Source organism: Nocardia sp. NPDC049526 (assembly GCF_044465765.1).
In the GTDB taxonomy this organism is placed as follows: domain Bacteria; phylum Actinomycetota; class Actinomycetes; order Mycobacteriales; family Mycobacteriaceae; genus Nocardia.
On record NZ_JBITMA010000009.1, the window covers coordinates 146,858 to 204,528 of the forward strand.

Annotated in this window: 54 protein-coding genes; 36 read left to right on the forward strand and 18 right to left on the reverse strand. The window is 66.9% G+C overall.

The window, feature by feature from the left end:
• Positions 1–222: 222 nt before the first annotated feature.
• Positions 223–2,184: a Stk1 family PASTA domain-containing Ser/Thr kinase gene (gene pknB, locus ACIBW7_RS27360; RefSeq protein ID WP_397051072.1), complete on the forward strand. Its 1,962-nt coding sequence runs from the start codon at positions 223–225 to the stop codon at positions 2,182–2,184.
• 47 nt (positions 2,185–2,231) lie between these two features.
• Here the strand turns inward: pknB and ACIBW7_RS27365 are convergent, their stop codons facing one another.
• Positions 2,232–3,617 carry a class II 3-deoxy-7-phosphoheptulonate synthase gene (locus ACIBW7_RS27365; protein WP_397051074.1) on the reverse strand — a complete coding sequence of 462 codons (1,386 nt, stop codon included), beginning with the start codon at positions 3,615–3,617 and terminating at the stop codon, positions 2,232–2,234.
• Positions 3,618–3,724: 107 nt separating this feature from the next.
• On the opposite strand from ACIBW7_RS27365, the gene ACIBW7_RS27370 reads away from it, so the two are divergent.
• Positions 3,725–4,243 (forward strand): polyadenylate-specific 3'-exoribonuclease AS, encoded by a 519-nt coding sequence (locus ACIBW7_RS27370; RefSeq protein ID WP_397051076.1) that lies wholly within the window; start codon positions 3,725–3,727, stop codon positions 4,241–4,243.
• A 47-nt stretch (positions 4,244–4,290) separates the two neighbouring features.
• Here the strand turns inward: ACIBW7_RS27370 and ACIBW7_RS27375 are convergent, their stop codons facing one another.
• The 4 genes from ACIBW7_RS27375 to ACIBW7_RS27390 form a co-directional block, all read right to left on the reverse strand.
• A complete protein-coding gene (locus ACIBW7_RS27375; RefSeq protein WP_397051078.1) occupies positions 4,291–5,916 on the reverse strand; it encodes a cytochrome bc complex cytochrome b subunit in 1,626 nt (541 codons plus the stop codon).
• On the reverse strand, positions 5,913–7,088 hold the full coding sequence (locus tag ACIBW7_RS27380; RefSeq protein WP_397051080.1) for a ubiquinol-cytochrome c reductase iron-sulfur subunit: 1,176 nt from the start codon (positions 7,086–7,088) through the stop codon (positions 5,913–5,915). The genes ACIBW7_RS27375 and ACIBW7_RS27380 overlap by 4 nt, the downstream gene beginning before the upstream one ends.
• 23 nt (positions 7,089–7,111) lie before the next feature.
• Positions 7,112–7,975, reverse strand: coding sequence for a c-type cytochrome (locus tag ACIBW7_RS27385; RefSeq protein WP_397051082.1), 864 nt, complete (start codon positions 7,973–7,975; stop codon positions 7,112–7,114).
• Between the two features lie 61 nt (positions 7,976–8,036).
• On the reverse strand, positions 8,037–8,648 hold the full coding sequence (locus ACIBW7_RS27390) for a heme-copper oxidase subunit III (protein ID WP_040688563.1): 612 nt from the start codon (positions 8,646–8,648) through the stop codon (positions 8,037–8,039).
• A 367-nt stretch (positions 8,649–9,015) separates the two neighbouring features.
• On the opposite strand from ACIBW7_RS27390, the gene ACIBW7_RS27395 reads away from it, so the two are divergent.
• From ACIBW7_RS27395 to ACIBW7_RS27405, 3 genes are all read left to right on the forward strand, one after another.
• Positions 9,016–9,435 carry a hypothetical protein gene (locus ACIBW7_RS27395; RefSeq protein WP_397051084.1) on the forward strand — a complete coding sequence of 140 codons (420 nt, stop codon included), beginning with the start codon at positions 9,016–9,018 and terminating at the stop codon, positions 9,433–9,435.
• A gap of 70 nt (positions 9,436–9,505) precedes the next feature.
• On the forward strand, positions 9,506–10,561 hold the full coding sequence (gene trpD, locus ACIBW7_RS27400) for an anthranilate phosphoribosyltransferase (RefSeq protein WP_397051086.1): 1,056 nt from the start codon (positions 9,506–9,508) through the stop codon (positions 10,559–10,561).
• A gap of 137 nt (positions 10,562–10,698) precedes the next feature.
• Entirely contained in the window at positions 10,699–10,989 is a 291-nt protein-coding gene (locus ACIBW7_RS27405) for a hypothetical protein (RefSeq protein ID WP_397051088.1), read from the forward strand.
• A gap of 7 nt (positions 10,990–10,996) precedes the next feature.
• Here the strand turns inward: ACIBW7_RS27405 and ACIBW7_RS27410 are convergent, their stop codons facing one another.
• Positions 10,997–11,272: an Lrp/AsnC family transcriptional regulator gene (locus tag ACIBW7_RS27410; RefSeq protein WP_040688558.1), complete on the reverse strand. Its 276-nt coding sequence runs from the start codon at positions 11,270–11,272 to the stop codon at positions 10,997–10,999.
• Positions 11,273–11,277: 5 nt separating this feature from the next.
• Positions 11,278–13,047 (reverse strand): DEDD exonuclease domain-containing protein, encoded by a 1,770-nt coding sequence (locus ACIBW7_RS27415; RefSeq protein ID WP_397051091.1) that lies wholly within the window; start codon positions 13,045–13,047, stop codon positions 11,278–11,280.
• 606 nt (positions 13,048–13,653) lie between these two features.
• On the opposite strand from ACIBW7_RS27415, the gene ACIBW7_RS27420 reads away from it, so the two are divergent.
• From ACIBW7_RS27420 to ACIBW7_RS27470, 11 genes are all read left to right on the forward strand, one after another.
• On the forward strand, positions 13,654–14,226 hold the full coding sequence (locus ACIBW7_RS27420; protein WP_397051093.1) for a C40 family peptidase: 573 nt from the start codon (positions 13,654–13,656) through the stop codon (positions 14,224–14,226).
• Positions 14,227–14,465: 239 nt separating this feature from the next.
• Entirely contained in the window at positions 14,466–15,530 is a 1,065-nt protein-coding gene (locus ACIBW7_RS27425) for an NlpC/P60 family protein (RefSeq protein WP_397051095.1), read from the forward strand.
• Between the two features lie 6 nt (positions 15,531–15,536).
• A complete protein-coding gene (locus ACIBW7_RS27430; RefSeq protein ID WP_397051097.1) occupies positions 15,537–16,535 on the forward strand; it encodes a hypothetical protein in 999 nt (332 codons plus the stop codon).
• A gap of 612 nt (positions 16,536–17,147) precedes the next feature.
• Positions 17,148–18,275, forward strand: a complete 1,128-nt coding sequence (locus tag ACIBW7_RS27435; protein WP_397051099.1) for a glycosyltransferase family 4 protein — start codon at positions 17,148–17,150, stop codon at positions 18,273–18,275.
• Between the two features lie 126 nt (positions 18,276–18,401).
• The gene (locus ACIBW7_RS27440) at positions 18,402–18,791 is read left to right on the forward strand and encodes a polyketide cyclase / dehydrase and lipid transport (RefSeq protein WP_397051101.1); all 390 of its coding nucleotides are present in this window, start codon (positions 18,402–18,404) and stop codon (positions 18,789–18,791) included.
• Between the two features lie 45 nt (positions 18,792–18,836).
• Entirely contained in the window at positions 18,837–19,274 is a 438-nt protein-coding gene (locus ACIBW7_RS27445) for an SRPBCC family protein (protein ID WP_397051103.1), read from the forward strand.
• The gene (locus tag ACIBW7_RS27450) at positions 19,274–20,566 is read left to right on the forward strand and encodes an ArsA family ATPase (RefSeq protein ID WP_397051652.1); all 1,293 of its coding nucleotides are present in this window, start codon (positions 19,274–19,276) and stop codon (positions 20,564–20,566) included. The genes ACIBW7_RS27445 and ACIBW7_RS27450 overlap by 1 nt, the downstream gene beginning before the upstream one ends.
• A gap of 64 nt (positions 20,567–20,630) precedes the next feature.
• Positions 20,631–21,095 (forward strand): hypothetical protein, encoded by a 465-nt coding sequence (locus ACIBW7_RS27455; RefSeq protein WP_397051105.1) that lies wholly within the window; start codon positions 20,631–20,633, stop codon positions 21,093–21,095.
• The gene (locus ACIBW7_RS27460) at positions 21,092–22,105 is read left to right on the forward strand and encodes an ROK family protein (RefSeq protein WP_397051107.1); all 1,014 of its coding nucleotides are present in this window, start codon (positions 21,092–21,094) and stop codon (positions 22,103–22,105) included. Before ACIBW7_RS27455 ends, ACIBW7_RS27460 begins: the two co-directional genes overlap by 4 nt.
• 210 nt (positions 22,106–22,315) lie before the next feature.
• Positions 22,316–23,041, forward strand: a complete 726-nt coding sequence (locus tag ACIBW7_RS27465) for a lysophospholipid acyltransferase family protein (RefSeq protein ID WP_397051109.1) — start codon at positions 22,316–22,318, stop codon at positions 23,039–23,041.
• Positions 23,042–23,151: 110 nt separating this feature from the next.
• Positions 23,152–23,841: a phosphoribosylanthranilate isomerase gene (locus ACIBW7_RS27470; protein WP_397051111.1), complete on the forward strand. Its 690-nt coding sequence runs from the start codon at positions 23,152–23,154 to the stop codon at positions 23,839–23,841.
• Here the strand turns inward: ACIBW7_RS27470 and ACIBW7_RS27475 are convergent.
• Positions 23,726–24,658, reverse strand: a complete 933-nt coding sequence (locus ACIBW7_RS27475) for a hypothetical protein (RefSeq protein ID WP_397051113.1) — start codon at positions 24,656–24,658, stop codon at positions 23,726–23,728. The genes ACIBW7_RS27470 and ACIBW7_RS27475 overlap by 116 nt on opposite strands.
• On the reverse strand, positions 24,655–25,971 hold the full coding sequence (locus tag ACIBW7_RS27480) for a hypothetical protein (RefSeq protein WP_397051115.1): 1,317 nt from the start codon (positions 25,969–25,971) through the stop codon (positions 24,655–24,657). Before ACIBW7_RS27480 ends, ACIBW7_RS27475 begins: the two co-directional genes overlap by 4 nt.
• A gap of 235 nt (positions 25,972–26,206) precedes the next feature.
• Between ACIBW7_RS27480 and ACIBW7_RS27485 the strand changes: the two genes are divergently transcribed.
• The 7 genes from ACIBW7_RS27485 to ACIBW7_RS27515 all read left to right on the forward strand — a co-directional run bounded on the left by ACIBW7_RS27485 (position 26,207) and on the right by ACIBW7_RS27515 (position 33,622).
• Positions 26,207–27,082: a hypothetical protein gene (locus ACIBW7_RS27485; protein ID WP_397051117.1), complete on the forward strand. Its 876-nt coding sequence runs from the start codon at positions 26,207–26,209 to the stop codon at positions 27,080–27,082.
• 164 nt (positions 27,083–27,246) lie between these two features.
• Entirely contained in the window at positions 27,247–28,869 is a 1,623-nt protein-coding gene (locus ACIBW7_RS27490) for a cytochrome bc complex cytochrome b subunit (RefSeq protein WP_397051119.1), read from the forward strand.
• Complete coding sequence (locus tag ACIBW7_RS27495; RefSeq protein ID WP_397051121.1) at positions 28,866–29,093, forward strand: hypothetical protein; 228 nt, start codon at positions 28,866–28,868, stop codon at positions 29,091–29,093. The genes ACIBW7_RS27490 and ACIBW7_RS27495 overlap by 4 nt, the downstream gene beginning before the upstream one ends.
• 127 nt (positions 29,094–29,220) lie before the next feature.
• Positions 29,221–29,685, forward strand: a complete 465-nt coding sequence (locus ACIBW7_RS27500; protein ID WP_245720957.1) for a nitroreductase/quinone reductase family protein — start codon at positions 29,221–29,223, stop codon at positions 29,683–29,685.
• A gap of 73 nt (positions 29,686–29,758) precedes the next feature.
• Entirely contained in the window at positions 29,759–31,318 is a 1,560-nt protein-coding gene (locus ACIBW7_RS27505) for an alkaline phosphatase D family protein (RefSeq protein WP_397051124.1), read from the forward strand.
• A gap of 52 nt (positions 31,319–31,370) precedes the next feature.
• Positions 31,371–32,648, forward strand: coding sequence for an FAD-binding oxidoreductase (locus tag ACIBW7_RS27510; protein WP_397051126.1), 1,278 nt, complete (start codon positions 31,371–31,373; stop codon positions 32,646–32,648).
• A gap of 149 nt (positions 32,649–32,797) precedes the next feature.
• On the forward strand, positions 32,798–33,622 hold the full coding sequence (locus ACIBW7_RS27515) for an SDR family NAD(P)-dependent oxidoreductase (RefSeq protein WP_397051128.1): 825 nt from the start codon (positions 32,798–32,800) through the stop codon (positions 33,620–33,622).
• A 149-nt stretch (positions 33,623–33,771) separates the two neighbouring features.
• Here the strand turns inward: ACIBW7_RS27515 and ACIBW7_RS27520 are convergent, their stop codons facing one another.
• Both ACIBW7_RS27520 and ACIBW7_RS27525 read right to left on the reverse strand, forming a co-directional pair.
• Positions 33,772–34,188, reverse strand: coding sequence for a cytochrome c oxidase subunit 4 (locus ACIBW7_RS27520; RefSeq protein WP_354961057.1), 417 nt, complete (start codon positions 34,186–34,188; stop codon positions 33,772–33,774).
• Between the two features lie 13 nt (positions 34,189–34,201).
• The gene (locus ACIBW7_RS27525) at positions 34,202–35,254 is read right to left on the reverse strand and encodes a cytochrome c oxidase subunit II (protein WP_397051654.1); all 1,053 of its coding nucleotides are present in this window, start codon (positions 35,252–35,254) and stop codon (positions 34,202–34,204) included.
• A gap of 494 nt (positions 35,255–35,748) precedes the next feature.
• On the opposite strand from ACIBW7_RS27525, the gene asnB reads away from it, so the two are divergent.
• Positions 35,749–37,734, forward strand: a complete 1,986-nt coding sequence (asnB, locus tag ACIBW7_RS27530; protein WP_397051131.1) for an asparagine synthase (glutamine-hydrolyzing) — start codon at positions 35,749–35,751, stop codon at positions 37,732–37,734.
• 176 nt (positions 37,735–37,910) lie between these two features.
• Here the strand turns inward: asnB and ACIBW7_RS27535 are convergent, their stop codons facing one another.
• Together ACIBW7_RS27535 and ACIBW7_RS27540 are read right to left on the reverse strand one after the other, a co-directional pair.
• The gene (locus ACIBW7_RS27535) at positions 37,911–38,879 is read right to left on the reverse strand and encodes a carbohydrate kinase family protein (protein WP_397051133.1); all 969 of its coding nucleotides are present in this window, start codon (positions 38,877–38,879) and stop codon (positions 37,911–37,913) included.
• Between the two features lie 256 nt (positions 38,880–39,135).
• Positions 39,136–39,486: an iron-sulfur cluster assembly accessory protein gene (locus ACIBW7_RS27540; RefSeq protein ID WP_330253730.1), complete on the reverse strand. Its 351-nt coding sequence runs from the start codon at positions 39,484–39,486 to the stop codon at positions 39,136–39,138.
• A gap of 173 nt (positions 39,487–39,659) precedes the next feature.
• On the opposite strand from ACIBW7_RS27540, the gene ACIBW7_RS27545 reads away from it, so the two are divergent.
• Positions 39,660–40,331, forward strand: coding sequence for a DUF3043 domain-containing protein (locus ACIBW7_RS27545; protein WP_397051135.1), 672 nt, complete (start codon positions 39,660–39,662; stop codon positions 40,329–40,331).
• Between the two features lie 352 nt (positions 40,332–40,683).
• On the opposite strand, the gene ACIBW7_RS27550 is transcribed toward ACIBW7_RS27545, so the two are convergent.
• On the reverse strand, positions 40,684–40,842 hold the full coding sequence (locus tag ACIBW7_RS27550; protein ID WP_327096812.1) for a hypothetical protein: 159 nt from the start codon (positions 40,840–40,842) through the stop codon (positions 40,684–40,686).
• A gap of 86 nt (positions 40,843–40,928) precedes the next feature.
• Here ACIBW7_RS27550 and ACIBW7_RS27555 point away from each other — a divergent pair, with 86 nt between their 5' ends.
• The 5 genes from ACIBW7_RS27555 to ACIBW7_RS27575 all read left to right on the forward strand — a co-directional run bounded on the left by ACIBW7_RS27555 (position 40,929) and on the right by ACIBW7_RS27575 (position 45,781).
• Positions 40,929–41,912 (forward strand): helix-turn-helix domain-containing protein, encoded by a 984-nt coding sequence (locus tag ACIBW7_RS27555; RefSeq protein ID WP_397051137.1) that lies wholly within the window; start codon positions 40,929–40,931, stop codon positions 41,910–41,912.
• Positions 41,913–41,938: 26 nt separating this feature from the next.
• On the forward strand, positions 41,939–42,493 hold the full coding sequence (gene cobU / locus ACIBW7_RS27560) for a bifunctional adenosylcobinamide kinase/adenosylcobinamide-phosphate guanylyltransferase (protein WP_397051139.1): 555 nt from the start codon (positions 41,939–41,941) through the stop codon (positions 42,491–42,493).
• A 192-nt stretch (positions 42,494–42,685) separates the two neighbouring features.
• A complete protein-coding gene (cobT, locus tag ACIBW7_RS27565; protein WP_397051141.1) occupies positions 42,686–43,828 on the forward strand; it encodes a nicotinate-nucleotide--dimethylbenzimidazole phosphoribosyltransferase in 1,143 nt (380 codons plus the stop codon).
• 157 nt (positions 43,829–43,985) lie between these two features.
• Complete coding sequence (locus ACIBW7_RS27570; protein WP_397051143.1) at positions 43,986–44,735, forward strand: adenosylcobinamide-GDP ribazoletransferase; 750 nt, start codon at positions 43,986–43,988, stop codon at positions 44,733–44,735.
• Between the two features lie 332 nt (positions 44,736–45,067).
• Positions 45,068–45,781 (forward strand): MBL fold metallo-hydrolase, encoded by a 714-nt coding sequence (locus ACIBW7_RS27575; protein ID WP_397037831.1) that lies wholly within the window; start codon positions 45,068–45,070, stop codon positions 45,779–45,781.
• A 45-nt stretch (positions 45,782–45,826) separates the two neighbouring features.
• On the opposite strand, the gene ACIBW7_RS27580 is transcribed toward ACIBW7_RS27575, so the two are convergent.
• Both ACIBW7_RS27580 and gcvT read right to left on the reverse strand, forming a co-directional pair.
• On the reverse strand, positions 45,827–46,927 hold the full coding sequence (locus ACIBW7_RS27580; protein ID WP_327096806.1) for a branched-chain amino acid aminotransferase: 1,101 nt from the start codon (positions 46,925–46,927) through the stop codon (positions 45,827–45,829).
• A 105-nt stretch (positions 46,928–47,032) separates the two neighbouring features.
• A complete protein-coding gene (gcvT, locus tag ACIBW7_RS27585) occupies positions 47,033–48,133 on the reverse strand; it encodes a glycine cleavage system aminomethyltransferase GcvT (RefSeq protein WP_397051145.1) in 1,101 nt (366 codons plus the stop codon).
• A 67-nt stretch (positions 48,134–48,200) separates the two neighbouring features.
• On the opposite strand from gcvT, the gene ACIBW7_RS27590 reads away from it, so the two are divergent.
• Positions 48,201–49,736 carry a leucyl aminopeptidase gene (locus tag ACIBW7_RS27590; RefSeq protein WP_397051147.1) on the forward strand — a complete coding sequence of 512 codons (1,536 nt, stop codon included), beginning with the start codon at positions 48,201–48,203 and terminating at the stop codon, positions 49,734–49,736.
• A gap of 77 nt (positions 49,737–49,813) precedes the next feature.
• On the opposite strand, the gene ACIBW7_RS27595 is transcribed toward ACIBW7_RS27590, so the two are convergent.
• Positions 49,814–50,176, reverse strand: coding sequence for an oxidoreductase (locus tag ACIBW7_RS27595; protein ID WP_397051149.1), 363 nt, complete (start codon positions 50,174–50,176; stop codon positions 49,814–49,816).
• A 259-nt stretch (positions 50,177–50,435) separates the two neighbouring features.
• Here ACIBW7_RS27595 and sucB point away from each other — a divergent pair, with 259 nt between their 5' ends.
• From sucB to lipA, 5 genes are all read left to right on the forward strand, one after another.
• Entirely contained in the window at positions 50,436–52,211 is a 1,776-nt protein-coding gene (gene sucB, locus ACIBW7_RS27600; protein ID WP_397051151.1) for a 2-oxoglutarate dehydrogenase, E2 component, dihydrolipoamide succinyltransferase, read from the forward strand.
• Between the two features lie 23 nt (positions 52,212–52,234).
• Positions 52,235–53,140 (forward strand): TIGR01777 family oxidoreductase, encoded by a 906-nt coding sequence (locus ACIBW7_RS27605; RefSeq protein ID WP_397051153.1) that lies wholly within the window; start codon positions 52,235–52,237, stop codon positions 53,138–53,140.
• Between the two features lie 107 nt (positions 53,141–53,247).
• On the forward strand, positions 53,248–53,781 hold the full coding sequence (locus tag ACIBW7_RS27610; protein ID WP_397051155.1) for a GNAT family N-acetyltransferase: 534 nt from the start codon (positions 53,248–53,250) through the stop codon (positions 53,779–53,781).
• A 93-nt stretch (positions 53,782–53,874) separates the two neighbouring features.
• Positions 53,875–54,609 carry a lipoyl(octanoyl) transferase LipB gene (gene lipB / locus ACIBW7_RS27615; protein ID WP_397051157.1) on the forward strand — a complete coding sequence of 245 codons (735 nt, stop codon included), beginning with the start codon at positions 53,875–53,877 and terminating at the stop codon, positions 54,607–54,609.
• Between the two features lie 78 nt (positions 54,610–54,687).
• Positions 54,688–55,704, forward strand: coding sequence for a lipoyl synthase (lipA, locus tag ACIBW7_RS27620; RefSeq protein ID WP_397051158.1), 1,017 nt, complete (start codon positions 54,688–54,690; stop codon positions 55,702–55,704).
• Between the two features lie 4 nt (positions 55,705–55,708).
• Here lipA and ACIBW7_RS27625 read toward each other — a convergent pair whose 3' ends face one another.
• Positions 55,709–57,265: a hypothetical protein gene (locus tag ACIBW7_RS27625; RefSeq protein ID WP_397051160.1), complete on the reverse strand. Its 1,557-nt coding sequence runs from the start codon at positions 57,263–57,265 to the stop codon at positions 55,709–55,711.
• Positions 57,266–57,671 lie beyond the last annotated feature (406 nt).

Here is a 57,671-nt window from a genome sequence, read left to right on the forward strand (position 1 = left end):
GCCGGGCGGGGGCGCGGTCGCTCCTCCGCGCGCGCCCGTTCGCGGGTTGGCCCCCCCCCGCCCCCCCCCCACACCAGGGGGCCGCGAACACGCCGCGCCCGCGCGGCCAAAAACACAGCCAATCGACACAGCTACGATCGTGAGCGGGCCGCGCGAGGCGGTCAATCGCTTGTCGCATTCGGAGCGAGGGGTGAGAACTTTGTGAAAGCCGGAGGACATCACTTGATCGGGCAAATCCTGGAGGGGCGCTACCGCATCGATGCGCCGATCGCGCGGGGCGGGATGTCGATGGTCTTCCGAGGGGTGGATACCCGTCTGGACCGTCCGGTCGCCATCAAGGTGATGGATCCCAAGTTCGCCGCCGATCCCCAGTTCCTGTCCCGGTTCGAATTCGAGGCGCGCGCGGTCGCCAAGCTCAAGCATCCGTCTCTGGTCGCGGTCTATGACCAGGGTGTGGATGGCGAGTATCCGTTCCTGATCATGGAGTTGGTCGAGGGCGGCACGCTGCGCGAGCTGCTGCGCGAACGCGGTCCGATGCCACCGCATGCGGTGCGCGCGGTCGCCGAGCCGGTACTGGCCGCGATCGGCGTCGCGCATTCGGCGGGCCTGATCCATCGCGATATCAAACCGGAGAATGTGCTGATCTCCGATTCCGGCGAGGTCAAGATCGCCGATTTCGGTCTGGTGCGTGCCGTCGCGGCCGCGAACACCACCTCGGCGAGCGTTATTCTCGGCACCGCTGCCTACCTGTCACCCGAACAGGTGACCGCCGGCACCGCCGATTCGCGCAGCGATGTCTACTCCTTCGGCATCCTGATCTTCGAACTGCTGACCGGCCAGGTCCCGTTCACCGGCGACACTTCGCTATCGGTGGCATACCAGCGCATCGAGAACGATGTGCCCAGCCCGAGCGATTTCATCGCCGGAGTCCCGCAGGAGTTCGACGAGCTGATCGCGCGGGCCACCAACCGCGAACCCGCGCATCGCTTCGCCGATGCCAACGAGATGGCGGCCGAACTGCATTCGATCGGGGTCGCGCTGAATCTGCCGCCGTACCGGGTGCCCGCCCCCCAGGAGTCGGCCGAACATCTCAGCGCCAGCTTCAAGACCGCCGCGCCGACCCCGCAGCAGGCCAGGGCCGCGGCACCGCCACCGCAGTCCGAGCAGCACACCAAGGTCGTCACCGCGGCGCGGCCGCGGGTGCCCGACTACGGTCCGCCCGACAACTACGGGCCGCCGGACGCCTACCGCGATCACTACGCACCATCGCATTCACCGCAGTCGTCACCCTTCGCGGACGACCGGACCAAATCGCGGCGCACGGTCCTGCTCTGGGTAGCCGTCGTCGCGGTCCTGACCTTGCTCGTCGGGATCGGCGGCTGGTGGTTGGGCATCGGGCGCTACTCGGCCGTCCCGTCGGTCGCCGGAAAGGATCAGGCCAGCGCGATTTCGGCGCTGGCGGATGCCGGTTTCGACACCGAGATCAGACAGAAGACCTCCGACACCATCCCGGTCGGCGGGGTGGTCGGCACCGATCCCTCGGCCGGATCCAAGGTCACCAAGGGTTCGACGGTGGCCGTGCTGATCTCCAGCGGCAAGCCCCGGGTGCCGGATATCAAAGCGGGCGATGACATTTCGAAGGTCAACCAGCTCATCCGCGATGCCGGACTGCAACCGGTGGACGCGGGCGAAACCGGCAGCACCGCACCCAAGGGCACCTTCGCGAAGGCGGATCCGGCTCCCGGCACCGTCCTGCCGCTGGCCGCGCAGGTCAAGGTATACCGCAGCAAGGGATCTCAGCCGGTGAAGATGCCCGATGTGCGCGGCAAGACCACCGAGGAAGCGAACAAGGTGCTCACCGCGGCCGGAATCACGGTGCGCGAGACCAGAACTCAATTCGACCGCACGATAGAGGCGGATACCGTCATCGGCACCGAGCCGGCCGCCGGCACCACGATCCAGTCCGGCGACGGCGTCACCCTGATCGTCTCGAATGCTGTGAAGGTGCCCCTGCTGGTCGGCTCGAGCGTCGCCGACGCCCGCTCCAAGCTGCAGGCGCTCGGCCTGGTGGTGGCGGTGCGTCAGCTCGCCCCGTCCGACAGCTCCGTAGTGATCGGGCAAGTTCCGGGCGTGGGTTCCAATGTCGAGGCGGGCAGTACCGTCTCACTGACGGCGCTGCCCTGACGACAAAGGAGCGCCGCAATCGCAGCGCTCCTGTCGGAAAACCTTGGTCAGCGCAGCATTTCGGCGACCAGGAAGGCCAGTTCCAGCGACTGCTGGGTGTTCAGCCGCGGGTCACATGCGGTCTCGTAGCGACCGGACAGATCCAGATCGGAGATGTCCTGTGCGCCGCCGAGACATTCGGTGACATCCTCACCGGTCAGTTCGATGTGCAGACCGCCGGGATGCGTGCCGAGTGCGTGGTGCACCTCGAAGAAGCCCTGCACCTCGTCGATGATCCGGTCGAAGTGCCGGGTCTTGTAGCCGGTGGAGGCCTCGTGGGTGTTGCCGTGCATGGGGTCGCACTGCCAGATGACCTGGTGTCCGGTCGCCTGCACCTTCTCGATAATGGGCGGCAGCACGTCGCGAACCTTGTTATTGCCCATGCGCGAGACGATGGTCAACCGGCCCGGCTCGTTATTGGGATCGAGCCGCTCGACGTACTCCACGGCCTGATCCGGCGTGGTGGTCGGGCCGATCTTGAGGCCGATCGGGTTGGCCAGCAGTTCCGCGAAGGCGATATGCGCGCCGTCGAGCTGACGGGTGCGCTCGCCGATCCATAGGAAGTGCGCGGACAGGTCGTAGAGCACCGGCTCGCCCGCCGGGTTCTGGCCGAGGCGCAGCATGGCGCGCTCGTAGTCCAGCACCAGCGCCTCGTGGCTGGCGTAGATGCGGGCCGACTGCAAGCTCGGATCGTTCACCCGGCAGGCGGTCATGAAGGCCAGACCGCGGTCGATCTCCCCGGCCATCGCCTCATAGCGTGCACCAGCGGGCGACTGGGCAACGAAATCGCGGTTCCAGTCGTGCACACGGTGCAGATCCGCCATGCCCGCACCGGTCAGGGCGCGTACCAGATTCATGGCCGCGCTGGCGTTGGCGTAGGCGCGCACCAGTCGCGAGGGGTCGTGTTCGCGCACCTTCGAGTCGGCGACCAGCGAGTTCACCATGTCACCGCGGTAGGACTTCAGGCCGAGCGCGTCGGTATCCGAGGAGCGGGGCTTCGCGTACTGGCCCGCGATACGCGCGACCTTGACCACCGGCAGGCTGGCGCCGTAGGTGAGCACGACGGCCATCTGCAGCAGGGTGCGGATATTGCCGCGGATATGCGGTTCGGTGTTGTCGGCGAAGGTCTCCGCGCAGTCACCGCCCTGCATCAGGAAGGCCTCGCCGCGCGCCACCTCCGCGAGCTGCCCGCGTAGCTCTTCCACCTCGGCGGGCACGCAGATCGGCGGCACGCTCTCCAGCACGGTGCGCATCATTGCCGCCTGCTCCGGATCCCACGCCGGCTGCTGTAGCGCCGGACGCGCCAGCGCGTCGTCCAGCCGCCTCCGCAGCTCTGCGGGCAGCGGCGGCAGCTCCGGCAGGCGATCGATGGGTACGTCGACGGTCCAGTTCACCTGTTCAGAATACGGATACCCCCGAGCATCCAGGTACCCGGTATTAGGGGTGGATTCTGCCCACCTAGGGTGGATTGCCGGGCAGTATCGCCGTACCGTACCGATCTTTGGAGGAGAGACCGATCTCGCTTCGATATTTTTATGACTGCGAATTCATCGAGGACGGGTCGACTATCGACCTCGTATCGATCGGTGTGGTCTGCGAGGACGGCCGCGAATACTACGCGGTCTCAACCGAATTCGATCCCGAACGGGCGGGCCCGTGGGTACGCAGGTACGTGCTTCCGCAGCTTCCGCCGCCCGCCTCCCCGCTCTGGCGCAGCCGCGAACAGATCCGCAAAGACCTCTACGAATTCCTGGTCCCGCGCCCCAGCGTCACCCCCGAACTGTGGGCCTGGGTGGCCGCCTACGACCACGTCGCCCTGTGCCAGCTCTGGGGCTCCATGGTCGATCTACCCAACGCCCTCCCCCGCTACACCAACGAACTGCGGCAACACTGGGAGGCCCACGGTCGTCCCGAACTGCCCCCGGTCCCCCCGGACGCCCACGACGCCCTCGCCGACGCCCGCCACAACCTGGCCAAATTCGAGGCCATCGAGGCCGCCCGCCGCCGGGTATCCATTTAAAGCAGAAGGCCCCGAGTCGATTCGACTCGGGGCCTTCTGTTTATCTGTCAGTGCGAGTGACTACCGTTCTGACCGTTCGTCTTCTCCTGGACCTTCTGCAGTACGGCGAGCTGCTTGTGCTCTTCCGCGTGCTCGTCCTCGAAGGCCTGTTCGATCTCGTGCGGCGGGTCGGCGCGCAGGAAGCTACCGGTGCCCGGCTTACCGGCCGAACCCAGCTTGTTCATCTTCTTGGGCACAGGCGCGCCCTGGTACTCCAGCGGGACCGGGTGGCCGTGATCGTCGACCGGGCCCAGCGGCTGGTGCACCTCGATGTACTCACCGTGCGGCAGACGCTTGATCACACCGGTCTCGATGCCGTGCTCGAGCACCGCCCGGTCACTGCGCTGCAGACCGATGCAGAACCGGTAGGCGATGAAGTACGCCACCGGCGGCACGACCAGCAGGCCGATGCGACCCATCCAGGTGGTGGCGTTCAACGAGATGTCGAACTTCAGCGCCAGGATGTCGTTGACGCACGAGAGCGTCAGCACCACGTAGAAACCGATCGACATCGCACCGATCGCCGTGCGCACCGGCACGTCGCGCGGGCGCTGCAGCAGGTTGTGGTGCACATCGTCGCCGGTGAGGCGCTTCTCGATCCACGGGTACAGGATCAGCACCGTGAACACCAGACCCATGATCAGCGCCACCCAGAACACGGCGGGCACCGTGTAACGACCCAGGTAGAGCTCCCACGGCGGCATCAGACGCGCCAGACCGTCGGTCCACATCATGTAGAAGTCGGGCTGCGAACCCGCCGACACCTGCGAGGGGTTGTACGGACCCATGTTCCAGATCGGGTTGATCTGCAGCACACCGGCCATGATCGCCACGATGCCGAGGGTGAAGGCGAAGAACGCGCCCTGATCCGAGGCGAACACCGGCACGATGCGCGCACCGATGACATTGTTCTCGGTGCGGCCAGGGCCGGGGAACTGCGTGTGCTTCTGGTACCAGACCAGCGCGACGTGCGCGGCGATCAGCGCCAGGATGATGCCGGGGAACAGCAGCACGTGCGCGATGTACAGGCGCGGAATGATGATGTCGCCGGGGAAGTCACCGCCGAAGATCAGCCAGTGCATCCAGGTGCCGACGATCGGGATACTCATCGTGATACCGCCGAACGCGGCCCGCAGACCGGTACCCGAGAGCAGATCGTCGGGCAGCGAGTAGCCGAAGAAGCCCTCGAACATGGCCAGGATCAGCAGCAGGCAGCCGATGACCCAGTTCGCCTCACGCGGCTTGCGGAACGCACCGGTGAAGAAGATGCGGAACAGGTGCACGATGATCGAGGCCGCGAAAAGCAGTGCGGCCCAATGGTGCACCTGGCGCACGAACAGACCGCCGCGCACCTCGAAGGAGATGTTCAGCGCCGTCTCGTAGGCCCGCGACATGGTCACACCACGCAGCGGCTGGTAGGCGCCGTTGTAGACGACCTCGCTCATCGACGGATCGAAGAACAGCGTCAGATAAACACCCGACAGCAGCAGGATGATGAAGCTGTAGAGCGCGATCTCGCCGAGCAGGAACGACCAGTGGGTCGGGAAGACCTTGTTGATCGACCGCTTCACGAACGCCGCGGCGCGATAGCGCTCGTCGGCCTCGTGGGCTTGGGCTGCGGCTGAAGGACTCATGAACGACGCTCCCAGTAGGCCGGTCCGAGCGGCTCGATGAAGTCGCCCGCAGCGACCAGGTAGCCCTCGGAGTTGACGGTGATCGGCAGCTGCGGCAGTGCGCGAGCGGCGGGACCGAAGACCGGCTTACCCCATTCGGTCGCCAGGAACTGCGACTGGTGGCAGGGGCACAGAATCTTGTTGGTCTGCTGCTCGAACAGCGACGTCGGGCAACCGAGGTGGGTGCAGATCTTCGAGTAGGCGAAGTAGTCGCCGTAGTTGAAGCTCTCCTGACCCTTGCGCTTGATGGCCTTCTGCGCGTCTTCGGTGCGCAGCCGGATCAGCATCACGGCGTTGCGGATACCGCGCAGGGACTGCAGCGTCGCGTGCTCGTCACCGCGCCACTTCTCCTTCCACGGGAACACCGTCTCCATCGCGCCCGCGTCCAGATCCTCGGGACGCACCAGCATGACGTCCTCGGGGCGACCGGTATCGCGACGGATGTAGATCGTCTCGCCGGGGAAGTCCGGGGTCCAGCCCGAGACCCACAACGGCGACTTGTCGCCCTTGGCCCACGGGTTCTTGATCATGCCGCCGACGAAGACCAGCAGCGCACCGATACCGAGCACGCCTACACCGGCGCCCGCGGTCCGGGTGATCATCTTGCGGCGACCGAGCGTGGAGGTGTCCAGCGCGTCCTGCAGCTCGGCGACCAGGGTGCGGCGCTCGACCTCGGGCGAGGGCCCGTCGTGCCGCACCTGAATGGACAGCTCGGCCGGGATGAACTTCTTGCGGATCAGCACGACCGCGACGCCGATGACCAGCACGGCGATACCGAGGCTGAGGCCGACCAGCGGGGTGAACAGCGAGTAGGCGGTGTGGCCGTCCTCGTTCGAGCCCTTGAACTCCCATGGCCAGAACAGGAAGACCCCGACCAGGACCGCGGCGGCGATACCGGAGACCGCGAACCAGAACGAGACCTGCCGCTCGGCGCGCTTCTCGGCGCGGGTGCCCGGCACCGGGAACCGCTGGCGCCGGTAGGCGACGTCGACGCCGTCGCGCTCGGTACCGAGCTTGACCAGCTCGTCGCGCGACATCGCGTCGAGTTCTTCCTCGGTGGGCTCCGCCGGTGTGGTGTTCACCTGCTCGTTCGACGGCTCCGCGCCGTCGTGGCCCTCATCCGGCCGACCCATGTCGTTTGGCTCCTTGTTTTCGCTCATGAACGTGATCCGATCCACATCGCGGCGCCGACGACGAGCGTGATGCCGACCACCCACATGGCCAGCCCCTCGGTCGCGGGACCGAACCCGCCGAGATCCCAGCCGCCAGGGCTCTTCTCCTCGGTGGCGTTCTTGACGTAGGCGACGATGTCGCGCTTCTCTTCCGGGCTCAGCTGCCGGTCGGAGAACTTCGGCATGTTCTCGGGGCCGGTGAGCATCGCGGCGTAGATCTGCTGCTCACTGGCGGGCTCCAACGGCGGCGCGTACTTACCCGAGGACAGCGCGCCGCCACGGCCGGTGAAGTTGTGGCAGGACGCGCAGTTCATCCGGAACAGCTCGGAGCCGCGAGCGATGTCCGGCCCGCGCAGCGATTCCTGCGCGATCTCGCCGTTGGCGTCGCGCACCACGGACGGGCCGCCCCCGTTGGCGGCGATGTACGCGCCGAGGGCGTCGGTCTGGTGGGCATCGAACTTCGGCGGCTTGCGCGTGGCCTGCGCCTGGTTGGCGGCCAGCGGCATGCGACCCGAGGAGACCTGGAAGTAGACCGCCGCCTCGCCGACGCCGATGAGGCTCGGACCGCGGTCGGGCACGCCCTGCAGGTTGGCGCCGTGGCAGGTGATGCAGGAGGTCTCGTAGAGCTGCTTACCGTCGCGGATCAGCGCGGACTGGTCCTCGTGCGCGGTCGCGACCTGGGGGTCCGGCGTGATCGCGGTGGCGAGGAATCCGGCTCCGACGAGGCCCACCAACAGCGCAAGCCCACCCGCGATGCGACGCCGCATACGGCGTTGCTTGCGCGTCTTGCTTGCCTGGCCGTTCCCGGGGCTGGCGGGCTCTGGCGCTGACGGGGGAGATGAACTCATCTGTGTCCCTTTGGAGTAGACGGAACCGACTTGTGCAAAAGATTTGGGGTACTGGCCCGACTCAGCGGACGAAGTAGATCGTGGCGAACAGCCCGATCCAGACGATGTCGACGAAGTGCCAGTAGTACGAGACGACGATCGCGGCGGTGGCCTGTGCCGGGGTGAACTTACTGACCTTGGTGCGGACCAGCAGGAACACGAAGGCGATCAGACCGCCGATGACGTGCAGACCGTGGAAACCCGTGGTGATGTAGAACACCGAGCCGTAGGCACTGCTCGAGATCGAGGTGCCTTCCTTGACCAGGTTGGTGTACTCGTAGCCCTGACCGGCCACGAACAGCGCACCCATGATCAGGGTGACGACATACCAGCGGCGCAGGCCGAACACATCGCCCTTCTCCGCCGCGAACACACCCATCTGGCAGGTGAACGACGAGGCGACCAGCACGGTGGTGACCGGCACGGCAAGCTTGAGGTTCAGCTCGGTCGGTTCCGGCGGCCAGTTGCCGTGGGCCTGGGCGCGCGCGACGAAGTACATCGCGAAGAGCCCGGCAAAGAACATCAGCTCGCTAGACAGCCAGATGATGGTACCGACGCTCACCATGTTGGGCCGGTTCAGCGAATGCACACGCTGAGTAATGGCCGATCCTGGGGTCCCTACTGCGGTCGTCACGGGGGTAAGTATGACTCGTCGTAGTACGACACAAGTACCCGGGTGCGAAACTTGTCCTCCCGTGTCGGAAAACGCACGGACAGACAGTGTTTGATGGCCGGCCTGCGGCCGGCGTGTCGGCGGCCCCCTGGTGTCTCGCGGCCGACCATTTCGAGCGACCTGCAAGCAGTCGCTAGCGGCGCCGTCGAGACTCGCGACTTCGTCGCATGCGCTTCGACGACTCGGCCGCGAGACGGGCCGCCGACGGTCGCTCGTAAGACTCGCTCCGTTGTGGTGATGTAGGGGTGTGAATGTCGCGCGAGCACAGGGTTACCGCCTCGAATGGTGACAGGCGTGGGTAAGGAAAAGCTGAGATGAGGAGGCGGATGTGACGCGGTGGTGGCAACGGCTGTTCGGCGGGAGCGAACCCGAACCGCTCGATCCGACCCGTTCCGATCTAGTAGTCGTAGCGGAGTGCTTCGATGACGCCGAGGCGTGTTCGACGACACTCTCGCGCGCTTCGGCTCTCAAAGCCGACGAGCCCGCGCTGCTGCGCCATCATTTGCGCATTCCGCCCGATCGGATCGATGAGGTGTGCGCGATCGCGGCCCAGGACGGTTACGCCGCGGCGCCACGCACCGAAGGTCCGCACGAACTGGAATCGCTGATCCTGCAACGGGTTCAGCTGCTCGACGCACTGCACTGCTCGCAGGAGCGGGCCAGGATGGTCGGTCTCGCCCAGCGCCACGACGGCGTCACGGACGGCTGGGACGCCCTGCAACCGGGTTCCGCGACCGCGCAGCGGTAATAACGTCTCGACCACTACGCTCTATCGCGACAGACTGGTGCGCGAACCAGTGGTGACAGGAGAAGTGGACATGCGCAGCTGGCCCCAAGTACTCGGGACCCTTGCCGATGGTGGCGATCTGGCAGCGGACGACACGACCTGGGTGATCGACGAGATCTTCACCGACAATGCGACGCAGGCGCAGATCGCCGCGTTCGGTGTCGCGATGAAGATCAAGGGCCCGACTCCTACGGAGCTGTCCGGCATGGCGGCGGGCATGCTCGGCCACGCCCGCCTGGTACACGTCGACGGCGACGCGGTGGACATTGTCGGGACCGGCGGTGACCGGTCCGGTTCGGTCAATATCTCGACGATGTCCTCGATCGTGGTGGCCTCGGCCGGTGTGCCCGTGGTCAAGCACGGCAATCGCGCGGCCTCCTCGAAGAGCGGTGGCGCCGATGTGCTGGAGGCCTTGGGCGTGAAGCTGGCCCTCGGCCCCGATGCCGTCGCTCGCTGCGTGCGGGAGGTCGGCATCGGCTTCTGCTTCGCGCCGCTGTTCCACCCCGCGTTGCGCTTCGCCGGTCCGGCCCGCAAGGAAATCGGCATCCCCACCGTCTTCAATGTGCTCGGCCCGCTCACCAACCCCGCGCAACCGCGAGCCGGGCTGGTCGGCTGCGCGTTCCCCGAACTGTTGCCGGTGATCGCCGGGGTTTTCGCCGAGCGCGGCGCCAGCGCGATCGTGGTGCGCGGCAATGACGGCTTGGACGAGATCACCACCTCCGATACCACCGACGCGTGGGTGGTATCGGGCGGGAAGCTGCGCGAAACCACCATCGATCCGACCCGCATCGGCATCGCGCGCGTCGAACTGAACGCATTGCGCGGCGGCGACGCGGAGGTCAATGCGGGTGTCGCGCGCAGCGTATTCGCGGGTACCGCCGGCCCGGTGCGCGATGCGGTACTGCTCAATTCCGCCGCCGCGATCGTCGCCTACGACCTGTCCCAGGGTGTCGGCGATCCGGATGCCGATATCCACGACGCCCTCGCCGCGGGCATCGATCGCGCGGCCGAAGCCATCGACACCGGCAAATCCGCCGCATTGCTCGACCGCTGGGCCAAGCTCACCAACACCCTCGGCGACAACTAACTGCCGCGGCGCGAATCGTGCGCCGCATGTCGGCAGACCTCTTGTGGCGGTAGAGGTTACAGTGACGCGGCAATCCGGCGTCGCCCCGTTTTCGCGTCGGGCCTACGCCGCCCGGCTCGACTGCTGAGGAGCACATGATGAAGCGGGGCGTTTACGCGGCACTAGGCATGCTATCTATCGCCGCGGCGGTCGCCGGCGGACCCGCCGCACACGCGGCACAGGGCAGCCTGGTCGTCAACGGCAGCGTCTACCGCGGACCGTCCGGCTGCCTGCAGATCGGTGGCGGCGCCGCCCCCTTGGCCATCGAAAACCACACCGACGCCACCGTCACCGTCTTCTATATGGCCGGTTGCAAGGGCGAAGCCGGCGCCGTACTTCCCTCCGGCGCCTCCCGCACCTTCTCCGGATCCTCCATCCTCGTGCGCTGAGTACGGCTCACTCGCCGAGGGAGAAGCCCGCTTCGACGTCGGCGCTGGAGTAGGACTTGAAGGCGATGTGGGTGGTGGTGCGGGCGACGCCGGGGGTCTTGTCGATCCGGCCGGTCACCACCTCGGCGATCTCCTCGTGGTCGCGCACCCGCACGATCGCGATCAGGTCGACATCGCCCGCGCAGGAATAGACCTCGGTGACGCCGACGGTATCGGCGACCGCCTGTGCGGTCTCCGGAATGCGGGCGTTCTCGGCCTGGATCATCACGATCGCGGTAATCATGGCTGTCAGCCTAGGCGGTCACCGCCCTCGTACTCGGCGAGTTCGGTCTCCGGCCCATGCAGTCGGGCCCGTGCGGCCGCATCGGCGAGATCCGCCCACCCGGCCCAGCGTCCGGCACTTCGGATCGAATCACCGTATCCCTCGCTCGTACGCACGATCCGCACCCCCGGCCGCCCCAACCATCGCGTCACCAGACCGACCTCCTCCGGCGACGCACCGCGCAACGGCGGCACCGGATCCGGCAGTACGGTCTCCGATGCCGCGACGATGCGTTCGATCACCGGCATAGGCGGCACACCCCGCACCGAGGTGCCGGCCCCCGCCAGCCGCCCATAGCGGATCACCGCGTACTCCCAGCCGCCCGCACCGTCCGGATGCGCCGCGATCAGTTCGGCGATCCGCGACACCGCGGCGAGTCGCTGGGTGCGGTGCAGTGCCCGCACCACCGCGACGGTCCGGTCGCGCAGCCGGGCGGCGGCCTCGAAATGTTCGGCATGCGAATGGGTTTCGATCCGGTCGAGCATGGCCCGCAGCGCCGCGTCGGAGTGCCCCGCGAACAGCGCCCGGACGGCCGCGGCGGCGGGTTCGTATTCCTCCCTATATATAGGAGTGCCGCTGACGGCCGCCGGACATCCGCCGACCACCGCGGGCGGACAGTCGTGGCGACCCTCGCGCGGTAGTCGCGTGGTGCAGGTGCGCAGGCCGCTGTGCTCCGCGATGGTCAGCGCGACGTCGTTCGCGTCCATCCGAGAAGGGAACGGCCCCAATGCATCCGCGGTCGGTGTGCGCGCGATCGCGAATCGGGGAAAAGGTTCGTCGGTCAACGTTATCCACCAACCGCGCTTCGGGAACTTCGAGCGCCGGTTATAGGGCGGGGTATGCGCGACGATCAGTCGCAGCTCGCGTACCCCGGCCTCCAGACCGTGCGCGCACACCACGTGGTCGACCCGGATGGCAAGGGAGACCATCTCTTTCATCCGGCCGCGAGTCTCGGATCCGGTGAAGTAATTGCGCACGCGACGACGCAGATTCACGGCCGTCCCTATATAGAGGACTTCCTCGGAGGGCCCGCGGAAGAGATAGACGCCCGGACTCGACGGCAGATCATTGGCGAGAACGCGCTTGGCGCGTTGGCGCGGTGTGACATTCGGCAGATAGTCGAGCAGTTCGGTCAGGCTGTGCACGCCCAGATTGCCGACCCGTCCGATGAGGGCGTGCAGCACGTCCACTGTCGCCCTTGCGTCATCGAGTGCACGGTGATTCGGCTGGGTGCTCGCACCGAGCAGCGGCGCGAGCACACCGAGCCGGACCGAGGGAGCCTCGTCCCGGGCGAGGACGCGCCGCGCCAGCTTCACCGTGCACACCACCGGCACGCTCGGCCACGGCGTATCCATCCGGGCCGCTGCGGCGCGCAGGAAGGCCGTATCGAACCGGGCGTTGTGCGCGACCAGCACAGCACCCTTGGCGAACTCGAGAAAACCCGGCAGCACCGCCTCGATTCGGGGAGCCTCGTAGACCATCGCGGTGGTGATCCCGGTGATCTGCACGATCGCGGGCGGTATGGCCCGTCCCGGATTCACCAGGGTCGCGAACTCCCCCAGCACCTCACCGCCGCGCACCTTCACCGCACCGATCTCGGTGATGGCGTCGCCTTCGGGGCTGGTGCCCGTGGTCTCGAGGTCGACGACCACGAAGGTGGTGTCGTAGAGCGGCGTCTCGAGCTCGTCGAAGGCCAACTGCAGTGCGGCGGCCTGGCGCGGCGTCGGATCGGGCACGGCGTGCAGCGTAGGGCGTCGGTACGACAGGAACCGCCGGAAAAGTCACCTGGGATTTCAGCCGAGAATTGTCCGAATTACACGGCGAGGATTTCGCCCTGATTCCCACGAAATGATCTAGAACACCAAAAAGTGGCGCACATCACATTGTTCAGCAATTTACATCAAACGGACGGACACGCCCGGCGGCTCGGAGCCGATGCCGTCGGCGCGCTGCCCGCCACCCGGGCGCCGAGACCGATCGGTTCGACTCGCCCGACCGAACACGCGCCAAGATACCGACACGACCTGGGGAAATTCCGAGAAACCCCGCGTCTGAGACACGCCGACTCCGGACGCCTTCCAGCTCGACCGCGATGCCGAAATCTTCGGAAAATCACCCGTCGTTATCGTTTCGTGATTGGTGTGACATAAGTCGCACATATTCCGGGGCAAATTTGTTGAGCACCGCCATTTCGGATGCCTCCAGCTTTACAAACCACCGTGATGTGTTCGTAACCTTTTCGAGACCTCACGGAGTTCGGCGCACCACCCGACGGTGCTTCGACACGCAGTCCGCTGTACCACCGGGTGCGGCGTCGTGGGGCAGATTGGAAGTACCGCATCATGGCGACCAACACCGTCAAGCGACATGCCAAGCGTGCCGTCGCGGCCGGAGCCGTCGGAGCTGCCTCGCTCGGCGTCTTCCTGTTGCCCGCCGCGCCCGCCTCGGCCCAGCCGGTCACGATCCCCGGCGTCGGCACCTTCGACGTGCCCAACGAGATCCCGATCCCGCAGGGCATCCCGGGCATCGAGCTGCCCAACCCCGCCCCGCTGCCGTTCATGGCCCCCAAGAAGTCCGTCGGCGATATCGCGCTCGACGCCGCCATGAGCAAGGTCGGCTCGCCGTACGTCTACGGCGCCGCGGGCCCGAACGCCTTCGACTGCTCGGGCCTGGTCAAGTGGTCCTACCAGCAGGCCGGCCTGGAGCTGCCGCGCACCAGCGGTGAGCAGCTGAACGCCGGCACCCCGGTCTCGCTCGACGACCTGCAGCCGGGCGATCTGGTGTCGTTCTACGGCGGCAGCCACTCCGGCCTGTACGCCGGTGACGGCAACGTCGTCCACGCCTCCACCTCCGGCACCCCGGTGAAGCTCGCGCCGATCTCCTCCATGCCGGTCGCCGGCGCGCGCCGCTTCTGAGCAGCTCTTTCGATCACCCCGCCCGGCCGCACGAGAGGGCCGGGCGTCGGGACGGCACGGCGTAGCGATCGCTTGCGGGTCGAAAGAGCCAGTGATCATTCTGTGGCCCACTGGACACGGACCTACGCCGTTCCGTAACCTAATCGAGACCTTCCCGGCTCGCGGAGTTCGCCGCAGAAGTTCCGCAGCTTGCGGAGGCGACAAGATCGCTTCACGAGAGAAACGGGGCCTGGCGCGCTGTGACAGCACATCACCGGAGACATCGCGGGAAACGTCTGGTGGGAGGGGCATTAGCGGTCGCAGTCTTGGCCGCTGCACTCTCCGGTGGCAGTCCAGCCGGAGCCGATCCGGCCGCCATGCCGACCACGGCCGGTGAGGCCGTACAGCGGATGATCGACCTGTCCCGCGAATCCGAGCAGCTCAATCAACAGGCGCTCGGCGCGCAGGCCGATCTCGACACCAAACTCGACGCCCTGCACGATGCCGACGCCAAACTCGACGCGGCCACGCAGACCGCCGATGCGGCCCGCGAGGAAGTCCGCAGGTTCCAGCCGATCATCGATCGCACCGTGATCGCCGCCTATCAGGGCGCGCGCACGAGCCGGCTATCCGCTGTCCTGTTGAGCGATTCGCCGCAGCGTCTGCTGGACCAGATGTCCACCATCGACGTGATCTCGGCCAAGAACTCCGAGCAGCTCAATCTCTACAAGCAGGCGACCGCCGCCGCGACCGAGGCGGAAAAGGCCGCACGTGCCGCCGCCGACACCGCCCGCGCCGCCTCCGATAAGGCCGACCAGGTGCGCGCCGATCTCGAGCGCAAGCGGGCCGGTCTGTCCGGATCCATCGCGCAGGTGGTCGAGGCGTGGGGTCAGTTGTCCACCAAGGACAAATCGGCATTGGCCGGATCGCCGTTCCCACCCGGTTTCGATACCGACACCCTGCTGCGCGGGCTGGTTCCGGGCAGCGGCACCAGCGCGTTGGCAGCCGGACTCACCCGCATCGGCGACCCGTATGTCTGGGGCGCGACCGGACCGCACCAGTTCGACTGCTCCGGCCTGGTGCAGTGGGCCTTCAAACAGGTCGGCAAGGATGTACCGCGGACCAGTTCGCAGCAGGCCTCCTATGGCACCCCGGTGGATCAGAAGGATCTGCAACCCGGCGACGTCGTGTTCTTCTATTCCGATATCTCCCATGTCGGCATCTATGCGGGCAATGGGTTGATGCTGCACGCCTCCACATTCGGGGTTCCGGTAGCCGTTGCGCCGATGGGGTCGACGCCCTATCACTCGGCTCGGCGATACTGATCAGCTATGAGTAGCTTTCGGCGGGCCCACGCCTGGTTGTTCGTGCGGCGCCGCTTCCAGTTCGTCGCCACCGTCGTGATGGTGACCGTACTGACGGGAACCTGCGGTGCACTGCTGATGGTGCCGAATTCGGTACTGCCGAAACTGCATGCGGCCCAGCCGACTTCGATCGGCAGCCTGCACGCCGCCGATGACGATCCGCGCCTTGCCTCGGTGCGTCGGACGGTCGACCCCTTCGGGCAACTCGTCACGGAGCAGGTGCCGACCGGGAACGGCCAGGAGTCCCTGGTTGTCGGTCATCCGGCGCAGCGGGCCGAAATCGATACGCTCGCAGGCGAACTCGCGGCCGCGACCACGGCCGTCACCGGTGTGTGGGGTCCGGGCTGGGCCCAGTCCGCGATGGTGGTGGTCGCGTCGAATCCGTCGGAGTTCGCCGCGCTGGTGCGCTCGGGTGCGAGCATGCCCGCCGATGTCGCCGCGGCCTCGGTCGCCGATCCGTTCGTGCCCGGCACCCAGCCGACCGGCCAGCGCGTGGTCTTCAGCTCCGATGCCGGACGCCGCCTCGACGCCGACGGTCTGCGCACGCTGCTGCGCCATGAACTCACCCATATCGCGACGCGGGCCCAAACCGTCGACGGCGCACCGCAGTGGATGCTCGAGGGGTTCGCCGAGTTCGTGGCCCACCTCGACACCGGACATCGTTTCGCCGATATCGCGCCGACAGTCGCCACTCGCATTCGTGCCGGAAATGTCCCCCGCGATCTCCCGTCCGCCGCGGACTTCGCGGGCAGCGGTGCCGTCGCCGCCTATGAGCAGGCGTGGTCGGTCTGCGCGTTCGTCGCCGATAAGTTCGACCAGCCGCGCCTGGTCGAGCTCTACCGCCGCATCGCCGCGGGTAAACAGGACTCCGCGAGCGAGGACCGCATCATGCGCGATGTCCTCGGCACCAGCCGTGACGATCTGGTCGCCGACTGGCGCAGTTGGTTATCCGCCCGCACCGCTTGATCTCGGACCGCTACCGCCCTCCCAGCCAACACGGAGCGACCCGTCTCGCGCCCGAGTCGGCCAAGCGCATCGCCGCACACACCGGACACGACCATCCGACCCACACATCGGTGGCCGAACGATCCGCCATCAGCAACAACCACGGAGCGAGTCTTACGAGCGACCGTTCGCGACCCGTCTCACGACCGAGTCGTCCAAGCGCATGCGCCGCAAGCGCGAGTCTCGACCATCCGTGGCGTGTGCATCGGTGGCCGAACGATCCGCTATCGGTGACCCCAATGGAGCGAGTCTTACGAGCGAGGAGTTCGCGGCCCGTCTCGCGTCCGAGCTGTCGAAGCGCATGCGCTGCAGGTGTGGGACTCGACCATCCGTCGAGCGTGCATCGGTGGTCGAACGATCCGTTATCGGTGACCCCAATGGAGCGAGTCTTACGAGCGAGGAGTTCGCGGCCCGTCTCGCGTCCGAGTCGTCGAAGCGCATGCGACGAAGTCGCGAGTCTCGACGACTCGGACGCGAGACACCAGGGGGCCGCGAACACGCAGCGCCGAAGGCGCTGCAATCAGATAGAGCCGCGCCGAAGGCGCGGCAAATTAGACACAGTAGTTTGTTCGCATGGCCCGAACTCTGCTGGTTACCAATGATTTCCCGCCGCGGCCGGGCGGTATCCAGTCGTATCTGCAGGCGCTGGCCGGTGAGCTGCCGCCCGATGATCTGGTCGTTTACGCTCCGCGGTGGCGTGGCGACAGTCATCTGAAATTCGATGCGAAGCAGAAGTTCCAGGTGGTGCGCCACCCGACCACGCTGATGCTGCCGACCCCGCTGGTGCTGCGGCGGGCCGCGCGCCTGCTGCGCAGCGAGAACTGCGACACGGTGTGGTTCGGTGCGGCGGCGCCGCTGGCACTGCTGTCGCCGATGCTGCGGCGCGCGGGCGCTACCCGGATTCTGGCGAGTACACATGGTCACGAGGTCGGCTGGTCCATGCTGCCGGGTGCGCGGCGGGCATTGCGCGCGATCGGTGAGCACACCGATGTGGTCACCTATGTCAGCAGATATACGCGCGGCCGATTCGCCTCGGCGTTCGGGCCGAATGCCGCACTCGAATATCTGCCACCGGGCGTCGATACCGAGGTGTTCCGGCCGGATCCGGCCGCGCGCGCGGAATTGCGCGAGCGCTACGGCCTCGGCGATCGCCCGACCATCCTGTGCCTGTCCCGGCTGGTTCCGCGCAAGGGCCAGGACGCGTTGATCATCGCCATGCTCGAGATCCGCGCGCGCATCCCCGGTGCGGTGCTGGTGGTCGCGGGCGGCGGACCGTACGAGGACAAGTTGCACGGGCTCGCGGCGGCCATCGGCGTCAGCGATGACGTGGTCTTCACCGGCCGGGTCCCATCCGGCGAGCTGGCGGCCCATCACACCTTGGCCGATGTATTCGCCATGCCGAGCCGAACCCGCGGGGCCGGACTCGATGTCGAAGGTCTGGGCATCGTGTACCTGGAGGCCTCGGCATCCGGAGTGCCGGTGGTGGCCGGACGTTCGGGCGGTGCGCCGGAGACCGTGCTGGAGGGCAAGACCGGCCGCGTCGTCGACGGACGCAAGACCACCGAAATCGCCGACGCCATCGTCGAGATCCTGTCCGATCGCGATGCCGCCGCCGAGATGGGCGCTGCGGGGCGCGCGTGGGTCGAGGAACAGTGGCGCTGGGACAGTCTGGGCGCTCGACTGCGTCAGCTGCTGCAATAAAGGCGACGGCGGCTCACAGGTTGGGGCTGTGATCTACTACGCTCGGGCTGTGAACGAGCGAAGCGAGCGAACCATGTGCCGGCGCGCTCTGCGCACGGCGCAGCCGAACGCCGGCGAGGCGCAGCCGTGAGCAGTATTCAGATCGCTGATCAGACGTTTGTCGCCGCCCCCGGGGCCGCGGTCTCCGAGATCCTGGCCGGGGAGAACAATTGGCGCCGCTGGTGGCCTGATCTCACCCTTGGCGTCCGGGAAGACCGGGCCGACAAGGGTATTCGCTGGTCGGTCACCGGTGCGCTGACCGGAACCATGGAGGTATGGCTGGAACCCGCACTCGACGGGGTGATCCTGCACTACTTCCTGCACGCCGAACCGAAGGCGCCGGCACGGGATCTGGCTGCCGCGAATCGGGCGCGCCGGGTGGCGGGCAAGGATATGTCGTTCGAGATCAAGGCCAGGCTGGAGGCGGGCCGCGCGGCCGGTGTCGTGCCGGCACACGCCGCACCGACCGCCCGCTGACGCACACGAGCACAGCACAGCAGCTGAAAGGAATCGTTGTCCGCCATGGCCGACAGGACCCAGAGGTCGATCATCATCGATGCACCGTCGCAGCAGGTGATGTCCGTCATCGCCGATCTGGAGTCCTACCCGGAGTGGGTCTCGGCGGCGAAAACCGTTGAGGTGCTGGAGAAGAGTGCCGACGGCCGGGCCAGGATCGCGCGCTTCGTGCTCGATGCCGGAGTCGTCAAGGACACCTACGTGCTGTCCTACACTTGGCGGCCCGACGACAAATCGGTCACCTGGACGCTGATCAGCGGCGAACTGCAGAAGGCACAGGACGGCACCTACGAACTCGTCGACCAGCCCGACGGCACCACCGAGGTGACCTATGAGCTGACCGTCGACCTGAATATCCCGATGATCGGCATGTTCAAGCGCAAGGCCGAGAAGGTGATCACCGATACCGCGCTCAAGGAACTGAAGAAACGGGTCGAAGGCTGATCACACACAAGCCCGAGGCGGCCGGTACTCGGGTCGAACTATTCATCGGCAAAGGCGGGGTCGGCAAGACGACGTTGGCCTGCGCTACCGCTATGGCTTATGCCCGGGCGGGGCAGCGGGTGCTGGTGGCCTCGTTGGATCAGGCGCATTCGCTCGGCGACGCGCTCGGCTTCCGATTTCCGCACGACCCCGGCACCGTGCCCGGGATCGCGAGCGTACTGTCCGGACTCGATGTGATCGAGGTCGATTCCCTTGCGCTGCTGGAGGATCGGTTCCGCGAGGTGGTGCGCGTGCTCACGACCGGAACCGACCACGATCACGGCATCGATCCGGCCGCACTGGATCCGGCCGAGTTGACCGGACTGCCCGGCGTGCAGGAATTGCTGATGCTGGTGGAGATCACCCAGTTCGCCGCCGAGGACGACTGGGATGTGATCGTCGTCGACTGCCCACCCTCGGCGGATATGTTGCGCATCATCACCGCGCCGGAAACCCTGCTCGGATATGTGGAGCGCATGTGGCCGCCGCATGCGCGGGCGATGAGCATGGTCGGCACCGATCTGCGGCGCGCGGTGCTGGCCACCACGGTCGAGCGGATCGTCAAGGCGGTCACCGAGGTGCGCGATCTGCTCGCCGACCACGGCCGAACCGGTGCGCGACTGATCACCGTCGCCGAACAGGTCGCCATCGCCGAATCGGAACGGGTGCGTTCGGCGGCGGCGCTGCTCGGTCTGCGGTTGGATGCGGTGGTGGTGAACAAGGTGCTGCCCGCCGTGCCCCCGCCGACCGCACTCGAAGTGGCCGCCCATCCCGCCGTCCAGTGGTATGTGAATCGGCGCGCCGAACAATTGGATGTGGTGAACCGGCTGCAACGGGGTATGAACGGGACACGGGTGCTGATCGCACAGCACACCGGGCCCGAACCGGTCGGGCTCACGTCCCTGTCCGCGCTGTCGTATGCGATGGATTCGGGTGAGCGGTTGAATGCCGACTCGAAGCTGAGCGACAATCCGGCGGAGGTTCGCACAAGTTCCGGCGAGCCGGTGGTTCGATTGGAATCGGGCACCGGTCTGCATTCGGTGTACGCGTTGCGGATGCACCTGCCCGTCGTCGATCCGGCGACGCTGCGACTGGGACGAGTGGAGGACGATTTGATCGTGGGAGCGGACGGGGTCCGACGCCGGGTGCGCCTGGCGCCGGTATTGCGACGGTGCACGGTCGACGGCGCCGAACTCGACAACGGCTATCTGATCGTGCGTTTCCACCCGGACCCGGAAGCGTGGCCGGTATGAGCGAGCGAAACATGTCACAGCGTGCATGGCGCATGCCGGAGCCGAGCGCTGGCGAGGCGCAGGCATGAGTGATTCGAACGACTGGCCCGGCGCTGCCGAGCCCGGTGACGACCTCGGCGAATTCGCCGCGGAATTGAAGCTGCTGGCCGAGGCGGTGCTCGAACGGGTCGAACCCGTGCTGCGGCGCGCCGCCGACGGGCAGCCGGACTGGTCGAGTTGCAGTTGGTGCCCGGTCTGCGCGGCCGCGGCTCTGGTGCGCGGTGAGCATCACGATGTGCTCGCGGTGGTGGCCGATCACGGGACCGCGATCGTCACGGTGCTGCGCGAGGCGCTCGCCGGGGTGCCGGTAGAACCGGTGATGCCCGAAGACGGTGCACCGCACGATCATTCGTTCGCGACCGAACAACACGGCGACGCACCGGATGCGGAATCCACAACCGCCGACGCGGATACCCGCACCCGGCAGTCGAACTCGGCCGGGCGCAAGCGATCCCGCTACGTCGGCATCCCCGTGACGATCAAGGCATGACGGCGCGAGTAGCAGATGCGCGACCGCTGACCGTCGGAATCGACGTCGGCGGCACCAATATTCGCGCATCGGTGGTCGACGGCGACGGCGAGGTGCTCGACACCGTGGTCGCGCCCACACCGCATTCGGCGCGGGCACTGGAGAACGCGCTGGACCGCACGGTCCGCGAACTGTGCCGCAGACATCCGATCAGCGCGGTCGGCTTGGCGGTGGCCGGATTCATCAACGCCGATCGCTCGACGGTGCGCTTCGCACCGCATCTGCCCTGGCAGGACACCCCGGTCGCGCAGCGGCTCACCGAACGCCTCGAACTACCGGTGATCCTCGAACACGACGCCAATGCCGCCATGTGGGCCGAGTACCGATTCGGCGCGGCGGCGGGCGGGCACAATTCGGTGCTCGTCGCGATCGGCACCGGCATCGGCGCGGCATTGCTCATCGACGGCGAACTGTATCGGGGCACGCACGGCGTCGCACCGGAGCTGGGACATCTGCAGGTGGTGCCGCAGGGCCGGTCCTGTCCGTGCGGCAAACGCGGCTGCTGGGAAAGGTATTGCAGCGGAACGGCTCTGGTCGATACCGCGATCGAAATGCTGGCCACCGATCCGGTGCATTCGACGGTGCTGGCGCGCGAGGTGCTGCGCGATCCCGGTTCGCTGACCGGACGCCGGGTGGCCGGAGCCGCCCAGGACGGCGACCCGTTGGCCGTTGCGGTCATGGCCGATTTCGCCCGCTGGCTCGGGCTCGGACTGGCATTCGTCAGCGACATCTTCGATCCCGGGCTGATCGTGATCGCCGGTGGCGTAAGCAGTTCGGCGCCACAGTTCCTGGACGAGGCGCGCGAGGAGTACGCGCGGGCGATCACCGGCGCCGGGCATCGGCCGCTCGCCCGGATCCGGACCACCCAGCTCGGTGAGGCGGCGGGAATGATCGGCGCGGCGGAGCTCGCCAGGGCCACCCTCGCCGAGACCGGCCGCAGCCGTTCCTGGGCGGCTCGTTCCACCCACTGAGTTCGATTGCGGCGCTCCCGGGTCCCTCCGTGGTCACGCTCCGCTACCGCCTCCGGGCCCGTCGGTCACGCCGCGGGCGGTCGGTTATCAGAACTCGAGAACATGTGGTGAGATACGCCGCTCGGCTTGGATGTGATCTGTACCCAGCGGTAAAGTCGGCAACAGACGGTTGTACTCGTAAACGATCCCGGCCGCGGGGGTTAGGACGCCATGCTCTACTGGATGCTGAAGTACCTGTTCCCGGGACCGTTCATGCACCTCTACAACCGTCCGACGGTCGAAGGCGTGGAGCATATCCCCGCCGACGGACCGGCCATCCTGGCCGGGAACCACCTGTCCTTCTCGGACTGGTTGTTCGCTCCGCTGATGAGCCCGCGTCGGATCAGCTATCTCGCCAAGGCCGAGTACTTCACCGCCCCCGGCTTCAAGGGCCGGCTGCAGAAGTTCTTCTTCAGCGCCACCGGCCAGTACCCGATCGACCGCAGCGGCGCCTCCGCGGCCGAGGACGCGCTCAATGCCGCACGCAAACTGCTCGACAAGGGTCACCTCGTCGGCCTCTACCCGGAGGGCACCCGCTCCCCCGACGGTCGCCTGTACAAGGGCAAGACCGGCCTTGCCCGCCTCGCGCTCGAGACCGGCGTCCCTGTCATCCCGGTCGCGGTCATCGGCACCTTCGAGGTCTGCCCGCCCGGCCCGTTCCGCTGGCGCCGCCACAAGGTCACCGTCAAATTCGGCGCCCCCATCGACTTCTCCCGCTACGAAGGCATGGGCGGCAACCGTTTCGTCGAACGCGCCGTCACCGATGAGGTCATGTACGACCTCATGCAGCTCGGCGGCCAAGAATACGTCGACGTCTACGCCGCCAGCCTGAAGAAGGGCGTCCCCAGCGGCTCCGCCCCCGAAGCCACCCGCATCCCGGAGACGGCAGCAAGCTAGACCTTTCAGATCTGCGAGCCCGGTGCCGAACGCACCGGGCTCGTTCGGTTTTCGGCGGTCGCACCGCCCGGCGCACGACGCCGCGTCCACCGCGCGGATATCGTTGAGTCGTGACGGTGCGCGCAAAGATTTGCGGGATCAGGTCCGAGGACGATCTGCGGATCGCGCTGGCCGGCGGGGCCGACGCCATCGGATTCATCTCGGGGATCACCCATTTCAGCGAAGATGCCCTCGATGCCGAGCGCGCGGCGGCGCTGTCGCGGCTGGCTCCGCCCTTCGTCAGCCGTGTGCTGGTCACCCATCTGGAGGATGCGGCCGCGATCGTGAACCTGGCCGACCGCGTCGGCGTGGACGCGATCCAGGTGCACGGGCTCGTCACCATCGACACCGTTCGTGCGGTCCGAAAGAGCGCCGGTGGCCGGAAGATCATCAAGGCGGTGCACGTCACCGGGCCGGAGGCCGTCGATGACGCCCGCGAGGCCGCCGCGGATTGCGATGCGATACTGCTCGATTCACGCACCACGGACCGATTGGGCGGCACCGGCCGCACCCACGACTGGTCGGTGAGTGCGGCCGTCGTGACAGCGCTGCACGAACTGGGCTGCCCAGTGATGCTCGCCGGTGGACTCGGTCCGGACAATGTCGCCGATGCCATCGCACGGGTGCGTCCGTTCGCGGTGGACGTCAATAGCGGAGTCGAAACAGCCACCGGGGATAAACAACCCGAGGCATGCGCGGCGTTCGTGGCGGCGGCGCACCGGACGCCCGCGTCGTTCGCACCTCGAGTCCCACGGCCATGAGCACCAGGGCGCCGGCGAGCAGTGTCGCCGCGGTGACATGGCTACCCGCGACCGCGGTGCCGATGATCGACGCGACTACGGCCTCGTTGAGCCCAACGATCCCCGCCGTCGTGGCATCCAAGCGCCGCAACGCCCACCAGTAGCACGCGAATCCCGGGCCGAGTAGCGCCGCACCGATCACCGCCAATTCGGTTGCCGCGACCACCGATGGCGGCCGGAGCACCAGCAGTGGTGCCCCGAGAACTCCGGCGCACAGCAATTGCAGACCGGCGGCGGACAGCGTGGCACGGTCGGCGGATTCCCGGGCGACCAGACCGATCAGTAACGCGACACTGGCGGCACTGGCCACCGCCAGGGCACAGGCGAGCAGTACCTGCCAGGCGGGCGTGCCCGCGGGCGGGCGACCGGCCACCAGACAGATGGCCGCCCCGACGAGCACCAACTCGACGATCACCACCAGGTTCAATTCGCGCATCCCGCGCACGATATGGGTCGCGATGATCAACACCGGTGCGGTCAGATGCAGCGCGACGACGACCGGGAGCGGGCCGATCCGCAAGGCGGCGGCGTAAAACGCGAGGTTCACCACCTCGAGCGCCCCCAATCGGAGGAATAGACCGGGTCCGGCGCGGAAGGCCCGCACCGGATTGTCTCCGGCCGCCACCGCACACAGCAGCAGCGATACCGCACCACCCGCGGCCACCGGTGCGCCCGCCGCGAAACCCGTTGCGGCAGTGCGAGCGATCAAGGCGCTGGACGCGCCCCATAGGCTGGTGGCGACGACCAGCAGGGCCAGCGACCGATAGGCGGTATTCACGACGACAACAGGAAGGTCACCACGGGTAGCACCACCGCGGTGAAGGCCGCGAATACCGCCGCCGCGATCCGTACCTTCGGCACAGACGGCAGCCGCGTCGCCACCCCGGTGAAGCTGCCGAGCGCGATGAACAGGGTCCCCCACACCACCAGCGTCCGACTGCCGACCACCCCGAGTTCATCGGCGAATATCACCGCGAGTACGGCGATGGTCAGCCCTGCTGATCCGGTCGCCGCGAGCACCAGGGCACCCCCGTGGCTGTTCATCATCACCGCCCGCCCGTCCACCTCGATGACCTGCTGGGCATCCGCGTGGTGCACACCGTCGACGCGGCAGATCATGTCGAATACCCGCGCCGGGCTGACCCGCTCGTTGACCGCCGCGCGGGCGTATGTCATCGCCTCCAAACCCTGGACCGTGGCATACGACGTGACGAAACCCTCTGCCGAGGTACGGAATCCGCCCCGATTCGCGTGCAGGGCCGCCGTCTCCTGCAGATCGAGCAGATCGACCAACCCCTGCCGAACGCCTGGATCGAAGATCGCCTGACTATCCGCGACGACGACGGCGCCGACCGCCAGATGCAGACTCAGATGCCGCCAGGTGTCGGCGACTTCATTGCGGCGGAAGGCCTCCTCCTCGACCGGCTCCTCGCGCCGGCGCAGACCTTCGAGCAATTGCCCGACGGCGAGTTCGCGCACCCGATCGATGCGTTTGCCGCCGAGCGCGGCGATCTCCGGTCGCGCGACCACGAAAGCCACATAGGCGCAGGCGTATACCGGCCGCACGCGCGGATCGTTGTCCAGCATCGAGGTCACCAGAAATGTGGTGCCGCGCAGCAGTGCTTGGGCGGCCTCCTCGTGCTCGGATCCGAGACCGGCAAGTGCCCGAATCGAATTCGCGGTCGCGGTCACCGAAATCGGCCCCGCCCCGCGGGAGAAGCGCCAGCCGCCGCTGTCGGCATCCTGCTCGGCGAGCAGCGCACGCATCGAATCGACAACATCCGGATCCGTCGGCGAGACCCCGAGCGCCTGCAGGGCGCGCAGCCGCCAGGACACGTCGATGGGCGATTGAAATGCCCACTCGCCACTCTCCCTGGCCACGACCGAGCGGCGCACCAGCACCGAAACCTCGTCGGCCCGTGGCACTTCCCGACCGGCCGCGGTCAGTGCGCATACGACCTCCGCGGTGTTCTGCGGGTTCGGTGGCACATCCGATACCCACCCCCAACCGGCACCGCCGAGCCCGTCCGCCAACTGATTCCGGCACAGCCATTCCACCGCGAGCCCTACCCGGTCATCCAGATCAGACACGGTTCCCCTCCGTCGCATCGCCCCGACCCGACAATGACCTGTCGTACCAGGGGTTCCGACCACCCTACCGGCCCGACCGCGAGCCCGTGGCCGCTCGCGGATGGGCGATCTCGGCAACACCGGGGTGCGGGTCGCGACGGCGAGGCACAATCACGGTGTACGTGTTCCGAGTGCGGTAGCTGCGGGCGTGCCGTGGTGAAAGCTGGTGCACCGCAAGACGAGCGAGGGAGTCACGGTGTCGGAGATAGCGCCGGATCTGTTGTTGTCTCTCGCCGTGGCGGCGGCGCATCAGTTGGGGTATTCGTGTCGGTTGGCGGCGGCCGATGATGTGATGTTGTCCGGGCCCGCGGGGGATGTGATGGTCGGGTTGACGAATTTGCGGCGGATGGCCGCGGATGAGCCGCCGGATCAGTGGCCGGCATTGGTGGCGGACTATCTGAGTACCGGGCTGGTCGATCTGGAGGTCGACCGAGATCCGCTCGATACCGGCGACTTCGCAATGATGCAGGGGCTCATCAGGACTCGGCTCTACTCCGGGCACGGCGGTGCGCCCGATGTGGTGCGTCGCCAGGTCGCACCCGGCCTGATCCAGCGGGTGCTGATCGATCAGGTGCACACCATGGCTCCGGTCACCTATCCGATGCTGCGGCAGTGGCCGATCGACGAAGACGACCTGTTCGCCCTCGCCGAGCGGAACACCCGCAGCGACGGTCCATTGGATGTGCTCACTCACCAGATCGATACGCCGACCGCCGACGGTGTCGAAATCACCATGCTGTGCGGCATCTCCGACTACATCACCGCGCACGCGTGCTGGCTCGATGCGTATCCGGTGATCGGACCGGCGGGTGCGGTATTCGTGGTGCCGTCGCAGCGCCATATCTACGCGCACCCGGTGGCGAATCTCGAGGTGGTCCAGGCCACCACGGTGCTGGCCCAGGTCGCGGTGCTCGATTACACGCAGCGCCCGTGGCCGGTCAGCCAGGACGTCTACTGGTGGCACGGTGGCACCATCGAGCTGGCCGCAGCCACGCAGCACACCGGTGAATCGCTCTGCATCTATCCGTCGGACGACTTCCTCGCCGCGTTGAACGAACTCCCCGAGCCCTGACGAGATCTACGTCACACGGTAGTACTTCTCGCATCCAGGCCGTCACGTTTCGGACCGCTCGACCGTCTTATGCGTAGCCGGCTGTCGATCGAGAAGGAGATGACAATGCCTGTGCTGTTCATTCGTTACGAGGTGGCGCCACACGGCTCGGACGGGAGCCCGCGATGAGCTCGAAGGCGGCGCAGCATGCCGACGCCGCGGACGAGCGGTACCGCGCCGCGGCCTTCGTGAAGCGTTCGATCAACAAGGTCTTCCCGACGCACTGGGCCTTCCTGCTCGGCGAGATCGCCTTGTACAGCTTCATCATTCTGCTGATCTCGGGCATCTACCTGACGCTGTACTTCGATCCGTCGATGACGGAAGTGGTCTACGACGGCGCGTACCAACCGCTGCGCGGCGTGCACATGTCGGCGGCTTATGCCAGCTCCCTGGACATTTCGTTCGAGGTGCGCGGCGGTCTGTTCGTCCGGCAGGTACACCATTGGGCCGCACTGATGTTCCTGGCCGCGATCATCGTGCACTGCCTGCGGATCTTCTTCACCGGCGCGTTCCGCAAACCGCGCGAAGCGAATTGGGTGATCGGCTCGACCCTGTTGGTCCTGGCCATGTTCGAGGGCTACTTCGGCTACAGCCTGCCCGACGATCTGTTGTCGGGCACCGGCCTGCGTTCACCGCTCGGCGGGATCACGATGAGCATCCCGATCGTCGGAACCTGGATCCACTTCGCCCTGTTCGGCGGCGAATTTCCGGGCGAGGTGCTGATTCCGCGCCTGTTCATCACACATGTGCTGCTGTTCCCCGGCATCATGCTCGCGCTGATCGCCGCGCATGTCGCACTGGTCTGGTATCAGAAGCACACGCAATTCCCGGGACCGGGGCGCACCGAGCGCAATGTCGTCGGCGCGCGGATCGTGCCGGTCTTCGCCGCGGACCAGGGTGCGTTCTTCATGTTCACCCTCGCCACGGTGGCGATCATGGGCGGGGTATTCCAGATCAATCCGATCTGGGAACTCGGGCCATACAACCCGGCGCAGGTGTCAGCGGGTTCACAACCGGACTTCTACATGATGTGGACCGACGGCCTGGCCCGGCTCATGCCGCCGTGGGAGATATACCTCGGCAACTACACCATTCCGGCGGCGTTCTGGGTTGCTCTGGTGATGGGCCTGGTACTCGTGATCCTGCCCGCCTACCCGTGGATAGAGAAGCGGCTCACCAAGGATTACGCGGCCCACAATCTGTTGCAGCGCCCGCGAGACGTGCCGGTGCGCAGCGGAATCGGCGCGATGGCAATCACCTTCTATCTGGTGCTGACGCTCAGCTGTGTCAACGACATCATCGCGTTGAAGTTCGACATCTCGCTCAATGCCACCACCTGGATGGGCCGCATCGGCCTATTGATCGCACCGCCGATCGCGTACTTCATCACCTATAGGTTCTGCATCGGTCTGCAGCGCAGCGACCGGGCGGTGCTGGAGCACGGCATCGAAACGGGCATAATCAAGCGACTGCCGCACGGCGAGTACGTCGAGGTGCACCAGGCGCTCGGACCGGTCGACGAGCACGGCCATCCCGTGCCGCTGGTCTACCAGGGCGCGGCGATCCCGAAGAAGATGAACAAACTCGGTTCGGCGGGCAAACCGGGCTCCGGCAGCTTCCTGCGACCCGATCCCGTGGCGGAATCCGAGCGCTACTTCGAGATCGAGCACGCCGAGGAACGCAAACAGCTCGCCGTGCTGCAGAAGTACCAGGACCGAATGACCGACGGCGAAAGGCACACCCGATGATGTGGCTCACGCGCTCGCATGAGCCGGCTACCGAGGACTACGGCCTGCTCGTCGCGGCCGCGACGGTGGCCGCCGAAGCCACCGCCCGCACGGTCTGCGACCTGTTGCGCGACAACGGGATCCGCGCCACCATCGGCTCGGCTCAGCCCGCCCGACACCGGGTACTCGTCTTCCCGGAAGACGCCGTCCGCGCATTCGAAATCCTCTGCGACAACACCATCTGAGGGTTCGCACCAGAAGGCCCCGAACCATCCGGGTTCGGGGTCTTCGGTCATCTGGCGTCCGGCCACGAAATGATCACCGAAGTGGAATGCTGTCAGGCAGACAGTTCCAGCGGTATGGGAGCGAATCATGAGTTTTCAGAAGATTCCACCGGGGACGCGGGGATCCCGGCCACCGTCACCCAATCCGGTGTTCCGTTTCCTCATCCAGGCGATGGAGCGATACCACCGATTCCGCCACGACCGATTCATGGGGATGGACCTGGTCTATCTGACCACCGTCGGCGCGAAGAGCGGTCAGGAACGTCGGGTGACGGTGAGCCGGTTTCCGGCCGATGACGGCGGCTGGCTGATCGTCGCCTCCATGGGCGGCGCGATCCAACATCCGGGCTGGTATCACAATATCGCCGCACATCCGGATCAGGTGTGGGCTGAGGTGGGCGGTACGAAGTACCACGTCACGGCCGAACAGCTGGACGAGCAACGGCGCGAGCAGGCATGGAAGCAGATCACCGCGGTGCAACCGCGCTATCTCGGCTACCAGAAGAAGACCGACCGGCTCATCCCGATCATCGAACTCCGACCGCGCAGCTGATACCGGGCGCCTGTTGGCCGAGCCGACGATGGGAGTTCACATGGTGTTGGACTCCCTGCGCCAAGGTGGGCCAATGACTGGTTCGGACTTCGGCATCTCCCGGCGCACCCTGCTGCGCACCTCCGCCCTCGGTCTCGTGGCGGTCCCCGCACTCGCCGCCTGCTCGAACGACGGGCCCACACTGGTCCGTCCGCGCCCGAAACTCACCCATGGCGTCGCGGTGGGCGATCCGCGCACCGACGGCGCGCTGATCTGGGCGCGCTCCGATCAGCCCGCGAAACTGATCGTGGAGACCGCGGCCACCGAATCTTTCAGCGACGCCAAACGATTCACCGGTCCGATGCTCACCCCGGACTCCGACGGCACCGGACGCGTGCGCGTCAACGGTCTGCCCGCGGGTCAGCAGGTGCACTATCGGGTCACCCTCGAGGGCGAGGACGGCGCCACCTCCGAACCGATCACCGGTGTGTTCCGCACCGTGCCCACCGGCGCATCCGATATCAAGCTGCAGTGGTCCGGTGATGTGGTCGGCCAGGGCTACGGCATCAACCCCGAACTCGGCGGTATGAAGATCTTCTCCGCCATGGCCGCGCGCGACCCGCACCTGTTCATCCACTCCGGTGACTCGATCTACGCCGACGGCCCGCTGCAGGAATCGGTGACGCTGCCCGACGGCCGAATCTGGCGCAATACCGTCTCCGAGGCGAAAAGCGCTATCGCGCAGACCCTGGACCAGTTCCGTGGCAACTACGCCTACAACCTGACCGACCAGAACTACCGCCGCTTCAACACCTCGGTCGCCCAGGTGGTCCAGTGGGACGACCACGAAACCGTCAACAACTGGTACCACGGCGGCCTGGTCGCCGAGACCAAGGGCTACCGCGAGCGCAGCATGGACACCCTCGCGACGCGCTCGTGGCAGGCCTTCCACGAATGGATGCCATTGGAGCCGAAGGAGGCGGTCGACAGCCGCCTCTACCGCAAGATCTCTTACGGCCCGCTGCTGGACATCTTCGTCCTGGATATGCGGACCTATAAGGACACCAACGACATCGACAACGGACCCAGCGGTCGCATCTTCGGTCCGGAACAGACGAAGTGGCTCATCGAGGGTCTGCGCGATTCCAAGGCCACCTGGAAAATCGTCGCCAACGACCTACCGCTCGGCCTTGTCGTCAAGGACGGTGAACAAAAAGTCACGGCATACGAGGGCCCCGCCAATGGCGACAACGGCGCCCCGTCCGGCCGGGAAACCGAAATCGCCCAGGTGCTCTCGGCGAACAAGGCGAACAAGGTGGGTGGCGTGGTCTGGCTGACCGCGGACGTGCACTACACCGCGGCCCACCACTATTCGCCCGAGCGCGCCGCCTTCACCGACTTCGACGAGTTCTGGGAGTTCGTGTCCGGACCACTGAATGCCGGTGCGTTCGGCCCGAATCCGCTCGACGGCACCTTCGGTCCGGAGGCGGTCTTCGTGCACGCACCGACCGTTCAGAACGCCTCACCGCTGGACAGCTTCCAACATTTCGGTGAGGTGCTGATCGATGGCAAGTCAAGAGAACTGACGGTCAATCTGTGCGATGCCACCGGATCCGTCCTGTTCAGCCAGCGGCTCGCGCCGCCGGTCCGGTAACCGTAGAGATCGAACGAGCATCGGAGGCCGCGCTGTGGTTAGCTTTCGGTCCATGAGCACGCCGCACACTGTCGCCGCCGAAGAATATCTACCTCGTGACACCGCGGATGTCGTTCGTACGGTGCGGAATTCACGCGGTCGCGCGGAAAACCTCACGGTGCGTGGCGGCGAACCGATCGACGATGGTCTGTCGTTACCCGATCCGCGCGCGGTGGTGTCGCTGCGAAAGATGAATGCGGTGCTCGATATCAACCTCGGCAGGCGCACCGTGCGCGTGCAGGCGGGCGCCAAACTCTCCGATATCGATCGACGCCTCGGCGCACACGGGCTCGGTCTACCGATCGTCGGCGACCACCGCGATATCACCGCGGGCGGTTTCGCCTCGGTCGGCGGTGTCAGCACGGCATCGCACAAGTACGGCATGTTCATCGACCAGATTGTGGACCTGGAGTACGTCGATCCGGACGGACGCATCGGCACCTGCGGTCGCAACCACCACACCGAGCGCTTCCACCGGATCCTCGGCGCGGGCGGACGCGCGGGCATCATCACCGCACTCACCCTCGATGCGGTCGATATCGATAAGGACCACACCTGGCTCACCACCGACGCCGACCGCTTCCTGGACTTCGACTCCTTCGTCGAACACGCCTACGCCGAAATCGCCCGGCCGGGCAATGTCGCACTGCAGGTCGGTCGTTGGGTCGATACCGCGCCGCTGAAGGTGTCGCGTCCGGTCGGCACCGGACATGTGCAGCTGGGGACCGTGCGGTTCGGTCAGTGGTCGAGCCTCTACCCCACCACGCCCACCCGCTCGCTGCGTGCGCGCCGTGAGGTCGGCACCAAGACCAGGAAGTCGTTGGGCGTCATCGCCTCTGCTGCGGGCGGCCGCGCGGGTGCACCGGTGCGCAATGCCGCGGCGGGCGCACTCATGTTCGCCCCGAAGGTGCTGACACTGCGCGACGCGGAGTATCTGGCCGACACGGTCATCAGTTCCTCGGAACGCGGGCCCGCCTACCGGGTCGCGATTTTCGCGCCGCTGTCGACCTACAGCTCGGTTTTCTACAGACTGCACGATTTGTTTGCTGGCCACCGGGAGCGAACCGGATGCTTCACCGTCATCTCCGCGATGACCTACGGCGTGCGCTCGAAGTACCTGCGTGATGAGGCGCAAGCGCGCGGACTCGCGGTCGAGGACCACGGACTGATCACCTTCACCTGCCGTTTGCGGCCCTCGGCGCTGCCCTCAGAACTGTTGCGCGACATCGTTACCGGAATCGATGAGATCTGCACATCCGAACACGCCCTGAGGTACGACTCCACGGATTAGACTGTGTCGCGCCGCATATAGTCGCCAGCAAATAGCTTCACCGCCCATCCGGCGGTTCGGTTATCTGTTGGCGACGGCGGTCGACTTCGGCACTGTCGGCGGGGTGTCGGATGCGTTGGTTCAGCCCATCTACGGTGAAGGTTGCTCTGATGCTCGAATTCCGCAGTGCCCCGACCCGTTTGCCGGATCGTAAGCGCCAGCGGCCCGAATCCGTCGAGGGGCTGCGGGTTCTCGTGACGGACGCGTGTTCCGAGATCGGTCACGCCACAGCCACACTGCTTGCCGCACAGGGTGCGCAGTTGCTGCTGGTCGCCCGGCGCGGGGATCAACTCGTCGCCAGCTGCAATCAGATCGTCGATGCGGGCGGTGCCGCCAATTGGTTCCGCTGTGATATCTCCGCACTCGGTGATGTCGATCAGCTCGTCGACTGGGTGCTCAGCGATTTCGGCCGCGTCGATGTGCTGATCAACAATGCGGGCCGTCCGCTGCGCCGACCCGTCTCGCAATCCCTGGACCGCTTCCGCGATTATCAGCGCATGATGGCGACCAACTACTTCGGTCCGCTCCGTCTGACGCTGGGCCTGCTGCCCGCCATGCTGGAGTCCGGCTCCGGCCATGTGATCAATGTGGGCCCGTGGAGCCTGAAGACCGGTGCCACACCGAATTTCGCCTCCTACGCCAGCTCCCAGGCCGCCTGGACCACCTTCGGTCAATGCGCGGACGCCGAACTCTCGCCGCGCGGCATCCAGGTGACCGCCGTCCAATATCCGGCCGTCCAATCGGATACCGGCACGATCGCGCATTACGTCACCGAGCCCGCGCTGGAACCGACCGACGCAGCCCGCCTGATCGAAACGGCCATCCGCACCCGCCCGGCTCGCCTCCAACCCCGCTTCGCGCGCACCCTGCGCGGACTTGCCGGTGTCGCCCCCCGCTCCACCAACCGCATCCTCTCCCGCCTCGCCTCGCTCTAGCCCGCGGCAGCAGCGCCGACGGTAGTCGAATGGTGGCTTCGAGGCCCCTTGGGCAACCACCATTCGGCTACCGTCGGCGACATCCCGGCCCAGCAACGCCGAAGCGCCCCACCGGAGTCCGGTGGGGCGCTTCGGAAAGAGCTGTCAGCTCAGTGCTTTTCGGGGCCGAGGTAGTACTCGAAGACCAGACCGGCGGCCGCACCGAGGATGCACACCACGCCGATGCCGATCAGCCAGAACTGGAAGAACGCCAGGCCCAGGGCGGTGATGGAGCCCGCGGCGGCCAGGGTGATGGGCCAGAAGCTACCGGGCGAGAAGAAGCCCAGATCGCCCGCGCCGTCCACGATCTCGGCATCCTCGTAGTCCTCCGGACGCAGGTCGAGGCGACGTGCGACGAAACGGAAGTAGGTGCCGATGATCAGCGACAGACCGGCGGTCAGCACCGTCGCGGTGGTGCCCGCCCATTCGACACCGGTCCGCGACTGCCCGGTGAAGTAGCCGTACACGATTGCCACGATGACGAAGAACACCGTGAGCAGTTCGAAAATCCGCGCTTCGATCTTCATTTCAGATCAGTCCTCACTTGCTCTCTACCGCGGACGCGCTCTTGGTGTCGCGCTTGGTGTTGAACGGCTGTGTGGTGGTCGCGACCGGGGATTCACCGATGGACTCGAGCGCCTCGGCGTTGGTCTTACCCGCCTTGCGCGCATCGATGTACTTGGTGAACTTCTCCGGCGATACCGCCCGGACCTCGAAGTTCATCATCGAGTGGAAGGTGCCGCACATCTCGGCACAGCGGCCGACGAACGCGCCTTCCTTCTCGATCTTGGTGATCTGGAAGACGTTATCCGAGTGGTTTTCCTTCGGGTTCGGCATCACGTCGCGCTTGAACAGGAACTCCGGCACCCAGAAGGCGTGCACCACGTCGGCCGCGGCCAGCTGGAATTCGATGTTCTTACCGGTCGGCAGCACCAGCACCGGGATCTCGGTGCTGGAGCCGACGGTCTCGACCTTGTCGTAGTGCAGGTAGGACAGGATGTCGTTCTCCGGCTTGCCGTGCACCGGGCCCGGCTGCGGGTGACCGTCCTTGGTCCGCTCCTTGTACTCCTCGAGCTGTTCCTGGTTGGCGTCCTCGCGGGCCTTGTCGATGCCGTCGAAGCGGTAGCCGTCCTTGAAGTCGACATTGCGGTAGCCGAACTTCCAGTTCCACTGGAAGGCGGTCACGTCGACGGTCACGTCCGGGTTGTCGACCTTCTCGTGCACGTAGTTCTGCACGACCACGGTGAAGTAGAACAGCACCGCGATGATGACGAACGGCACGGCCGTGTAGGTCAGCTCCAGCGGCACGTTGTAACCGGTCTGGCGCGGGAACTCCGGTGAGTCCTTCTTCTTGCGGTGGAAGGCGACGGTCCAGAAGGTCAGACCCCACACCAGCACACCCATCGCCAATGCCGCGATGACCGACCAGGTCCACAGTTCCCGCATCCGGGTGGCCTGCGGCGTGATGCCCGAGGGCCAGCCGAATCGCAGCCAAACATTGTCGATCGAGCAGCCCGAGACGAGCATCGCGGTGATCCCCAAGGACACCGCCAGCCCGGCCCGCCGAAGGAGACGGCCCTGCCGACCCTTCACGGGTCGTGCCCCGATCTCTTCGCTCGCCTTGTGCGCCACGCTCACGCCTTCCTGGTCGCCACACATTCCGACAGTGCACCGCCCGGGTTGCGATCGCCCGGCGGTACGTCCTAAGCACGTTTCAGGGCATTCCGTCGGCCGCTTGCTTCGCGCGCGATCCAACTGAGAATGTCCTGAGTACTACGCAGCGTAGACCAAACCGGCGCCCCGTTTGACGTCGGGTCGCATTCGACACCCCGCCGACGCGGGGACTGATCCGGTCACCCGGACATCGTCGCAGTACAAGGCGTGCGACGCGACCGGATCGGGCAGGTGTGATGCAGGCGGGCACAACATTTCGCAGCACACCTGTGCGGTGGGCGCGACACACGAATCCGCCCGGTGCGGCATACTCGGACACGAGATTTCGTCCTGTGCGCCCACCCTATCGGGCGCAGCCACCCAATGAATCGGGCCAACGCCCGTGCCAAGTAGGAAACGAGGTTGCCGACGCCGTGTGTGGACTGCTCGGATTTCTGACATCTGATGCGGCAACCGACGACCGTCGGGGACGGCAGCCAGCGGAGCTGGCGGGGTGGGTGAACACAGTGGAGCGGGTGTACGACGCCTTGCACTGCGTGCGCCATCGCGGCCCGGACGAGCGCGGCACCTGGCACGACGACCATGTGATCTACGGCTTCAACCGGCTGTCGATCATCGATATCGAGCATTCGCACCAGCCGCTGCGCTGGGGTCCGGCGGAAAACCGGGAGCGCTACGCGCTGACCTTCAACGGTGAGATCTACAACTACATCGAGATCCGCGAGGAACTCGCGAAGGCGCATGCCGAGGAATACCCGGACGGCAGGATCTTCGAGACCGAGGGCGATAGCGAGGCGATCGTCGCGGCCTTCCACTACTGGGGTCCCGAGGCGGTGCGCAAGCTGCGCGGCATGTTCGCGTTCGCGATCTGGGATACCGAGACCAAGGAGTTGTTCCTGGCGCGCGATCCGTTCGGGATCAAGCCGTTGTTCCTCGCGACGGGTCCCGGCGGGACCGCGTTCGGCAGTGAGAAGAAGAGCCTGCTGGAACTGCTGCCCGTACTCGGGCTGTCCGACGCGCTGGATCCGCGGGCTTTGGAGCACTACACAGTGCTGCAGTACGTGCCGGAGCCGGAAACCCTGCACAAGGACATCCGCCGCCTGGAATCCGGGCACTACGCAACCGTGCGGGCCGGCCAGGCGCCGCAGATCACCCGCTACTTCAACCCACAGTTCAAGGTGCGGGCCTTCGCACCCGGTTCGGCGGCCGCCCGCTACCGCGAGATCGCCGAGGCCCTGGAGGACTCGGTCGCCAAGCATATGCGCGCGGACGTGACCGTCGGATCGTTCCTGTCCGGCGGCATCGACTCCACCGCGGTCGCGGCGCTGGCCATGCGGCACAACCCGAAGCTGATCACCTTCACCACCGGCTTCGAACGCGAGGGCTACTCCGAGGTCGATGTGGCCGCCGAGAGCGCCGAGGCGATCGGCGCGCGGCACATCGTGAAGGTGGTCTCCCCTGCCGAATTCGCGGCCGCGATCCCCGAAATCGTCTGGTACCTCGACGATCCCGTGGCCGACCCGGCGCTGGTTCCGCTGTACTTCGTCGCCAAGGAGGCGCGCAAGCACGTCAAGGTAGTGCTCTCCGGCGAGGGCGCGGACGAGTTGTTCGGCGGTTACACGATCTACCGGGAACCGTTGTCGCTCAAGCCCTTCGAGTACTTGCCGCGCGGCGTGCGCAAGCTGGCGGGCAAGCTCTCGGAGCGGATTCCGGACGGCACCCGCGGTAAGAGCCTGTTGCACCGCGGTTCGCTCCCGTTGGAGGAGCGCTACTACGGCAATGCGCGCAGCTTCAGCGATGCGCAGTTGCGTGCGGTGCTGCGCGAATTCCGGCCGGAATGGACCCACCAGGACGTCACCGCGCCGATCTACGCGCAGTCGCGCGGCTGGGACCCGGTCGCACGCATGCAGCATCTGGATCTCTACACCTGGCTGCGCGGCGACATCCTGGTCAAGGCCGACAAGATGACCATGGCGAATTCGCTCGAGCTGCGCGTGCCGTTCCTGGACTCCGAGGTACTGAAGGTCGCCGAACAGCTGCCCTACGAGCAGAAGATCACCAAGGAGACCACGAAGTACGCGCTGCGCCAAGCGCTGGAGGGCATCGTCCCGCCGCATGTGCTGCACCGAGCGAAGCTGGGTTTCCCTGTGCCGCTGCGGCATTGGTTGCGCGGCACCGAACTCTACGACTGGGCGCACCTGCAGATCGCCGAATCGCAGACCGATCACCTGTTGGACAAGGGCGCGATCAAGGGCATGCTCGAAGACCATCGCGCGGGCCGCGGCGACCACAGCCGCCGGTTGTGGACGTTGCTGGTCTTCATGGTCTGGCACGGGATCTTCGTGGAGAAGCGCATTACTCCCGACATCCAGGAGCCGGTCTACCCGGTCTCGCTGTAGTCACTGGTGCCGCACGTTCGGCACGCCGCGCATGAATTTGCCCGATGAATTCGTGCGCGGTGCGCTGAAAACCTGCGCGGCACCGGAATCGACGCGGACCTCGCCGCAGGACCGCATGGTGAGCAAATACGAACGGCCGCACCGGAATTCGGTGCGGCCGTTGTGGTTGGCGTCGCTCAGAGCAGGGGCTTGATATCGGCGGCGGCTTCGGGACCGTAAGCCTTGATGAGGCGCTCGAGGGCGTCGTCCTTGTTGAGGGTCCACTCCTGGGTGCCCATCGTCTCGAGTACGAGAACCGCGATGAGCGAACCCAATTGGGCGGAGCGCTCGAGCGAGAGTCCGGTGGTGTGGCCGGTGAGGAAGCCCGCACGGAAAGCGTCGCCGACGCCGGTGGGCTCGACCTTGTTCACCTCGGGGACCACACCGACGGTCACCTCGGTGCCGTCGCGGTCGACGATCTGCACGCCGTCCTTGCCGAGCGTGGTGACCCGGATGCCGACCTTGCGCGCGATCTCTTCCTCGCTCAGACCGGTCTTCTGCAGCAGCAGCGCCCACTCGTACTTATTGGTGAAAAGGTATGCGGCGCCGTCGATCAGCTGCACGGACTGATCGCCGTCGAGGCGGGCCAGCTGCTGGGACGGGTCGGCGGCGAACGGAATGCCGAGTTCGCGGCATTCGGCGGTGTGGCGCAGCATCGCCTCGGGATCATTGGCACCGATGAGCACCAGGTCGAGGGTGTGTTGCTCGGCGAGTTCGCCGATCGAGATGTCGCGGGCCTCGCTCATCGCGCCCGGGTAGAAGGAGGCGATCTGGGCCATATCGTCATCGGTGGTGCAGACGAAGCGCGCGGTATGCGCCCGGTCCGAGATCCTGACGGTGGAGCAGTCGACACCGTGCTTCTCCAGCCAGGCGCCGTACTCGGCGAAATCGGCGCCGACCGCGCCGACGAGCAGCGGCGTGCGGTTCAAAACGCCCATGGCATAGGCGATGTTGCCCGCGACACCGCCCTTGCGGATCTGCAGATCATCGACGAGAAAGCTCACCGAGACATGGTCGAGCTGATCGGCCAGCAGCGCGTCTGCGAACCGTCCAGGGAAACGCATGAGGTGGTCGGTTGCAATGGACGCGGACACGGCGATAGACACGAGGCTGAGCCCCTTCGAGTAGGCGGCAGACGACGAAAGGCGCGGGATGAACCCGCGCCTTCACCGTAGCTCACCCGCCTCCCCGAGTCTCTTGCCATCGGTGAGCGTCCCAAGGCTTTCGTCGCGGACCGGCGGTCGGCGCCCAGTTCAGTTCTGGACGCCCCGACGAGTTACCCATGTCCTTACAAAATCAGCTGCCGCATCAGCGGCAGGGGTACCCGGGACCCGATGCCTCTCGGGGAGTCGGGTCGAGGTGTCAGTTGAAGGAGTCGCCGCAGGCGCAGGAACCCGTCGCGTTGGGGTTGTCGATCGTGAAGCCCTGCTTCTCGATAGTGTCGACGAAGTCGATCGAGGCGCCCTGTACGTACGGCGCGCTCATCCGGTCGACGGCCAGCTTGACGCCGCCGAAATCGACGGTCAGGTCGCCGTCGAGCGAGCGGTCGTCGAAGAAGAGCTGGTAGCGCAGGCCCGCACAGCCGCCCGGCTGCACGGCGATACGCAGGGCGAGGTCGTCGCGACCCTCCTGGTCGAGCAGTGCCTTCGCCTTGCCGGCGGCGGCGTCGGTCAGAGTCACACCGTGGGTGGTCGTCTCGTCTTGCACAGTCATGAACTCTCCTCAGGACAGCTGTGTTCAACCCGTGAACAGCGCACGGCTCGTGGCTGTCAACACCACTCAGCGGGCTGTTATTCCCCCATCTTGCCACTACCGGGTACTGCGGTGGACACAACCTCCCACCGACCTCATTTCCTGCGAGGTACCGCATCGAATAGCCTGGTCGCGTGAAATTGTTCCGTCGCGGCGAGTCCAGCACCACCGACGAGAGCGCCGACCAGACGGCGGGCTCGGACGGCGGCTCGACCGCAGTCTCCATCACGAAAGCGGTCACCGCCACCGAGGGCAAGGGCCGACCGACTCCGAAACGCCGTGACGCCCAAGGCAAGCGCCGCGGCCCGGTGGCTCCGGCCCCGCTCACCGCGAAGGAGGCGCGCGCCCGGCGCAAGGCCACCCGCGGTAGCCGCGCGGACCGCAAAACGGCCTCGGCCGAGCGTCGGCTGGCGGCCCAGGACCGGCGCGCCAGGATGCTGGCCGGTGAGGACAAATACCTGCTGCCCCGCGATCAGGGCCCGGTGCGGGCCTTCGTGCGCGACATCGTCGACGCCCGGCGCAACCTGGTCGGGTTGTTCATGCCGATGGCGCTGGTCCTGATCCTCTCGATGTTCGTCGCGCCCGCGCTGCAGACGATTGTGACGCTGGCCATGCTGGTGATGATGTTCTTCATGATCGCCGAGGGCTTCCTGCTGGGCCGGATCGTCAACGGACGAGTGCGTGAGCGTTTCCCGGAGAGCACCGATACCGGCTACAAGCTGGGTTGGTACGCCTTCGTCCGCGCCTCGCAGATCCGCAAGATGCGGGCGCCGAAGCCGCGGGTCGGCCCCGGCGACAGTGTCTGATTTGCAGCGCCTTCGGCGCTGCGGGTTCGCGGCCCCCTGATGTCTCGCTCCGTGGTTGTCGCTGATGGCGGATCGTTCGGCCACCGATGTGTGGGTCGGATGGTCGAGTCCGGTGTGTGCGGCGATGCGTTTGGTCGGCTCGGGCGCGAGACGGGCCGCTCGTAAGACTCGCTCCATTGGGGGCACCGACAACGGATCGTTCGGCCACCGATGCGCGCTCGACGGATGGTCGATTCCCACGCCTGCGGCGCATGCGCTTCGACGGCTCGGGCCGCGAACAGGCCGCTCGTAAGACTCGCTCCGTCGTCGTGGGGAAATCGGCGACGGAACCTACGACCCGCTCGGTGCCGCGTCAGTGGTGATGTGAGTGGGCGATGATGGCGGACAGATCGGACTGCAGGCGCTGGGCGTCGCGGTCGGTGACATTCGCTGATCCCGCGTGACCGCCACCTCGTGTGACGAGGACCGCGAAGCCCACTACGACCGCCATGCTTACGAGAAAAGTAATCATGGCAGTAATTTTGCGCTCGATGATTTACCGCCGAAAGTGGCTGTTCTGACATTGTTCGTAAAGATCCAGCCAGGTACGCTGTCTGCATGCTGTCCAAGGTCGCGGTGGTGCTGTCGGAGCGCCTGGCCATGTTCGAATTCGGCGTGGTCTGTGAGGTTTTCGGGCTCGATCGGACCGCGGACGGACTGCCCGGATTCGATTTCAAGGTGTGCGGGGCCGAGCCGGGGAAGCCGCTGCCGTCCACGACTCCCGGTATCACTGTCACGCCGGAGTTCGGACTGGAGGAGTTGGCGAAGGCCGATCTGGTGGCGATTCCGGCCTTTCCCGCATCGGCCTTGGAACAGGGGCTCGATCCGCGGGTCGTCGGCGCGATACGGGACGCCTCGGATGGTGGGGCGATCGTGCTCACCGTATGCTCCGGTGCCTTCCTGGCCGGGGCGGCCGGGCTGCTCGACGGTCGCAAATGCACGACGCATTGGCGCTATGTCGACCAGTTGGCGGCGCAGTTTCCGCAGGCCACGGTCGATCCCGATGTGCTGTTCGTCGACGAGGGCAATCTGATCACCTCGGCGGGCACGGCCGCCGGCATCGATGCCTGCCTGCATCTGGTGCGCCGGGAGATCGGCAGTTCCGTCGCGAACGCAATCGCCCGGCGGATGGTGGTACCGCCGCAGCGTGACGGCGGGCAGCGCCAATTCATCGAGCGTCCGGTGCCCGAATGCACCTCCGACAGTCTCAGCTCCACGCTTCAGTGGATGAACGAAAACCTCGACCTGCCGCACACCATCGACGATCTGGCCGCCCGCTCGATGATGTCGACCCGCACCTTCGCCCGCCGCTTCGCCGCCGAAACCGGAACCACACCGGTGAAATGGCTGACCAATCAGCGCGTGCTGTATGCGAAGCATCTACTGGAGGACACCGACGAGGGGCTGGAACAGATTGCCGCACAAGCCGGTTTCGGATCCGGTGCGCTGCTGCGGCATCACTTCCAGAAGGTCGTCGGCATCGCGCCGACCGAGTATCGCCGCCGGTTCGGCGGCGCGGAGGCGACCGAGCAGCGCGCCTGAGCACGGCGTATTGGTACGGTGCTGCCGTGTCGGATCGCTCATCTACCAGCAGCCGCGCGCACCGCATCCTCGTGCTCGGCGGCGCGCGATCCGGTAAGTCGGCGTTCGCGGAGGTGTTGGCGGCTGAGGGCGGTCCGGTGCGTTATATCGCTACCGCGATTCCCGATCCGGCCGATCTCGACTTCGCCGAGCGCATCGCCCGCCACCGCGGCCGCAGGCCCGCGGACTGGACGGTCCTCGAAAGCGCTGATCCGGCAACGGTTCTCACCGCCGCACCCCCGGCCGGAAGCACGCTGATCGACGATATCGGCACCTGGCTCACCGCCCGTATCGACGCCCGCGAGGCCTGGGATGCCCCGCGCGGCACCATCGCCCCAGACACGGACGCCTTGGTCGCCGCTGTCACTGCCTACCCGGGCCGCTTGGTGATCGTGACCCCCGAGGTGGGTATGGGCGTCATCCCCGCCACCCGCTCCGGCCGCCTCTTCCGCGACGAGATCGGCACCCTCAACCAACGCCTCGCGCAAACCTGCGACGAGGCCTTCTTAATTGTCGCCGGACTACCTCTCCGCCTGAAATAGCACCGCACGGCAGCTGCGACGACGTCGCGACACCCCGCGCCCACCGGGTGTCGTGACCGCGCAGAATGCGCCGTGCGGACGGCCGAGTGGGGCCGCGAGACCGCGGAACGAGGCATCGGGTGCGGGGTGGGTGGTGCGGATGGGTCGGGGTGGCGGCAAGATTGGGCCCGATATGGACTGCGCGGTGTAGCAATGACTGCCCCGACCCGGAAAGGCTCGACAGTGACAGACGGATTCGGACCAGTTGTGCCACCCGATGCGGGGGTTCGGGCGGCGGCGGAGCAGCGGCAGGCGCAGCTGACCAAACCCGGTGGGGCGCTCGGGCGGCTCGAGACCCTCGGGAACTGGGTGTCGGCATGTCAGGGCGTGTGCCCGCCGAAGCAGTTCGAGCGGGCGCGGGTGGTGGTGTTCGCCGGAGATCACGGCATTGCGCGCCACGGCGTTTCGGCATATCCGAGTGAGGTGACCGCGCAGATGGTCGCCAACTTCCTCGGCGGCGGCGCGGCGGTGAATACGCTGGCCGCAGTGGCGGGTGCGACCGTGCGAGTCGTCGATATTTCCGTCGACGCCGATACCGATCCGCAGGTCGCCAAGCACAAGGTGCGGCGCTCGAGCGGGGCGATCGATCGCGAAGACGCGCTGAGCGAGGACGAGATCCGTGCCGCGCTCGCCGCGGGCACGGCGATCGCCGACGAGGAGATCGATGCGGGCGCCGACCTGCTCATCGCGGGCGATATGGGCATCGGCAATACGACACCCGCCACCGTCCTCATCGCGACCCTCACCGATACCGAACCCATCGCCGCTGTCGGCCGGGGCACCGGCGTGGACGATGCGGGCTGGACCCGCAAGGTCGCCGCGATCCGCGATGCCATGCGCCGCGCCCGCCCGGTCGCCAAGGACCCGGTCGAACTGCTGCGCGTAGCCGCAGGCGCCGACTTCGCCGCCCTGGCGGGCTTCCTCGCCCAAGCCGCGACCCGACGGACTCCGGTCATCCTCGACGGCGTGGTCGTCACCGCGGCTGCACTGGTCGCCGAAGACCTGGCCGCGGGTGCCAGCGCCTGGTGGCTCGCGGGCCACCGCTCCACCGAACCCGCGCACACCCTCGCGCTGCGCCACCTCCGCCTCGAGCCCCTCCTCGACCTGGACATGCGCCTCGGCGAAGGATCTGGCGCCCTGACCGCCCTCCCCGTCCTCCGCGCCGCTGTAGCCACCCTCGCCGAAATGGCCACCTTCGCGGAAGCCGGTGTGAGCACAGCCGATTCGGAAGCCGAAGCCGAAGCCGAAGCCGGCATCGCCGCCGAAGCGCCCGCGCAACCGGACTTGCGGAAGTAGACCTTGGCTGCACACGCATCCACCGACATGCGGGCCCGGCACTCCGAGCCGACGGAACGCTCAGCATGAACGGTGCGCGACGGACGGCGTGCGCGACGACGGTGTCGCTGCGTGGATCGGACGATGGCGACGGTCGAGCGATTACAGGTCGGCAAATATGAACGGTGTACGGCTTGCGGTGTCGTGGCTCACGGTGCTGCCGGTGCGGGGGCCGGAGAGTGTCGATCGGAGCGCGGCGGGGCGGGCGATTGCGTTGGCGCCGTTGGTGGGCGTGGGACTCGGAGCGGCCGGGGTGGGGTTGCTGTGGGTGCTGGTGTGGGGCGGGGCGAGTGCGGCGGTCGCGGGGCTGGTAGTGGTTGCCGGATCGGCGCTCATCACTCGGGGGATGCACCTGGACGGGTTGGCCGACACGTTGGACGGGTTGGGGTCCTATGGTTCGCCCGAGCGGGCCAGAGAGATATCGAAGAGTGGCGACACGGGGCCGTTCGGGGTGGCGGCAATTGTGTTCGCCGTTGGGATCCAAGCATTTTCGTTCGCCGCGCTGGCCCAAGCCGAGCGTTGGTTCGCGGTGCTACTCGCGGTGGTCGTCGGCCGAGTGGTGGTAGTCCTCGCATGTCGGCGTGGCATCGCCGCCGCCCCCGGCACCGGCTTCGGCGCACTGGTCGCCGGGACCCAGCACCCGATCACCATCGCATTCTGGTCCGCACTCGCCGTAGCGGCGGGCATACTCGCCGTCCCGGACCACCGCTGGCTCGGCCCCGCTGTTGTCCTTGTCGCCCTGGGCATTTCAGCTCTACTGGCCCGACACTGCATCCACCGCTTCGGCGGGCTCTCCGGCGACATCCTCGGCGCAACACTCGAGATATCCGTCGCCATCACCGCCGCCGGACTAAGCATGGGCACCTGACTCACAACAGCGTCGCCGGCAACGCGTTGCCATGCCGCCCTTGATATTTCGGGTCTCATGACCCACATCGGTCCCCCGAGCCTGGATAGCGGATCGGACCTGAGCGTGCATTCTCGCGTGGACTAGGCGGGAAAGTGCACGCTCAGACCCAGTTCGACCGCCAGCTGGACAGGACAGCGGCGGTATTCACCCGCGTCGGGCCGACACGGCGGCTTCGTAAGTCCGCTGACTACACACGCGAACAGGCCCGCACTCTATCGGGACACATTGCCCGCGATGAGATAGCTGGCACGGTGCGCGCATTGTCTGGGTCAGGCAATACAGTGGACGGTATGTCTTCCGAGCGCCTGTATTTTCGTCAACTGCTGTCCGGTCGAGATTTTGCCGTGGGTGATCCGATCGCGACACAGATGCGAAATTTCGCGTATCTGATCGGCGATCGGGAGACCGGCGAGTGTGTGGTGGTGGATCCGGCGTATGCGGCGGGCGATCTGGTGGATATCGCCGAGGCTGACGGGCTGCGGCTGACCGGGGTGCTCGCCACCCATCACCACCCGGACCATGTCGGCGGCACCATGCTGGGATTCACCCTGCGCGGGGTGCGGGAGTTGCTGGAAAAGACCAGTGTTCCGGTGCATGTCAATGCCGAGGAACTGTCCTGGGTCGCCAATGTCACCGGCATCGCGCCGAGCGAACTCACCGGACACCAGCACTGCGACAAGGTCAGCGTCGGTGCCTTCGATATCGAACTGCTGCATACCCCCGGCCACACACCCGGCAGCCAGTGCTTCCTGTTCGATAATCGCCTCATCGCGGGCGACACTCTCTTCATCGACGGCTGCGGTCGCACCGACTTCCCCGGCGGCGACTCCGACGCCATGTTCCGTAGCCTGCGCTACCTAGCCGACCTATCCGGCGACCCGGTCGTCTACCCCGGTCACTGGTATTCCCAGGACCCCTCCGCCGCGCTCTCCACGGTCAAAGACGCCAACTACGTCATGCGCCCGCAAACCCTGGAGGAATGGCGCACCTTCATGCCCAGCTGACCCACGAACGGCACACGGCTGCGGCATTTCGCGAGACTGCCGCAGTCACATGCCGCGCATCCACCCGTGGATATCGGCGAAGGTGCCGCGCTGGATACCGGTCAGGGTGTCACGCAGTGCCATGGTGACCTCGCCCGGCTCACCACCGCCGACGGCGAACTCACCATCGGCGGAGCGAACCCAGCCGACCGGCGTGATCACGGCGGCGGTACCGCAGGCGAAAACCTCGGTGATCTCACCGGATTCGGCGCCCTTGCGCCACTCCTCCACCGAAACCTTGCGCTCCTCAACCACATAGCCCGAATCCGCGGCGAGGGTGAGCAGCGAATCGCGGGTGATGCCCGGCAACAGCGATCCGGACAACTCCGGGGTCACCAGACGCGCCTCGGAACCGGAGCCGAAGACGAAGAACAGGTTGTTGGTACCCATCTCCTCGACATAGCGGCGCTCACAGGCATCGAGCCAGACGACCTGATCGCAGCCCTTCTCGGAAGCCTGCGCCTGGGCGAGCAGCGAGGCCGCGTAGTTACCCGCGACCTTCGCCTCACCGGTACCGCCCGGTGCGGCTCGCACGTATTCGGTCGACAGCCAGACCCGCACCGGCTTCACACCGCGCGGGAAGTAGGCGCCCGCAGGCGATCCCAGCAGCAGGTATTTGTAGGCCGAGGCGGGCTTCACGCCGAGCCCGGCCTCGGTGGCGAACATGAACGGCCGCAGGTACAGCGACTCCTCACCGCCGGCCGCGGGCACCCAGCCGCTGTCGACCTCGAGCAGTTGACGCACGGATTCGATGAACAGTTCCTCGGGCAGTTCCGCCATCGCCATCCGGCGCGCGGACTTGCGGAAGCGCGTCGCATTCGCGTCGATGCGGAAGCAGGAGATGCTGCCGTCGTTCTGCCGGTAGGCCTTCAGACCCTCGAAGATGGCCTGGCCGTAGTGGAACACCATCGTCGCCGGATCCATCGCCAGCGGCCCGTACGGCTCGACCCGGGCATTGCCCCAGCCTTCGCCCTCGGTGTAGTCGATGGAGACCATGTGGTCGGTGAAGAAGCGCCCGAAGCCCGGTGCCGCCAGAATCTCCTGTACCCGCTGCGCCGGGGTGGGCGCGGGATGCGGAACATGGGTGAACTGTGCGGCGACGGTCATGAGGCAGATCCTATCGGTCGCGGTTTTGCCGCGGTGCGAGTGTCGGTGCGCCGCGAATGTACCCGCATCATCTGCAGGCTTCCGCAGTGCGCAGCCAGACGCCGACTATTTGGTCTTCGTGTCGACGAACGGCGGACGCACGACCTCGCAGCGCAGCCGGCGGCCGCGCACGTCGACCTCGACCTCCGCGCCGGGTTCGAGGCCCGACGCAGTATCGAGCAGGGCGAGGGCGATACCGATCTGCAGCGACGGCGAGAAGGTGCCGGAGGTGGTTTCGCCGACGGGCGCACCCGCACGCAGCACGGTCTGTCCCTGACGCAGCACACCTCGATCAAGTGCCTTCAGCCCCAACAGGATTCGACGCGGACCGGTCGACTTCTCCTGCTCCAGTGCGGCTTTACCCCAGAACTCGGCCTTCTTCCACCCGATCGCCCACCCGCAGCGCGCCTGCACGGGCGAAATCTCCAGCGACAGTTCATGTCCGTGCAGCGGATAACCCATTTCGGTGCGCAACGTATCGCGAGCGCCGAGCCCGGCGGGCTGCCCATCGTGCGCACGGACCTGCTCGACGAGTGCGCGGAACAGCGGCTCGGCATCGGCCCACCGCGGCAACAGTTCGTAGCCGTGTTCGCCGGTGTATCCGGTGCGGCAAACCCGAATCCGGCGGCCGTCCCATTCGGCGTCGGCGTAGGCCATGTACTCCATATCGGTCGGCAGCCCGAGCCCGGTGAGCACCTCCGTCGAGCGTGGTCCCTGCACCGCGAACACCCCGTACTCGCGGTGCTCGTCGGTCACCGTGATGCCTTCCGGCGCGACCTTCTGCAGTTCCGCGACCACGGCGGCCGTATTGGCGGCATTGGGCACCAGGAAGATCTCGTCATCGCTGACGTAATAGGCGATCAAATCGTCGATCACACCGCCGTCGGGCGCGCAGCACAGCGTGTACTGCGCCTTGCCCGGCCGGATCCGACCGAGGTCGTTGGTGAGCGTCGAGTTCACGAAATCCGCCGCGCCCGCGCCGCGGACAGTGGCCTTGCCGAGGTGACTCACATCGAAGAGGCCGACGGTCGTGCGAACTGCCTGATGTTCGCCGACCGTCCCCGCGTATGACACCGGCATTTCCCATCCGCCGAACGGCGCGAACTTCGCCCCGAGTTCGACGTGGACACCATGGATCGGGCCTTGCAACAGGTTCGCATCGGTCACCGGCCGAGCTTAGCCCGGTGGTGGCGTCGCGATGCGCCACCCGGAGCAGACCGAATAGCCTGTGTCCATGACCGATGTTGCAGATCGCTCGCTCGGACCGGACCTGGACCTGGTCGACACCATCAGCGCCGACACCGATGTGTTGGTGATCGGCCTGGTGTCCGGTGACGACGGCCCGACGATCGCCACACTGGAGGACGAATTCGTCGACAACATCCTCGCCCCGGAAGTCCGCGCGGCGCTGCAGGAACAGCTGCGCGCCGTCGGCGCGAAGGGTAAGGCCGAGGAGCTCACCCGGATTCCCGCCCCCACCGGCCTCGATGTGAAGAGCGTGCTCGCCGTCGGACTCGGCGCCGCGGACAAGATCGATGCCGAACAGATCCGCCGCTCGGCCGGTGTCGCCGGCCGTGCGCTGACCGGTGTCGGCCTGGCCGTGACCACGCTGTCGGGTCTCGAGGGCGGCATCGGCCCGACCGCCGAAGGGTTCTTCCTCGGTGCGTACACCTTCACCGCGTTCAAATCCGAGAGTGCCGACGGCAAGCCGGACGAGCAGCCGGTGCGCAAGGTCGAACTCCTGGTCGGCGACCCGAGCGTGTCCTATCGCAAGGGCTTCAACCACGACTGGGTGATCGCCGAATCCATCGCCACCGCACGCGATTTCGTCAACACTCCGCCCAGTCACCTGTACCCGGCCGAATTCGCCACCCGCGCAAAGGCGCTGGCCGAGGCAGCGGGTCTGCAGGTCGAGGTGCTCGACGAGCAGGCGCTGGCCGACGGCGGCTACGGCGGCGTGCTCGGCGTCGGCAAGGGCTCTTCGCGCCAGCCGCGCCTGGTGCGCCTGACCTACAACGGTGGCGCCAAGAAGGTCGCGCTCATCGGCAAGGGCATCACCTTCGACACCGGCGGCATCTCCATCAAACCCGCCGCGAATATGGAAAATATGACCTCCGATATGGCGGGCGCCGCCGCGGTCATCGCCACGACCATCGCCGCCGCCAAGCTGGAACTACCGGTCACCGTGATCGCGACCGTGCCGATGGCCGAGAACATGCCGTCGGCCACCGCACAGCGCCCCGGCGATGTGCTCACCCAATACGGCGGTAAGACCGTCGAGGTGCTGAACACCGATGCCGAGGGCCGCCTGATCCTGGCCGACGCCATCGTGCGTGCGGGCGAGGACGATCCGGAGTACCTCATCGATGTCGCCACCCTCACCGGCGCGCAGATGGTCGCGCTCGGCACCCGCACCCCCGGCGTGATGGGCACCGACGATTTCCGCGACCGGGTCGCGCGGCTGTCGCGCCTGGCCGGCGAAAACGGCTGGGCCATGCCGCTGCCCACCGAACTGCGCGCCGATCTGAACTCCAAGGTCGCCGATCTGGCGAATGTCGCACCGCACCGCTGGGGCGGCATGCTCTCGGCCGCGATTTTCCTAAAGGAGTTCGTACCCGAGGGTGTGCAGTGGGCGCATCTGGACGTCGCGGGTCCGGCCTACAACACCGGCGGCCCGTTCGGCTACATCGGCAAGGGCGGCACCGGGGTTCCGGTCCGCACCCTGGTCTCGGTGATCGAGGACATCGCGCACGAGGACGCGGCGGAGTAACCGAATGCCGGTGCGGCGTCCGGTATTCCCGGGCGTCGCACCGCGGGCCGCGAACAAATTGAACAAAAAGAACAGCCCTACAACTCGCCCGATTCGCGTTCCAGCGCCCGCCGGCGCTCGATCCGCTTGCGGGCGTCGTAGTCGCGCATCCGTTGCGGATAGCCGGTCTTGCGGACGTCGTAAACGGGAATCCGCAAATCTCCGGCTAGCCGTCGCGCGCCACGCTCCCCGACGATGCGACGGGTCCATTCGCCGTCGGCCGCGATCAATACGACAGTGACATCCGTCACGGTCGTCTTGGGCTCCACGTAGCCCTCCACCCCGGTATGGGTGCGCACCCACTCGGCGAGATAGCGAGCATCGTCGCCACTACCCGAACCCGCACGTGAACCGCTGCCACCCCACCCCGCGCCGCCTCGGAAACGATCCAGCAAACCCAACGACGCCGACCTCCTTCCGCCGGTTACCGAGTGCTCGGCACCGGTCATTCCATCTTGCCAGCAGCGTGTAGTTCGCTGCCCTGTGCTACACGTCTCGCGGGCGAGTGCAAGGATGGATCGCGGTACAAGAACCACACAGATCTCCGGTGCCACGCACAATGATCGGTGGCTTTCGGACACCCATCGCGACCCGCGGTGGGTGTTCGCAGTGAGATCAACTGTTGTAGAACCCGTCGAGCAGTCAGAGGAGTCAACGGACATGGCCTTCTCCGTCCAGATGCCGGCTCTTGGTGAGAGCGTCACCGAGGGAACGGTGACCAGGTGGCTGAAGCAGGAAGGAGACACGGTCGAGGTCGACGAGCCACTGCTCGAGGTCTCCACCGATAAGGTCGACACCGAGATCCCGTCGCCGGCGGCGGGTGTGTTGTCGAAGATTGTCGCCGCCGAGGATGACGTCGTCGAGGTCGGCGGTGAGCTCGGTGTGATCAGCGAAGCCGGCGAAGCGCCCGCGCCCGCCGCCGCACCCGCACCTGAAGCCGCGCCTGCACCCGCCCCGGCACCAGAGCCGGAACCGGCCCCAGCGCCGGCCGCCGCCGCTGCGGCCCCAGCACCCGCGGCTCCCGCCGCACCCGCACCCGCCGCCGCGTCGGGCACTCCGGTCAAGATGCCGGAACTCGGTGAGTCGGTCACCGAGGGCACCGTCACCCGCTGGCTCAAGCAGGTCGGTGACCAAGTCGCCGTCGACGAGCCGCTACTCGAGGTCTCCACCGACAAGGTCGACACCGAGATCCCCTCGCCCGTCGCGGGCACCCTGCTGGAAATCTCCGCGCAGGAAGACGATGTCGTCGCCGTCGGTGGACAGCTCGGCGTGATCGGCAGCGGCGCCCCCGCGGCCGCCGCCCCGGCACCCGCCGCCCCCGCACCGGCCCCGGCAGCTCCGGCACCCGCGCCCGAACCGGCTCCCGCGCCTGCTCCGGCTCCCGCGGCCGCCGCCCCGGCACCTGCCCCGGCCCCGGCCCCGGCTCCCAAGCCTGCTCCCGCTCCGGCCGCCACGGCTCCGGCGCCGACCCCGGACACCTCCGGCAACGGCGCGACCCCGTACGTCACCCCGCTGGTCCGCAAGCTGGCCGAGGAGAACGGCGTCAACCTCGCCACGGTCACCGGCTCCGGTGTCGGCGGACGCATCCGCAAGCAGGATGTGCTCGCCGCCGTCGAGGCCAAGAAGGCACCGGCTCCGGCCGCAGCCGCCCCCGCGGCAGCCGCACCGGCCGCGAAGGCACCCGCCCCCGCGGCCCCGTCGCAGCTGGCGCACCTGCGCGGCACCGTGCAGAAGGCGAGCCGCATCCGCCAGATCACCGCCACCAAGACCCGGGAATCGCTGCAGACCACCGCGCAGCTGACCCAGGTGCACGAGGCGGATGTCACCAAGATCGCGGCGCTGCGCAGCCAGGCCAAGGCCGCGTTCAAGGACCGCGAGGGCGTCAACCTGACGTTCCTGCCGTTCTTCGCCAAGGCGGTCGTCGAAGCGCTCGGCGTGCACCCGAACGTGAACGCCAGCTACGACGAGGCCACCAAGGAGATCACCTACCACGCCTCGGTACACCTCGGCATCGCCGTCGACACCGAGCAGGGTCTGCTGTCCCCGGTGATCCACAACGCCAGCGACCTGTCACTGGCCGGACTCGCCCGCGCCATCGCCGATATCGCCAACCGCGCCCGCACCGGCGGCCTCAAGCCGGACGAGCTGGCCGGTGGCACCTTCACCATCACCAATATCGGCAGCCAGGGCGCGCTGTTCGACACCCCGATCCTGGTTCCGCCGCAGGCGGGCATGCTCGGCACGGGTGCGATCGTCAAGCGTCCGGTGGTGGTCACCGATGAGACCGGCAACGAGTCCATCGGCGTCCGGTCCATGTGCTACCTGCCACTCACCTACGATCACCGCCTCATCGACGGCGCCGACGCCGGTCGCTTCCTGACCACGATCCGGCACCGGCTCGAGGAAGCGGCGTTCGAAGCGGACCTCGGTCTGTAGTCGGAAAGGGTCGTCTGTCGCGTATGAAGGTGGTGATCGCCGGTTCGTCCGGGCTGATCGGGACGGCACTCGTCGCGGCGCTGCGCCGCGAGGGGCACGAAGTCGCCAGATTGGTACGCCGCTCCCCCAACGCGCCGGACGAATATCGCTGGGATCCCGCTCGCGCCGATCTGGACGAGCGGGCCCTGCGCGGCGCCGACGCACTGGTCAACCTCTGCGGGGCGAGCATCGGACGGCGGCGCTGGAACGGCAGCTACAAACAGGAGCTGCGTGACAGTCGGCTCACCCCGACCGATGTCCTGGCCAATGCGGTCGCCGCCGCTGGTGTGCCGGTGCTGGTGAATGCCAGCGGCGTGCACTACTACGGCGGCGCCACCGGCAACCGGGTGGTCGACGAAACCACCCCCGCGGGAACGGGTTTCCTCGCCACCCTCTGCCGGGACTGGGAGGCCGCGACCAAACCCGCCGTCGATGCGGGTGTGCGCACGGTGTTGCTGCGCAGTGCCGTGGTGCTGTCCCATCACGGCGGCATGCTCAGCATGCTGCAGCCGCTGTATTCGCTCGGCCTCGGCGGCCGGCTCGGCAATGGACGGCAGTACACGCCGTGGATCTCGATGGCCGACGAGATCGGCGCGATCATCTTCGCGCTCACCCACGACAGCATTGCCGGACCGATCAATTCCGTCGGTCCGGCACCGGTCACCAATGCCGAATTCAATCGGGCGCTGGGCCGCGTGCTGCACCGGCCGGCCCCATTCGTCGTGCCCGCGTTCGCATTACGCGCACTGATCGGCGAATTCGCCGAAGAGGCGATCCTGAACGGGCCGCGCGCGATTCCGACAGCGCTGGAAGAGGCGGGTTATCCGTTCCAGCACCAGACGATCGGTGCCGCGCTCGCGGCTGCCTTGGGCCATGATGACGACCGATGACGCTGGACCCGAAACCGGCAGTGTGTCGACCGCGCGCCGACATTCACCGGCAGCACACTGGTCCAGGCACCGGAGCCAATTGCCAAGCGTCCCCACGGAGTAGATCGATGACTGAGTTAGACACCCGGGGTGCCACCGTCATTCGCGACGCGCATGAGGGCGATCTGCCCGAGATCCTCGTCATTCACAACGCGAATATCGCCACCTCCACCGCCATCTGGGATCACGAGCAGGTCGATCTCGACGATCGACGCGCCTGGTTCCGCGGGCGCACCGCCGCCGGGCTGCCCATTCTGGTCGCCGATATCGGCGGCGAGGTCGCCGGTTACGCCAGCTACGGCCCGTGGCGGACCCGATCGGGTTACCGCTTCACCGTGGAGAATTCGGTCTACGTCGCGGACCGTTTCCACCGCCGCGGTATTGCCAGCGCCCTGCTCACCGCGCTGATCGAGCGCGCCCGCCGAGCGGGCACCGTGCACGCCATGGTCGCCGCGATCGAATCCAGCAATACCGGTTCGATCGCGCTGCACGAGCGATTCGATTTCCGCACCGTCGGGGAACTGCCGGAGGTCGGACGGAAGTTCGGACGATGGATGGATCTCACGCTGATGCAGTTGACCTTGCCGATCGTGGGCGACTGAACCGCACCCTGGACGCCAAACCTGGCAACCATGTGGCATCGCCCACATCGGGTTGGTTTATCGAATCGACACACTCGGCGTACCGTCAAGAACGTGAACGACACGCGTACCACCTGGTCCGCCAGATTCGATACGACCCCGATCGTGGTCGAGGATCTCGGACTCATCGATTACCACAGCGCCTGGGAAATGCAGCGGTCGATCGCCGCGCAGCGGGCCGCCGGGGAGGGCTCCGACCATCTGCTCCTGCTGGAGCACCCGTCGGTCTACACCGCTGGTCGCCGCACCGAGGCCGAGGATCTGCCGATCGACGGCAGCCCGGTGGTGCAGGTCGATCGCGGCGGCAAGATCACCTGGCACGGGCCGGGCCAGCTGGTCGGGTACCCGATCGTGCGGCTGGCCGAACCGGTGGATGTCGTGCACTACGTGCGCAGGCTGGAAGAAGCGCTGATCACCGTCTGCACCGGCCTCGGCCTGGACTGCGGACGGGTCGAGGGCCGTTCCGGTGTCTGGCTGGCCGCGACCGAGCTCTACTCCGAACGCAAGGTCGCCCAGATCGGCGTGCGGGTACAGCAGGGCGTTGCGCTGCACGGCATCTCGCTCAACTGCAATTCCGCGCTCGACGGCTTCCAGGCGATCGTCCCGTGCGGCATCCGCGACGCCGGTGTCACCACGCTGACGCGCGAACTCGGTCGCGAGGTCACGGTGGCCGAAGTCAAGCCGCTCGTCGCCGATGCGATCACCCGCGCGCTCAATGGCGAACTGCCGGTGACCGCACACGACATCGTCCGCGCCGCACCGGCCGTGGAGCCCGCGAAAGCCGAATGAGTCGGCTGCTGTCGCATTGCCCGGGACAGTGACGGACTGCATCCGACGGCGGCGCACGGCAGGCGTAAGGTCGATCGAGTGACCTCAGCTTCAGCACCGGCAGGACGCAAACTGCTACGCATCGAGGCGCGCAACGCGGAGACCCCGATCGAGCGCAAGCCTCAATGGATTCGGACCCGAGCCAAGATGGGCCCCGAGTACACCGAACTCAAGGGCCTGGTGAAACGCGAAGGCCTGCACACGGTGTGCGAGGAGGCGGGTTGTCCCAACATCTTCGAATGCTGGGAAGACCGTGAGGCCACCTTCCTCATCGGCGGCGAACAGTGCACCCGCCGCTGCGACTTCTGCCAGATCGACACCGGCAAACCCGCCGCACTCGATCGCGACGAGCCGCGCCGGGTCGCCGAAAGTGTCCAGGCGATGGGCCTGCGCTACTCCACCATCACCGGCGTCGCGCGCGACGATCTCGAGGACGGCGGCGCCTGGCTCTACGCCGAAACCGTCCGCGCCATCAAGGCTTTGAACCCGAACACCGGCGTCGAACTGCTCATCCCGGACTTCAACGCGGTCCCCGAGCAGTTGGCCGAGGTCTTCTCGTCACGCCCTGAGGTGCTCGCGCACAACCTGGAGACGGTGCCGCGCATCTTCAAGCGGATCCGCCCGGCGTTCCGCTACGAGCGCTCGCTTGCCGTGCTGACCGCCGCCCGCGAAGACGGCCTGGTCACCAAGTCGAACCTGATCCTCGGCATGGGCGAAACCCCTGAGGAAGTCACCCAGGCCATGCGCGACCTGCACGAGGCCGGCTGCGACATCCTCACCATCACCCAGTACCTGCGGCCCTCCCCGCGCCACCATCCGGTGGACCGCTGGGTCAAGCCTGAGGAATTCGTCGAGCACTCCCGCATGGCCGAGGAAATCGGCTTCGCCGGTGTCATGGCCGGGCCGCTGGTCCGCTCCTCGTACCGCGCGGGCCGTCTCTACGCCCAGGCAATGGCCCACCACGGCCGCGAAATCTCCCCTGCCATGGCGCATCTCGCAGCGGAGGGCACCGCCGCACAGGAGGCCAGCTCCGTATTGGCCCGCTTCGGCGGCTAGTCGATCAACATCCCGGCTGGAACGGAAAGCACTGTGGTTCGGGTGGCCGAGCCGGTGCCTGCGGTGCCAGCGGGGCAGCTGGCTCGGTACTCGACGCGGGGCGCGGCTGAACGCCGCTACCGCGCTCGTTCACGCCCGCGGAAACCAGGATCCAGATCGTGCCGATGACGACCGCGACGATCAGCAAGGTCGCGAGGTGTTGCGGGAGGCCGGGGATGAACTCCAGCCCCTTCGCCAGCGCGGTCGAAATACGCGTGCGTACTGCCGACACCCGCCGGCGAAACGAAACCGGGTTCGACCGCTGAGCCGCGGGCGGGGTGCTCGGCCGCGGGGGTTCCGGCTCCGCCTGTGGCGGAATCGGTATCGATGGCCTGTCGGTGTCGACCCACGACGCCCACTGGTCCGTGTAGGGCGATGACGGTGCCGACTGCTCCTGATCGGCAGCGGCTATCGGTTCCGGCTCTGCCGGTGGCGTGGATACGTACGAAGGTGGCGCAGCATCCGCGCGAACCGCAAGTCGCGAGCGTTGCGCACCCCTGGCCTGTGCCCTGGCGATGTCGGCCGCGAGCCATGGCGGGTATGGAGCCGAGGGAGGTGCCGACAAGGGCTGCACTCCAACGGATACGGCCCCCGTTTTCGCTATCGCGGACGAAACAGACTGCGGTCCATCGTGCTTCGACAGCGATACTGCACCGACGAGCGCCCTCGAATCGTCCGACGTCGATGTCACGGGATGGTCGACGGCAGGTTCGGTGACATCGGAAGGCCACGGCGGGGCAGGCTCGGCGAACCTTGGTTCCGAGAGCCCATCCGAGTTCGGCTGTCCGGCGGCCACACTCGAACTGCCGACCGGCGAAGAGATGGCACCGAGCGGAGCTGACGCGTGGGCAGCGCCGACCAGTGCCCTGGATTCTGTTCGTGTACGCCGTCCCGACTGTGCCGGGAATCCCTCGGCCTCGAGATCTTCGACGGTGACCACGTGCGACAGGCGAAGCTCGCCGAGTAGTGCGTGCACCTGTTCCGCGGTCCAGATCAGCTTCCGATTCGCCGTCCGATGAAACCAGGCACGCAACCCGGCCGACGACCCGAGGACTACACAGTTGCCATGCTCGGACGCTTCGATATCCAGCGTGACGGACGCGTCCCGTGGCGGCACGACCACGATCAATCCGTCGACGAAGGCGTCCGGGTGCTGCTCGCGCACCAACTCCTCCAGATCGACCACACGGCTCGTCACTCGGTCGAACGGACTGGTGTCGCTATCGCGGACATGAACCGGATCGCCCGAGAACCCGAGAACCCGCGAGCGCCCGTCGGCCTGGCCCGAAACCCCGGTAGCCACCTCGGCGGCGGTCTCCTCGGCTTCGATCACGACCATCGCGCGCGGTGTGAAAACCACCAGGCCCGCCTCCAGCACAGTTCCCTCGCAGTTGCGGTCGGGCCGGTGCCATCCCGAAATAGCAAGCCCCACAATGACATATTGACCGGTCCACGTTCGCATCCAGTCGAGCACGCACTGCTCGGATCGCGTAACCGCCGCCCGTTCGTTGACAACCAGCATCGAGGTCACCCTCCGTCTCGTCCGCACAGTCGACCCACCAACGGTATTTAGCGCAAGGGCTCGTGGAGAATTCGAAAGGCATCGTAAGAGTGGGGTTTTGGCGACAAAAGGTGTCACTACACCGGCGTGGCGGCGGCAGCCGCGAGTGTCGCGGCGGTGCGACACACGACGTAGCCGCCACAGCTCGGCGCGGCACTGGAGCGCGCTGCGGGGTTTCGGTATGGATCCTGCCGCTCGGCTGCCATCCCACCGAGGCCGTGCACGTACCAGGAATAGACGTTCCATCCAATGCAGTCGGCACACGCGATACCCGCGTGGTCCATCGCCTCGGCGATCCTGAAAGCCGCCGGGTCGGTGTTCTCGGTTGAAGAAGCCAGATCCGTCTGCGGAATCGACCCGAGTCTTC

What these genes read in the sequence shown, in the direction of transcription:
- sucB (WP_397051151.1), top strand. Translation starts at nt 50,436, where the DNA reads ATGGCCTTCTCCGTCCAGATGCCGGCTCTTGGTGAGAGCGTCACCGAG.
- ACIBW7_RS27420 (WP_397051093.1), top strand. Translation starts at nt 13,654, where the DNA reads ATGGCGACCAACACCGTCAAGCGACATGCCAAGCGTGCCGTCGCGGCC.
- ACIBW7_RS27610 (WP_397051155.1), top strand. Translation starts at nt 53,248, where the DNA reads ATGACTGAGTTAGACACCCGGGGTGCCACCGTCATTCGCGACGCGCAT.
- trpD (WP_397051086.1), top strand. Translation starts at nt 9,506, where the DNA reads ATGCGCAGCTGGCCCCAAGTACTCGGGACCCTTGCCGATGGTGGCGAT.
- cobT (WP_397051141.1), top strand. Translation starts at nt 42,686, where the DNA reads ATGACTGCCCCGACCCGGAAAGGCTCGACAGTGACAGACGGATTCGGA.
- ACIBW7_RS27550 (WP_327096812.1), bottom strand. Translation starts at nt 40,842, where the DNA reads ATGATTACTTTTCTCGTAAGCATGGCGGTCGTAGTGGGCTTCGCGGTC.
- ACIBW7_RS27510 (WP_397051126.1), top strand. Translation starts at nt 31,371, where the DNA reads ATGAGCACGCCGCACACTGTCGCCGCCGAAGAATATCTACCTCGTGAC.
- ACIBW7_RS27515 (WP_397051128.1), top strand. Translation starts at nt 32,798, where the DNA reads ATGCTCGAATTCCGCAGTGCCCCGACCCGTTTGCCGGATCGTAAGCGC.
- ACIBW7_RS27625 (WP_397051160.1), bottom strand. Translation starts at nt 57,265, where the DNA reads ATGCTGGTTGTCAACGAACGGGCGGCGGTTACGCGATCCGAGCAGTGC.
- ACIBW7_RS27465 (WP_397051109.1), top strand. Translation starts at nt 22,316, where the DNA reads ATGCTCTACTGGATGCTGAAGTACCTGTTCCCGGGACCGTTCATGCAC.
- ACIBW7_RS27605 (WP_397051153.1), top strand. Translation starts at nt 52,235, where the DNA reads ATGAAGGTGGTGATCGCCGGTTCGTCCGGGCTGATCGGGACGGCACTC.
- ACIBW7_RS27455 (WP_397051105.1), top strand. Translation starts at nt 20,631, where the DNA reads ATGAGTGATTCGAACGACTGGCCCGGCGCTGCCGAGCCCGGTGACGAC.
- ACIBW7_RS27385 (WP_397051082.1), bottom strand. Translation starts at nt 7,975, where the DNA reads ATGAGTTCATCTCCCCCGTCAGCGCCAGAGCCCGCCAGCCCCGGGAAC.
- ACIBW7_RS27505 (WP_397051124.1), top strand. Translation starts at nt 29,759, where the DNA reads ATGACTGGTTCGGACTTCGGCATCTCCCGGCGCACCCTGCTGCGCACC.
- ACIBW7_RS27500 (WP_245720957.1), top strand. Translation starts at nt 29,221, where the DNA reads ATGAGTTTTCAGAAGATTCCACCGGGGACGCGGGGATCCCGGCCACCG.
- ACIBW7_RS27405 (WP_397051088.1), top strand. Translation starts at nt 10,699, where the DNA reads ATGAAGCGGGGCGTTTACGCGGCACTAGGCATGCTATCTATCGCCGCG.
- ACIBW7_RS27555 (WP_397051137.1), top strand. Translation starts at nt 40,929, where the DNA reads ATGCTGTCCAAGGTCGCGGTGGTGCTGTCGGAGCGCCTGGCCATGTTC.
- ACIBW7_RS27410 (WP_040688558.1), bottom strand. Translation starts at nt 11,272, where the DNA reads ATGATTACCGCGATCGTGATGATCCAGGCCGAGAACGCCCGCATTCCG.
- ACIBW7_RS27495 (WP_397051121.1), top strand. Translation starts at nt 28,866, where the DNA reads ATGATGTGGCTCACGCGCTCGCATGAGCCGGCTACCGAGGACTACGGC.
- ACIBW7_RS27490 (WP_397051119.1), top strand. Translation starts at nt 27,247, where the DNA reads ATGAGCTCGAAGGCGGCGCAGCATGCCGACGCCGCGGACGAGCGGTAC.
- ACIBW7_RS27575 (WP_397037831.1), top strand. Translation starts at nt 45,068, where the DNA reads ATGTCTTCCGAGCGCCTGTATTTTCGTCAACTGCTGTCCGGTCGAGAT.
- ACIBW7_RS27540 (WP_330253730.1), bottom strand. Translation starts at nt 39,486, where the DNA reads ATGACTGTGCAAGACGAGACGACCACCCACGGTGTGACTCTGACCGAC.
- ACIBW7_RS27460 (WP_397051107.1), top strand. Translation starts at nt 21,092, where the DNA reads ATGACGGCGCGAGTAGCAGATGCGCGACCGCTGACCGTCGGAATCGAC.
- ACIBW7_RS27580 (WP_327096806.1), bottom strand. Translation starts at nt 46,927, where the DNA reads ATGACCGTCGCCGCACAGTTCACCCATGTTCCGCATCCCGCGCCCACC.
- ACIBW7_RS27520 (WP_354961057.1), bottom strand. Translation starts at nt 34,188, where the DNA reads ATGAAGATCGAAGCGCGGATTTTCGAACTGCTCACGGTGTTCTTCGTC.
- ACIBW7_RS27570 (WP_397051143.1), top strand. Translation starts at nt 43,986, where the DNA reads ATGAACGGTGTACGGCTTGCGGTGTCGTGGCTCACGGTGCTGCCGGTG.
- ACIBW7_RS27590 (WP_397051147.1), top strand. Translation starts at nt 48,201, where the DNA reads ATGACCGATGTTGCAGATCGCTCGCTCGGACCGGACCTGGACCTGGTC.
- ACIBW7_RS27445 (WP_397051103.1), top strand. Translation starts at nt 18,837, where the DNA reads ATGGCCGACAGGACCCAGAGGTCGATCATCATCGATGCACCGTCGCAG.
- ACIBW7_RS27380 (WP_397051080.1), bottom strand. Translation starts at nt 7,088, where the DNA reads ATGGGTCGGCCGGATGAGGGCCACGACGGCGCGGAGCCGTCGAACGAG.
- ACIBW7_RS27435 (WP_397051099.1), top strand. Translation starts at nt 17,148, where the DNA reads ATGGCCCGAACTCTGCTGGTTACCAATGATTTCCCGCCGCGGCCGGGC.
- ACIBW7_RS27375 (WP_397051078.1), bottom strand. Translation starts at nt 5,916, where the DNA reads ATGAGTCCTTCAGCCGCAGCCCAAGCCCACGAGGCCGACGAGCGCTAT.
- ACIBW7_RS27430 (WP_397051097.1), top strand. Translation starts at nt 15,537, where the DNA reads ATGAGTAGCTTTCGGCGGGCCCACGCCTGGTTGTTCGTGCGGCGCCGC.